Annotated in this window: 47 protein-coding genes and 1 pseudogene (2 of these 48 cut by a window edge); 4 read left to right on the top strand and 44 right to left on the bottom strand. The window is 44.2% G+C overall.

From position 1 onward, the window contains the following. Nucleotides 1–141 carry the 5' end (the start) of a DNA polymerase III subunit alpha gene (locus HUE98_RS05170; protein WP_241422794.1) on the bottom strand. It extends 3,294 nt beyond the left edge of the window, so the window shows 141 of its 3,435 coding nt (coding positions 1–141); its start codon is at nt 139–141; its stop codon lies beyond the left edge, outside the window. A 244-nt stretch (nt 142–385) separates the two neighbouring features. Between HUE98_RS05170 and HUE98_RS05165 the strand changes: the two genes are divergently transcribed. From HUE98_RS05165 to HUE98_RS05155, 3 genes are all read left to right on the top strand, one after another. Further along, nucleotides 386–709: a YtrH family sporulation protein gene (locus HUE98_RS05165; protein ID WP_241422793.1), complete on the top strand. Its 324-nt coding sequence runs from the start codon at nt 386–388 to the stop codon at nt 707–709. A 3-nt stretch (nt 710–712) separates the two neighbouring features. Next, the gene (locus tag HUE98_RS05160; RefSeq protein WP_241422792.1) at nt 713–1,177 is read left to right on the top strand and encodes a hypothetical protein; all 465 of its coding nucleotides are present in this window, start codon (nt 713–715) and stop codon (nt 1,175–1,177) included. A 75-nt stretch (nt 1,178–1,252) separates the two neighbouring features. Further along, on the top strand, nt 1,253–2,287 hold the full coding sequence (locus tag HUE98_RS05155; protein WP_241422791.1) for an AI-2E family transporter: 1,035 nt from the start codon (nt 1,253–1,255) through the stop codon (nt 2,285–2,287). A gap of 31 nt (nt 2,288–2,318) precedes the next feature. Here the strand turns inward: HUE98_RS05155 and HUE98_RS05150 are convergent, their stop codons facing one another. From HUE98_RS05150 to HUE98_RS05005, 30 genes are all read right to left on the bottom strand, one after another. Beyond that, nucleotides 2,319–2,675, bottom strand: a complete 357-nt coding sequence (locus HUE98_RS05150; protein WP_241422790.1) for a YlbF family regulator — start codon at nt 2,673–2,675, stop codon at nt 2,319–2,321. A gap of 204 nt (nt 2,676–2,879) precedes the next feature. Next, nucleotides 2,880–3,338, bottom strand: coding sequence for a tRNA (cytidine(34)-2'-O)-methyltransferase (locus HUE98_RS05145; protein WP_241422789.1), 459 nt, complete (start codon nt 3,336–3,338; stop codon nt 2,880–2,882). Beyond that, complete coding sequence (locus tag HUE98_RS05140; protein ID WP_241422788.1) at nt 3,335–4,096, bottom strand: class I SAM-dependent DNA methyltransferase; 762 nt, start codon at nt 4,094–4,096, stop codon at nt 3,335–3,337. Before HUE98_RS05140 ends, HUE98_RS05145 begins: the two co-directional genes overlap by 4 nt. A 13-nt stretch (nt 4,097–4,109) precedes the next feature. Then, nucleotides 4,110–5,180 (bottom strand): tRNA 2-selenouridine(34) synthase MnmH, encoded by a 1,071-nt coding sequence (gene mnmH / locus HUE98_RS05135; RefSeq protein ID WP_241422787.1) that lies wholly within the window; start codon nt 5,178–5,180, stop codon nt 4,110–4,112. Between the two features lie 26 nt (nt 5,181–5,206). Further along, a complete protein-coding gene (locus HUE98_RS05130) occupies nt 5,207–7,633 on the bottom strand; it encodes a Lon protease family protein (RefSeq protein ID WP_241422786.1) in 2,427 nt (808 codons plus the stop codon). 173 nt (nt 7,634–7,806) lie between these two features. Beyond that, nucleotides 7,807–9,747: an acetate--CoA ligase gene (acs, locus tag HUE98_RS05125; RefSeq protein ID WP_241422785.1), complete on the bottom strand. Its 1,941-nt coding sequence runs from the start codon at nt 9,745–9,747 to the stop codon at nt 7,807–7,809. A gap of 537 nt (nt 9,748–10,284) precedes the next feature. Beyond that, nucleotides 10,285–12,231 carry an acetate--CoA ligase gene (gene acs, locus HUE98_RS05120; RefSeq protein WP_241422784.1) on the bottom strand — a complete coding sequence of 649 codons (1,947 nt, stop codon included), beginning with the start codon at nt 12,229–12,231 and terminating at the stop codon, nt 10,285–10,287. Nucleotides 12,232–12,815: 584 nt separating this feature from the next. Beyond that, nucleotides 12,816–14,339, bottom strand: a complete 1,524-nt coding sequence (locus HUE98_RS05115) for a sodium:solute symporter family protein (protein ID WP_241422783.1) — start codon at nt 14,337–14,339, stop codon at nt 12,816–12,818. Next, nucleotides 14,336–14,602: a hypothetical protein gene (locus HUE98_RS05110; protein WP_241422782.1), complete on the bottom strand. Its 267-nt coding sequence runs from the start codon at nt 14,600–14,602 to the stop codon at nt 14,336–14,338. The genes HUE98_RS05115 and HUE98_RS05110 overlap by 4 nt, the downstream gene beginning before the upstream one ends. Nucleotides 14,603–14,777: 175 nt before the next feature. Then, nucleotides 14,778–16,214 (bottom strand): Asp-tRNA(Asn)/Glu-tRNA(Gln) amidotransferase subunit GatB, encoded by a 1,437-nt coding sequence (gene gatB / locus HUE98_RS05105; protein ID WP_241422781.1) that lies wholly within the window; start codon nt 16,212–16,214, stop codon nt 14,778–14,780. A 1-nt stretch (nt 16,215) separates the two neighbouring features. After that, complete coding sequence (gene gatA, locus HUE98_RS05100; RefSeq protein WP_241422780.1) at nt 16,216–17,697, bottom strand: Asp-tRNA(Asn)/Glu-tRNA(Gln) amidotransferase subunit GatA; 1,482 nt, start codon at nt 17,695–17,697, stop codon at nt 16,216–16,218. Nucleotides 17,698–17,727: 30 nt separating this feature from the next. Further along, entirely contained in the window at nt 17,728–18,015 is a 288-nt protein-coding gene (gene gatC, locus HUE98_RS05095) for an Asp-tRNA(Asn)/Glu-tRNA(Gln) amidotransferase subunit GatC (protein ID WP_241422779.1), read from the bottom strand. Between the two features lie 206 nt (nt 18,016–18,221). Next, a complete protein-coding gene (gene ligA / locus HUE98_RS05090; protein ID WP_241422778.1) occupies nt 18,222–20,228 on the bottom strand; it encodes an NAD-dependent DNA ligase LigA in 2,007 nt (668 codons plus the stop codon). Nucleotides 20,229–20,412: 184 nt separating this feature from the next. Beyond that, the gene (gene pcrA, locus HUE98_RS05085) at nt 20,413–22,569 is read right to left on the bottom strand and encodes a DNA helicase PcrA (RefSeq protein WP_241422777.1); all 2,157 of its coding nucleotides are present in this window, start codon (nt 22,567–22,569) and stop codon (nt 20,413–20,415) included. Between the two features lie 212 nt (nt 22,570–22,781). Next, nucleotides 22,782–23,054: a YerC/YecD family TrpR-related protein gene (locus tag HUE98_RS05080; RefSeq protein ID WP_241423508.1), complete on the bottom strand. Its 273-nt coding sequence runs from the start codon at nt 23,052–23,054 to the stop codon at nt 22,782–22,784. Nucleotides 23,055–23,454: 400 nt separating this feature from the next. Then, nucleotides 23,455–24,732 carry a phosphoribosylamine--glycine ligase gene (gene purD / locus HUE98_RS05075; protein ID WP_241422776.1) on the bottom strand — a complete coding sequence of 426 codons (1,278 nt, stop codon included), beginning with the start codon at nt 24,730–24,732 and terminating at the stop codon, nt 23,455–23,457. 15 nt (nt 24,733–24,747) lie between these two features. Further along, nucleotides 24,748–26,292 (bottom strand): bifunctional phosphoribosylaminoimidazolecarboxamide formyltransferase/IMP cyclohydrolase, encoded by a 1,545-nt coding sequence (purH, locus tag HUE98_RS05070; protein ID WP_241422775.1) that lies wholly within the window; start codon nt 26,290–26,292, stop codon nt 24,748–24,750. 52 nt (nt 26,293–26,344) lie between these two features. Then, nucleotides 26,345–27,370, bottom strand: coding sequence for a phosphoribosylformylglycinamidine cyclo-ligase (gene purM / locus HUE98_RS05065; protein WP_407080302.1), 1,026 nt, complete (start codon nt 27,368–27,370; stop codon nt 26,345–26,347). A 17-nt stretch (nt 27,371–27,387) separates the two neighbouring features. Beyond that, the gene (gene purF, locus HUE98_RS05060; RefSeq protein WP_320415661.1) at nt 27,388–28,881 is read right to left on the bottom strand and encodes an amidophosphoribosyltransferase; all 1,494 of its coding nucleotides are present in this window, start codon (nt 28,879–28,881) and stop codon (nt 27,388–27,390) included. 45 nt (nt 28,882–28,926) lie between these two features. Beyond that, on the bottom strand, nt 28,927–30,222 hold the full coding sequence (gene purB, locus HUE98_RS05055; protein ID WP_241422774.1) for an adenylosuccinate lyase: 1,296 nt from the start codon (nt 30,220–30,222) through the stop codon (nt 28,927–28,929). A gap of 48 nt (nt 30,223–30,270) precedes the next feature. Next, nucleotides 30,271–30,801, bottom strand: a complete 531-nt coding sequence (gene purE, locus HUE98_RS05050; protein WP_241422773.1) for a 5-(carboxyamino)imidazole ribonucleotide mutase — start codon at nt 30,799–30,801, stop codon at nt 30,271–30,273. A 13-nt stretch (nt 30,802–30,814) separates the two neighbouring features. After that, a complete protein-coding gene (guaA, locus tag HUE98_RS05045; protein WP_241422772.1) occupies nt 30,815–32,350 on the bottom strand; it encodes a glutamine-hydrolyzing GMP synthase in 1,536 nt (511 codons plus the stop codon). A gap of 154 nt (nt 32,351–32,504) precedes the next feature. Continuing rightward, the gene (locus HUE98_RS05040) at nt 32,505–33,140 is read right to left on the bottom strand and encodes a LysE family transporter (RefSeq protein WP_241422771.1); all 636 of its coding nucleotides are present in this window, start codon (nt 33,138–33,140) and stop codon (nt 32,505–32,507) included. Nucleotides 33,141–33,172: 32 nt separating this feature from the next. Next, nucleotides 33,173–34,195, bottom strand: a complete 1,023-nt coding sequence (locus tag HUE98_RS05035; protein WP_241422770.1) for a hypothetical protein — start codon at nt 34,193–34,195, stop codon at nt 33,173–33,175. Between the two features lie 87 nt (nt 34,196–34,282). Further along, a complete protein-coding gene (locus HUE98_RS05030; RefSeq protein ID WP_241422769.1) occupies nt 34,283–35,146 on the bottom strand; it encodes a formyltransferase family protein in 864 nt (287 codons plus the stop codon). A gap of 147 nt (nt 35,147–35,293) precedes the next feature. Then, nucleotides 35,294–36,241 carry a carbohydrate kinase family protein gene (locus tag HUE98_RS05025; protein ID WP_277623707.1) on the bottom strand — a complete coding sequence of 316 codons (948 nt, stop codon included), beginning with the start codon at nt 36,239–36,241 and terminating at the stop codon, nt 35,294–35,296. A gap of 139 nt (nt 36,242–36,380) precedes the next feature. Then, nucleotides 36,381–37,271, bottom strand: a complete 891-nt coding sequence (locus tag HUE98_RS05020; RefSeq protein WP_241422768.1) for a thiamine pyrophosphate-dependent enzyme — start codon at nt 37,269–37,271, stop codon at nt 36,381–36,383. A gap of 92 nt (nt 37,272–37,363) precedes the next feature. Next, entirely contained in the window at nt 37,364–38,548 is a 1,185-nt protein-coding gene (gene porA, locus HUE98_RS05015; RefSeq protein ID WP_241422767.1) for a pyruvate ferredoxin oxidoreductase, read from the bottom strand. Further along, nucleotides 38,545–38,808, bottom strand: a complete 264-nt coding sequence (locus HUE98_RS05010; RefSeq protein WP_241422766.1) for a 4Fe-4S binding protein — start codon at nt 38,806–38,808, stop codon at nt 38,545–38,547. Before HUE98_RS05010 ends, porA begins: the two co-directional genes overlap by 4 nt. A gap of 119 nt (nt 38,809–38,927) precedes the next feature. Further along, nucleotides 38,928–39,476, bottom strand: coding sequence for a 2-oxoacid:acceptor oxidoreductase family protein (locus tag HUE98_RS05005; RefSeq protein ID WP_241422765.1), 549 nt, complete (start codon nt 39,474–39,476; stop codon nt 38,928–38,930). Nucleotides 39,477–39,684: 208 nt separating this feature from the next. Between HUE98_RS05005 and HUE98_RS05000 the strand changes: the two genes are divergently transcribed. Then, on the top strand, nt 39,685–41,043 hold the full coding sequence (locus tag HUE98_RS05000) for a TrpB-like pyridoxal phosphate-dependent enzyme (RefSeq protein ID WP_241422764.1): 1,359 nt from the start codon (nt 39,685–39,687) through the stop codon (nt 41,041–41,043). Between the two features lie 178 nt (nt 41,044–41,221). Here HUE98_RS05000 and groL read toward each other — a convergent pair whose 3' ends face one another. The 13 genes and pseudogenes from groL to gatB (HUE98_RS04925) form a co-directional block, all read right to left on the bottom strand. After that, a complete protein-coding gene (gene groL / locus HUE98_RS04995) occupies nt 41,222–42,865 on the bottom strand; it encodes a chaperonin GroEL (RefSeq protein ID WP_241422763.1) in 1,644 nt (547 codons plus the stop codon). Between the two features lie 75 nt (nt 42,866–42,940). After that, nucleotides 42,941–43,228, bottom strand: coding sequence for a co-chaperone GroES (groES, locus tag HUE98_RS04990; RefSeq protein ID WP_241422762.1), 288 nt, complete (start codon nt 43,226–43,228; stop codon nt 42,941–42,943). Between the two features lie 442 nt (nt 43,229–43,670). Then, nucleotides 43,671–44,180 carry a MogA/MoaB family molybdenum cofactor biosynthesis protein gene (locus tag HUE98_RS04985; protein ID WP_241422761.1) on the bottom strand — a complete coding sequence of 170 codons (510 nt, stop codon included), beginning with the start codon at nt 44,178–44,180 and terminating at the stop codon, nt 43,671–43,673. 43 nt (nt 44,181–44,223) lie between these two features. Then, nucleotides 44,224–46,146 (bottom strand): molybdopterin biosynthesis protein, encoded by a 1,923-nt coding sequence (locus HUE98_RS04980; protein ID WP_241422760.1) that lies wholly within the window; start codon nt 46,144–46,146, stop codon nt 44,224–44,226. A gap of 225 nt (nt 46,147–46,371) precedes the next feature. Continuing rightward, the gene (locus HUE98_RS04975; RefSeq protein WP_241423504.1) at nt 46,372–47,598 is read right to left on the bottom strand and encodes a molybdopterin molybdotransferase MoeA; all 1,227 of its coding nucleotides are present in this window, start codon (nt 47,596–47,598) and stop codon (nt 46,372–46,374) included. 23 nt (nt 47,599–47,621) lie between these two features. After that, entirely contained in the window at nt 47,622–47,798 is a 177-nt protein-coding gene (locus tag HUE98_RS04970) for a hypothetical protein (protein ID WP_241422759.1), read from the bottom strand. A 416-nt stretch (nt 47,799–48,214) separates the two neighbouring features. After that, nucleotides 48,215–48,982, bottom strand: coding sequence for a 4Fe-4S dicluster domain-containing protein (locus tag HUE98_RS04965; protein ID WP_241422758.1), 768 nt, complete (start codon nt 48,980–48,982; stop codon nt 48,215–48,217). Further along, nucleotides 48,983–52,031: pseudogene (gene fdnG, locus HUE98_RS17970) on the bottom strand (formate dehydrogenase-N subunit alpha). Nucleotides 52,032–52,150: 119 nt separating this feature from the next. Then, a complete protein-coding gene (locus tag HUE98_RS04945) occupies nt 52,151–53,053 on the bottom strand; it encodes a formate dehydrogenase accessory protein FdhE (protein ID WP_241422754.1) in 903 nt (300 codons plus the stop codon). A gap of 392 nt (nt 53,054–53,445) precedes the next feature. After that, the gene (gene argH, locus HUE98_RS04940) at nt 53,446–54,840 is read right to left on the bottom strand and encodes an argininosuccinate lyase (protein ID WP_277623724.1); all 1,395 of its coding nucleotides are present in this window, start codon (nt 54,838–54,840) and stop codon (nt 53,446–53,448) included. Then, nucleotides 54,837–56,072 carry an argininosuccinate synthase gene (locus tag HUE98_RS04935; RefSeq protein WP_241422752.1) on the bottom strand — a complete coding sequence of 412 codons (1,236 nt, stop codon included), beginning with the start codon at nt 56,070–56,072 and terminating at the stop codon, nt 54,837–54,839. Before HUE98_RS04935 ends, argH begins: the two co-directional genes overlap by 4 nt. Before the next feature lie 37 nt (nt 56,073–56,109). Beyond that, nucleotides 56,110–57,039: an ornithine carbamoyltransferase gene (gene argF, locus HUE98_RS04930; RefSeq protein WP_241422751.1), complete on the bottom strand. Its 930-nt coding sequence runs from the start codon at nt 57,037–57,039 to the stop codon at nt 56,110–56,112. A gap of 112 nt (nt 57,040–57,151) precedes the next feature. Beyond that, a protein-coding gene (gene gatB, locus HUE98_RS04925) for an Asp-tRNA(Asn)/Glu-tRNA(Gln) amidotransferase subunit GatB (RefSeq protein WP_241422750.1) crosses the window boundary here: on the bottom strand, nt 57,152–57,671 show its final stretch. Its footprint extends 917 nt past the window's final position; only the last 520 of its 1,437 coding nucleotides appear in the window; its start codon lies beyond the right edge, outside the window; its stop codon occupies nt 57,152–57,154.

Below are 57,671 nucleotides of genomic sequence, written 5' to 3'. Positions count from 1 at the left end.
AATTGCCGGGTTATTAAAGCTTTTTGCTTTTTTCACCAGGTCTTTTACCCGGGATGCTCCGTCCAGAAGACTGTATTCAGAATGAGTATGTAAATGAACAAACTGCCCATCATAACAGCTGCCGTTCTTATTTTCTCCCATAGATATATCCCTCATTTTACCTTTTTACGCTGCATTAAAGTATTTTTTGGTTGAATTTCCAAGTAAATCCTAAAAACAATAACCAATCTTGAGCCCAAACATTTGCCCCTTTAATTATATCAGTTATTTTCATGATAATTAAGCATTATTTTATCCTGACGGTACAAGATGAAATAGCCAGGAATAAGAAAGATTCGTTTTAAATATCATATACAAAGATTAATTTCTAAAGCGGAGTGATGCTGTGGAAAAGTTCATCCATACCCTGGTATACAGTTTTTTTATCGCCCTGGGTGTCATTTTAGGGGGTTCTTTTATCGGGTCCTTAGGAGCAATTTTTTGTCATGACCCACCACTGAAAATAATGCTGGATTTAGCGGAAAAATTAAAAATTTGGGCTATTGTTTCCGCTATTGGTGGGACCTTTGTGGCTATTAAAGCAATAGAGATCGGTTTTCTTGATGGTCAATTGAGCAATCTGGTTAAACAATTTCTCTTTATTTTAAGCGCTTTTTATGGTGCCCATTTAGGATATCTTCTAATTGTAATGCTTACAGGGGGAGATTAAACATTGAAACAGAAATTGTTTGCCTGTTTTTTTCTAGGAGTGCTGCTGGGATTATTCCTCATGCAGACAATGCTAGGAAAAGAAATGAACCGTCTGCACTATGAAAAAGAAAGGTGGAGAATAGAACTGTATGATACCTTAGAAATACTAAAAAATCATGAAGAAAGATTAAAATCCCAGCAATTCATGGTAGTAAATGATGTAATAACCAATCTTTATTCTGTAAACAATCATATAGATTCCTTTACAGAGTTAGAGTTGAAAAAACAAATCCGAGAAATTGTTAAAACACTAATCGGGCAGGAAATCGATGAAATCAACCCGAAGCTGGTCTTTAAATTACTGGATGAACGACTCATAGAGGTAGAAGAAAAAAACTTTTTGATAAAAGTAAGATCCGTCATTATGGCTGAAAAAGTAATCTTTAACCTGGAAGCAGAATACCTGCCGGAACTACAGACCGATTAGAAACAATTTTGCCTTCACTGAGATTATATATTATAATTAAGCTTGTTAATAATTCTATCTCTTGGAGGCAGTTACATGGATAAACAGTACAAGCTTGCATTAAAAATAATCTTTACCGTTTTTTTTCTAATCGGAGCCATATGGCTGGTTGGTGAATTATTCTGGGTAATTAACCTTGTTTTTATCAGCGTTTTGATAGTCTATGCCATCAGCCCCACTGTCTCTTTTCTAGTTAAAAAGAAAGTACCCCACTGGTTGTCTGTTGGACTGGTCTATCTGGCTCTTCTGGCTTTCTTTATCTTGATGTTTTATTTGGTTATCCCAATTATGTTTGATGAAATTGTCCAGCTGACTCAACTGCTTCCCAGGTATATAGTTCAGCTTCAACCTACAATTTTTGAATTTGTTCAAATGATTCAGAACCCTGAGTTTGAAGAGGTGCTGGAAACCTTTATCAGGCAGGCTCCAGCTAACCTCCAGCAGCTGTTAAATCAGGCTACCTCTATAACCTTTGCCCTCTTTTCCCGACTTTCTGAAGTATTTATTGTCTTATTCCTGGTTTTTTATCTTTTAAAGGACCTGGGAAGGATTCGCCGGGGTATAATCAAGGCTATTCCCACTCCTTACCGGCAGCAGGCCACCAAAATTTTAATAGTCCTGGATGAAAAAGTAGGAGCTTACCTGCGGGGAAATATCCTGCGCTGCACCTTTGTGGGACTATTAACTGGTTTAGGGCTGTTTATTATGGGACTGCCTTTTTATTTTGTTCTGGGAGTCTTTGCGGGATTAATGAACATTATTTATTATATCGGACCTTATATTGCTGCAGTCCCTGCAGTTTTAATCAGTTTATCCCCAGATACCCCGGGCTCTATTGTAATCATGATATTTTATGTGTTTATCCAGGCCCTGGACGCCTTCGTGCTTACACCGCTCCTTTTGGGAAAAGCAGTAGACGTCAAACCCTTTACCATAATTGTTTCTATACTAATTGGAGCTAGACTTATGGGAATCCTGGGAATCATCCTGGCCATACCCTTTGCAGCTACCCTAAAGGTTGTGATTAACCTTTACATGAATGAAGATAACGCAATTAAAAACAGCAGCTGATGTCAGCTGCTGTTTTATTTTGTTATACTCTTTAACTGCTTCCGGTCATCTGCTCAAGTTCCTCCAGCCCCACGGCCTCTCCCAATATCTTGCTGATATCAGCCATAATTTTTCCGAACTGATATTCTGCCGCCAGGTATTCCCTAACCGTAATATTTAAGTTAAGAACTTCATACATGCTCTTTAACTTTTCTGTCTTCCCCTCTTCAACCTGCTTTCCTTCCATTTGATCTTTTTGAAATTCAAATTGAAACTTCCTAAAATCTAAAAACATCTCTTTTGCTTTTGGGTCGGCCTCCAGTTTTTCCTTAGCTTCCTTGTAATTATTAAATTCATTGGAATTTTTGAGGGCATCGGCCAGGGCATGAATGTGATCATAAATATTCATTTTTTTTCCACCCCTCCATTTTATTCTTATTTACTTTATCAATTCTACTTTTTAAAAGGCATTTCCTTTTTATCTTCTAAGCCTTTATAAAAACTTTACCCTATTATACCCCAGGGTTTACCCGTTATTCTCTGTTATAATATAGTGCCCCATCCAAGTAACTGCTTCCAACGACTGCTACAATGCCTCATGCCAAGCAAATCATTACTCCAGCCCGGGAAAGCCCTGCTGTCTTAATGCTTCGTAAAGGATAACAGCTACAGAATTGGACAAGTTCAAAGACCTGGGAAGCTCCCCCATGGGGATTCTCAAAGTATTGTCTTTATATTTTTCTATGATATCCGGAGCCAACCCCCTGGTCTCTTTGCCAAAAAGCAAAAAATCTTCTTTTTGGTAATTAACCTGATTATAAAGTTTTCCTCCCCGGACAGTAGCCAGAAGAAATCTTTTCCCTTGGTGCTTTTTTTCAAACTCCTCATAACTGTCATACAGGTAAAGTTTAAGGTAAGGCCAATAATCCAACCCGGCCCTTTTTAAGTAACGGTCCTCCAGAGAAAAACCTAAGGGCTTAACCAGATGCAAAGGAGTACCGGTCAAGACACAGGTACGGGAAATATTGCCAACATTTTGTGGGATTTCCGGTTCTACCAGGACTACATTCATTTGACTTCGCTGCCTTTTCTAGCCACATAATAAAGTCTTTTATCAGAATCTCTGCCTTCCTCCAGGGTAAAGGCATTATATACCGCCAGTACTTCATATCCTGTTTGCTTCAAATAATCCAATACCTTTGATCGGGTGTGGTACTTTTCCCGATGTGTTTCCTTAAACTTTTCATAATACCCATTGTCCCTTTTCAAAAAACCAGTCAAAACAATCTCCCAGATATCTCCCTGTTTGTCATAAGATGATTCCCAAATCAAAGTCATCTGCTCTTCATCATAACAGGTTGTCTCTCCTGATGAAGCAGGTAATTTGTCCACTGAATTAATATCAAATATGAACAGGCCCCCAGGGCTTAAGATCTGATAGACCCTTTTTAGCACTTCCAACAAATCTGAATCCTCAAGCATATAATTAAGGCCGTCCTGATATGCTGTCACCATGTCAATGCTATGGGAATAAGGAAGTTTTAATTGGCGCATATCCTGTTGGATAAATTCTATTTTTATTTTTTCTGCAGCTGCCTTTCTTTTAGCTACCTCCAACATTTCTGGAGAAATATCTACTCCTATCACCTGATACCCTTTTTTAGCCAAAGACAGTGAAGAGTTTCCTGTTCCACAGGCCAAATCTAAGATAACCTTAGGATTAAGGCCAAACTTAACGGCTATGGTAAAAATATAGTCTGCCCAATCATTATAATCTACCCCGGACATCAGATAATCGTATACCTTGGCAAGCTTTCCATACTGACTCATAAAAATGCCTCCGTTACACCTTAATTGTTTGTTCCTTAATTAAAAGCTTTTTAACAAACTCATCAATCTTTTGTGCTGCCTGCCGGTCATCTTCAGCATCTACTATTAAATAAAAGACATTATTATCAATTTTGGAATCCTCATATTTGTGGTCATAATGATCCCTACAGAGATTTTTCACCACATTGTAAAAATCCCCATTATATAAAAGTTCCAAAAGTATTTGGACTTTTTCTCTTCCCAAAGTTCTTTCCAGATAACGAATTGGGCCCTGGGCCTCTTCTATAATGACCTCTTTAGCCAATGAACCATATTCTTTTAAAATACGCTCTGTCCGGGTTTTTAAGGAGGCCTGAAGCAGTACATGAATCCCTTCCCTAATCCCTTCCACCATAAAAGAAGGTAGGAAAATGGGGCCGATACGTTTCCCCTCCCCTTCAATAATAATATAGGGCTCATCCTGGAATTGATGTAGTTTGTGCCACAACATTGCTTCAAAGTCTTTCTGACTTCTGGGCGCACTGAGGCCAATATTTCCAAACAAGGAACCCCTGTGTCGGGCCAAACCCTCCAGGTCGATAACCGGCCAACCTTGTTGGGCTAACCTATTGATAATCTCTGTTTTTCCCGTTCCGGTAAGGCCATTTAATACTATAAATTTTTGTTTTAAATTATAATCTGCTAACTGCTTGTAGATAAACCGCCGATAGGCTTTATAACCGCCTTTTAGCTGAAAAACATTAAAACCCAAAAAATCAAATATCTTTAATAAAAACTTGCTCCTAAGCCCTCCCCGCCAACAGTAAAACACCAGGGAAGAATCTTGAGATTTTTCCCTTACCTGCTGAACCATGGAGTAAAGCTTGGGAGCAACAATTTCTACCCCCTTCATCTTTGCCTCCATAGTGCCTTTCTCTTTATATATAATCCCCACTTGAGCTCTCTCCTCTTCATTAAAGAGAGGGATATTAACAGCACCGGGGATAGATGCCCTTTTATACTCCAGGGGAGACCTGACATCCACCAGGAGAAGTGATTCTTTAGTAGTTATGAATTCTTCTACGGTGATTAACTGATTTTCCATGTAACCCTTCCTTCAAGTTCCTATAGTTAACTATTTTCTTTACCATTATTTTCAACTGTCTGGTTATCCCTACCCTGCCGGGTAATAGCTTTATTATACTGCTTTAACTTCCTGTCAACAAGGTAATTAACTGTATTTTCCGGATATACTCCCTGTTGGTTAATCTTACCTGCAGGAATCCCGGTTAATAATTCTATTCCCTGGTTAATATTTTTTACTGCATAAATATGAAATTCTTCTCTTTCCACAGCTTCGATCACTTCATCGGAAAGCATAAGGTTAACTACATTTTGATGGGGTATCATAACCCCCTGGGTTCCGGTAAGACCAATCATTTTACAAACCGTAAAAAACCCTTCAATTTTTTCATTTACTCCCCCTATAGGCTGAATTTCTCCCATTTGATTGACGGAACCGGTAACTGAGATGTCCTGCCTCAAGGGTAATCCAGCCAGGCTGGACAGCAGGGCATAAAGTTCGGTGCTGGAAGCACTATCCCCTTCTACCCCTTCATAAAGCTGTTCAAAAGTCAGAGTAGCCGACAGAGTAAGAGGTATTTCCTGGGCATAGGCAGCCGCCAGGTATCCCCCCAGAATCAACACCCCTTTATTATGTATCTTTCCACTCATCTTAACTTCCCGCTCAATGTTTACAATACCTCTCCTACCCAAATGAGTGACTGCGGTGATTCTACTAGGCCTACCGAACATGTAGTCTCCTAAGCCCACCACAGAAAGAGCATTCACCTGTCCCACCTTTTCCCCTTGAACATCAATAAGGTAAGTACCTTCTTTGAACAGCTCATGTATTTTTTTCTCCAGTTTGTTGGAACGGTAGACCTTTTCTTCATAGGCCTTTTTGATGTGCTCTGCGGTAATTAGGTCAGCATTTTCCATGGAGGACCAACCATCTGCTTCATAAAGGATTTCAATTAATTCACTGAACCGGGTAGTCATTTTCTCCTGATGACCTGCCAAACGGGAACTGAATTCCACCACTTTCCCTACCGCCTGACGAGTAACATGTTTAAGCCCGGCTTTCTCACAGAAACAGCTGATAAACCCTGCCAGCAGCTGCTGGTTTTCCTCGGTTCTATCCATTTCAGTATCAAAATCCACCTTTATCTTAAAGAGCTTTCTAAAATCTTCATCGTGATGGAACAGCAGCCGATAAAGGTATGGACTGCCGATTACTATTACCTTCACCTTGATAGGAATCGGTTCAGGCCTTAAGGCAGATACTGCTACCAATCCAATCTGTTCCTGCAGGTTTTCAATTCTTAGTTCTTTGTTTTTAATCACTCTTTTTAAGACATCCCAGGAATGGTAATTATTCAAAAGATCCATGGCATGAATAATAAGATACCCTCCATTGGCAAGGTGCAGAGACCCGGGTTTAATCATCGTAAAATCAGTAACTACCATCCCAAACTGGCTCTCATACTCTAATTTCCCAACCAGGTTATAAAAGGTAGGATTAGTTTCAATGACCACCGGGGCACCGGTACTTTCACTGTGGTCTATCAACAAATTGACACTATATCTTTCTTCAGATAATTTTGATTTCTTTCCCCAGGGCAGAGAAAATTGCTGTTCTTCCTCTCCTGCCTGGAAGTCATCAAGATGTTCTAATACATTTTTTTTCACTTCCTCCAGGTAGTCTACGGCTTTTTGGAAATTTTCATATTTACCCTTTATACAATCGAATAAATCTCCTACCGCAAACAGTCCTACTTTCTGCTCCAGTTCTTTCAGCTTTTCTTTGATTCTCTTTTCCACGCTGAGAATTTTTCGAGTCACTTCCATAGCTTTGATTTGAACCTGGTTCATCTTTATCTCCAGGTCTTCCCTGATTTCCAGTTCCAGCTGGTCAAAATCCTCCTGACTCAACTGCTCCCCATCTACTACAGGTATAGTGACAAAACCCGTGGGCGTTCTTTTCAAGAAAAAGTCCTTTTCCTGGGCAGCTCTGCTCAGTTCTTCCATAAGCTGATTTCTCTGCTGCTGAAATTCCGTAATAATTTCCGCTTTTTCCTTTTCGTAACCCTCACCCTCAAAGGCTTTGGAAATTTCCTCCTTTATATTGTCTGTTAGTTCTTTAATGTCTTCACAAAAGATTTTCCCCTTACCTGCCGGAAAGTTTAGGGCCTTAGGTTGACTGGTATTTTGAAAATTATAAACATAGCACCAATCTTCAGGAACAGACTCTTGACCGGCTGTGCTCTTAACACAGTTTTGGGCATAACTAAATTTTCCGGTACCGGTTACCCCGGTCATAAAAAGATTATATCCGTGGTTCTTTACCTTCAACCCAAACTCCATAGCCTTTACGGCCCTTTCTTGACCTATAATACCTTCGAAGGGAGTTACTTCCTCCGTAGTTTTAAATTGAAAAAAACCTTCTTTACAGGTTTTTTTCAGTTTTGCCGTGGGCACTTTTGCCTCTTCTAACATTTCAAAAAGCCCCTCTCTTATGGTTCAATCGTAGATTTATGAATAAAAATCATTCTAATGACAGTTTATATTCTTCATTTTATATTATTCTCCTCTGTAAATAAAGAAATCCTGGCTTAAAAAGCCAGGATTTCTTTATTTGAAACTACTTTAATTATAGACGATAGCTTCTGTTAACCTAACTCTTTTCTCAGGTCAACAATTGCATCTACAACAGAGGGATCTGCCAGTGTTGAGGTATCACCAATGGCATCAAATTCACCGCTGGCCACTTTTCTTAAGATCCTTCTCATGATCTTACCGCTCCGGGTCTTGGGCAGTCCAGGGGTCAGAACGATAAAGTCTGGAGTAGCGATGGGTCCGATTACGGTTCGGACGTGCTTCCTCAGCTCTGCTTTTAATTCATCACTGGGATCAAAGCCATCCTTTAAGATACAGTAAGCGAAAATACCTTCCCCTTTGATGTCATGGGGATAACCTACTACAGCAGCTTCAGCAATAGCGGTATGGGCTACCAGTGCGCTTTCCACTTCTGCGGTTCCCATTCTGTGGCCGGAAACGTTGATAACATCGTCAATCCGGCCCATGAGCCAGAAGTAACCGTCATCGTCCCTGCGGGCCTGGTCACCAGTGAGATACAGTCCGGGAAGCATATCAAAATAAGTCTGGCGGAAACGCTCATGGTCTCCAAAAACGGTCCTGGCTATAGAGGGCCAGGCCTTTTTAATTACCAGATAGCCTGCTTCATTATCTGGCACATCTTTAGCTTCTCCATCTACAATAGCGGGCTCAACGCCAAAGAAGGGAAGGGAAGCAGAGCCGGGTTTCTGATTTACAGCACCAGGTAATCCGGTAACAAGAATGCCGCCGGTCTCAGTCTGCCACCAGGTGTCAACGATGGGGCATTTTTCTTTCCCGATTACTTTATAGTACCATTTCCAAACTTCGGGGTTGATGGGCTCACCCACAGAACCTAACAGCTTCAATGTGCTAAGGTCTCTGCCTAAGGGCCACTTGTCGCCATCCTTAATCATGGCTCTCAGAGCGGTAGGAGCTGTGTAGAACTGGGTAACTTTGAACTTCTCTACAATCTGCCAGAAACGGTCGGGAGCAGGATAGCTGGGAACCCCTTCAAACATTAGGGTAGTTGCTCCTAAAGCCAGTGGGCCATACGCAATATAGGTATGTCCGGTAATCCAGCCGATGTCAGCTGTGCACCACCAGGTGTCCTCTGGATGAATATCAAAGATATATTTTAAAGTCTGCATGGCGTACAAAAGGTATCCAGCACTGGAGTGAACTACACCCTTAGGTTTTCCGGTACTTCCGCTGGTGTAAAGGATAAACAGAGGATCTTCGCTGTCCATTTCTTCAGGGGGACAATCTAAATCTACGGTCTGCACTTCTTCATGCCACCATACATCTTTATCGGTCATTGGCACATTGCCGTCGCCTCTCTGGAAAACGATTACCTTTTCTACACAGTCGCACTGGGCAACCGCAGCATCAACATTGCCCTTCAGGGGAACTACTTTGCCTGCCCTGAGGCTGCAGTCTGCAGTTACAATTACTTTACACTGGGCATCTGTAACCCGGTCCTTAATGGAATCGGAACTAAAACCACCGAATACAATACTGTGAATGGCGCCAACTCTGGCGCAGGCCAGCATGGAGATGGCCAGTTGGGGGATCATGCCCAGATATATAGCCACTCTGTCGCCTTTTTTAACACCGTTCTTCTTCAATACATTGGCAAACCGGCTGACTTCATAGTGCAGCTGCTGGTAGGTGTAAACTTTTACATCGTCTTCCGGCTCACCCTGCCAGATAATAGCTGCTTTATTTTTATTGATTCCATTAAGATGACGGTCCAAACAGTTATAGGAAACGTTTAATTTACCGCCCTCAAAAAATTTGATGTCAGCCTTAACAAAATCAAAATCCATTACCTTGTCCCATTTTTTAAACCAATCCAGCTCTTCTGCCATTTTGCCCCAGAATGCCTCAGGATTTTCGATAGACTCTTTGTACATTTCATCATACTGTTCCCTGGAACTAACATGAGCATTTTTTGCAAATTCCTCTGATGGTGGATACCATTTAACTTCTGACATTTACTTCCCTCCATATCTTTCTTTTTAATATTTCTCTTATATCTTTCCATAGTTAATCTTTGTTAAGCTTACTGCAGACTAAAAGATAAACACTTTAGAAAACCAGTTGTTATACTACTTCCTAAATCCCCCCTTTTCACAGATTTATAATCTAACTTTGAAAAACAAATTAAAATAAAATTATATCAAAAAAGATAAATTATGTTAACTTAATTGCTACGAATTGTTACAATTTTTTGACAATTGCACCCTTCTCAGTACCAATTACATTCGATGTTTGTAGGGGTAATTCCTTCTTAATATTTTAAAATTCTTAATTTTGGAATTTATGCGCAATTTATAATTTATTTAATTTTCAAAATATTTTAACTACTTGCAGCGTAAAATCCTAATCCAGGTCATGCATAAACTGCTATTAAAAGCTGTCTAAAAAAACACATGTTTTTTAGACAGGGCAGCAGTGGGACAGCTGTACCCACAAAGAAGCCCAGGCAAATGCCTGGGCTTCTAAAGGATTATATTTCATTGATTCTAATCTTAGCCTAACTCTTTGCGGAGTTCCACAATCCTCTCAACCACTGAGGGGTCTGCCAGGGTGGTGGTATCACCAATAGCCTCAAACTCACCACTGGCCACTTTTCTCAAGATACGGCGCATAATCTTACCACTGCGGGTCTTAGGCAGTCCGGGGGTCAGGATAATAAAGTCCGGAGTAGCGATGGGCCCGATTACGGTACGGACGTGTTTCCTAAGCTCTGCTTTTAGTTCATCACTGGGATCATAGCCATCCTTTAAGATACAATAAGCGAAGATGCCCTCACCTTTGATATCATGGGGATAACCTACTACGGCAGCTTCAGCGACAGCTGGATTACTTACCAGGGCACTTTCCACTTCTGCTGTTCCCATTCTATGTCCGGATACGTTGATAACGTCATCGATCCGGCCCATGAGCCAGTAGTAACCATCTTCGTCCCTGCGGGCCTGGTCACCGGAAAGATATAGTCCGGGGAACATATCGAAATAAGTCTGGCGGAAACGCTCATGGTCTCCGTAAACCGTTCTCATCTGGCCGGGCCAGGGCTTCTTAATTACCAGGTAACCGGGCTCATTTTCGCCCAATTCGTTTTTCTCCTGGTCAATAATAGCTGGCTCTACACCAAAGAAGGGCACCGTAGCGGAACCGGGCTTTTGGGGGATACAGCCGGGAAGTGGGGTAATGAGAATTCCACCGGTCTCCGTCTGCCACCAGGTATCCACGATGGGACACTTTTCTTTACCAATTACTTTATAGTACCACTTCCATACTTCTGGGTTGATAGGCTCACCCACAGTACCTAGAAGCTTCAAGCTGCTGAGGTCTCTATTTAAAGGCCACTTGTCGCCATCCTTAATCATGGCTCTCAGAGCGGTAGGAGCAGTGTAGAACTGGTTAACCTTAAACTTCTCAACGATCTGCCAGAACCTGTCCGGCGCGGGATAGTTGGGAACACCTTCAAACATTAGAGTAGTGGCTCCTAAGCTCAAAGGACCGTAAACAATATAGCTGTGTCCGGTAACCCAGCCGATGTCAGCTGTGCACCACCAGGTGTCCTCCTCATGAATATCAAAGATATACTTAAAGGTCATGGTGGTATACAGATTATAACCTGCGGTGGTATGCAGAACCCCTTTGGGTTTCCCGGTGCTTCCGCTGGTGTAAAGGATGAATAAGGGATCTTCCGAATCCATCACCTCTGGCTCACAGTTGGCATCTACCTTTTCCAACTCGTCGTGCAGCCATACACATTTGTCCGTCATATTTACATTGCCGTCGCCCCGCTTGAATACAATGACCTTCTCAACACAATCACACTCGGCTACAGCAGCGTCCACATTAGCCTTCAGGGGAACTACTTTACCGGCCCTTAAGCTGCAGTCCGCAGTAAGCACCATCTTACACTGGGAATCTAAAATCCTATCTTTAATGGAGTCAGCACTAAAACCTCCGAATACGATTGAGTGAATAGCACCAATCCTGGCGCAGGCCAACATGGCAATGGCCAGGTTGGGGATCATGCCAATATAGATGCAAACCCGGTCACCTTTTTTGATTCCGTTGTTCTTCAATACATTGGCATATTTACATACTTCATGATGAAGCTGCTGGTAGGTAAGGGTTATAACATCATCTTCAGGCTCACCCTGCCAAATAATAGCTGCACGGTTTTTCTTCCAAGTTTTTAGATGACGATCCAAACAGTTATAAGTTACGTTAAGCTTACCACCATCAAAGAACTTGATATCGGCGGTAGTATAATCGTAATCCATCATTTTGGTGGGCTTTTCAAACCAATCCAGGTACTTATCGGCCATTTCTCCCCAAAAACCCTCAGGGTCTTCAACTGACCTCTTCCACATTTCATCGTACTGTTCTCTGGTGCTGATGTGCGCCTGCTTAGAAAATTCCTCCGACGCGGGGTACCATTTTACTTCTTCTGACATAAATATTGTCGCCTCCTTTTAATTTTCTTATTGTACAGCGGCTTGACCGCCTTGTCAGCTTACCTGTCTAAAACCTTCTACCGTTCTTAACCGGCACCAAAATTTTTATTGCCTGCTACAATGCTGATTTTAGAAAATTTTCATAACTAATAACCTTTGCTCAACCCCTCCTCTCCAATTGTTAATAAGAATACCAACATTCGAAGCGTCTCTTAAGTTGACGTCTATTGCTAAGTTAAGATAAATCAATAATGCTTAGAAAAAATGGCCTAAACACTACAAATAGCTCTATGATTTTCTAACGATAATTCGCCCTAATATGTCATAATTTTTAAAATATAAAAAGTAATGAGACAATTTTAAACAATTTTGTATATAATAAAAAATCTATTGTCTTTATAGGATTTTTTATCTCTCATTAATACATTCCTATATATATTCACCCTGAATACATATATTCTACATAAATATTTTTATTCCTTCTTTTCTGTATAAATTTTCTGAAAATTTATACAACAATGATAATCTTACTCCCAATATATATTTTAAGCAATCAATCATAACCCACCCCTAAAATCATCTAACTAAAGACGTATGGTGCTTTTTTTATCTAACCCTTGCTTCCCTTCAAATGCCCGGGCAAAAATGTCAAAAAAATGTTGGGCATTCTTATCAAGCTTCGATGGGAACAAATAAGTTACCACTACCAAAAGAAATACCGTCATAAAAAATGCTGGAACTACTGGCATTAGTCCAAAGGTAGTCCAGTTGGGAAGAATGTTAAGATACCACAGATGAAGAAAAATAGAGGGTACGATAATGGCGGTTATGGCTGCATATTTACTACATTTTTTCCAGTAAAGCCCAGCAATCATAACCGGTAAAAGCAGCGAGAATCCGGAAAAAGCAAAAGCCGCTATGCTCAACACAGCGGAAGGGCGGAACAAGGCTCCTACATATGCAATAATTGCAAAAACCAACAGCACTGTTTTACTGATAAAAATTGCCTTTTTTTCCGTAATATTTTTAAAATACCGAAGTAAAAAATCCTCAGTTACCATGTGTGACACAGATAGCAGTTGAGAGTCCAGAGATGACTTAATAACCGCTAAAATTACCAGGAGTCCCAGGGCTCCCCAGACCGGTGAAAGAAACTGTTCCAGCAGCATAGGAACAATATCATCTGAGGCTTGTCCCTCCAGGCCGGGAATAGACACAGCGCCCCATACCCCCAACAATGTAGAAATTCCAAATATAATCATAAAACAAATGGGATAAAAAAGCGTTACCTTTTTCATAGATACAGAGTTTTTAGCCGCCATGATCCGGATGAACATCTGGGGAAAAACTACTACAGCAATGGAATTTACAAAAGAAAAGCTAAACCAGGTCTTAGGGCTTAATTGAGGAGCCAGGGCTCTTTCTAAAAGGTGGGGCTTGTCTGCTAATATTTTTGCAGTAATAGCCTCAAACCCTCCCAGGGAATTGGCCACTCCCAACAGCACAAAAACAGCCACAATCATGAAGAGCAGGCCCTGAAAAATATCTGTCCAGGTGGTACCCCTAAGACCGGCCCCCATGGTGTAAAAAACAGAAACGCACAGGAGAACCAGAGCAGCCAGCCAGTAAGGGATAACCCCCCCGGTCATAGTAGACATGGCGATTCCACCACCGATAATTCCCAGCACCAAATAGGGAATCGTATAGTAAAGCAAGAGTACTAAAAATAAAATTCCTATGGTACTGCTGTTCCAACGGCTGCCAAAAAGCTGAGGTTGCGTGGAATATCCAAATCTTTTGCCCAGCAGCCAGGAGCGATACCCAACCAGATAATAGGTAAAGGGTGTAGCAAACAAGCTCCAGCCGATTACATAACCGTAGGCACCATACCCGGCATGATAGGATAAGCCGGCATGCCCAATAATAGTAAATGAAGTAATGTTGCTGGCAAACAGGGCCATAAAAAGATGAAAAGTATTCAAAGAACGGCTGGCTAAAAAATAATCTTCCCTGGTTGCCAGCGTGACCCGTGTTCCTAGCCACCCCAGCAGGAGAAGAATACAAAGGTAAATCCCTATAAAAATAAAAACCACCGTCTCTCTCATCATCTATACTCATCCTCCTCCACTTTGAGGGGTAAGAGCAGATCCTCCGGAGGATCCGGCCAGACCAGAAGAATAATTAGATAGATTGCAGCGGTCGCTATAAATGTATATAAAATATAATAAGAAAAAGCAAAGGGCATAAAACCAAACAATAAGGGGAACTGAGCGTCAAACTGCCAACTCCAAAAATTATTGTGAAGAGCAAACATAATCAAAACAATAAACATAACCATTACAAAACGAATTTTAAAGGAAAGCTTTCTCATACTTATCCCTCCGTATGCAGGAAATCAACCTTCAGTAATCAATTCGTCAATTTCGTACAATATTCTAATAACTTTACCGACAGTTTATATTTTAATCTTTTTCTTATTCGCTGTCAATGAATATTTAAAATCCAAGTCAGAAGATAAATTTTTAATTCTTTTTTAACCGGATAATCTACACATTTTTCAGCTTATCTCTCAATATTTCATTAACCATCTGTGGATTGGCACTTCCCCCGGTGGATTTCATTACCTGCCCTACCAGAAAACCCAAAGCCTTTTTCTTTTTAGCCTTGTAATCTGCCACAGGGCCCGGGTTGGTTTTTATTACCTCTTGGATAATTTCCTCCAAAACACCCTGGTCACTAATCTGCTCCATGCCCTTTTCTTTTACCACCTGATGAGCTTTCTTCCCGGAATTAAACATCTCAGCCAAAACATCTTTGGCCATCTTTCCGCTAATTTTCCCCTGTTTCAGCATTTCCAGCATTTCCACCAGGTCCTCCGGTGTAACTTTAATAGTACAAAAGTCCAAACCGGCGGCATTCATATGCATGGACAGCTCTCCCATGACCCAGTTACTGACAATCTTAGGTTCTGAAAATAATTTTACACATTCCTCAAAAAATACAGCCATTTCCCGGGTTCCGGTTAACACCTGGGCATCATAGTCCGATAGGCAATACTGAGAAACAAATCTTTCTTTTTTCTCCAGAGGTAATTCAGGAAGCTCCTTCTTAACCTTTTCCACCATCATAACCCCTATTTCCATGGGGACCAGGTCAGGGTCAGGAAAATATCTGTAGTCATGGGCTTCTTCCTTGCTCCTCATGGTGACAGTTTCTCCTTTAGTCTCGTCCCATCTCAAGGTCTCCTGAACAATCCTGTGACCATTTTCCAGTCTCTCTATCTGCCTTTCCACCTCAAATTCCAGACCCTTTTGAACTGCTTTAAAGGAGTTCATATTTTTAAGTTCCGTCTTGGTGCCCAGCTCCGCTTCCCCTTTTAGTCGTACAGAAATATTAGCATCGCAGCGCAGGCTCCCCTCCTCCATCTTGCAGTCGGAAACCCCCGTATACAGAAGTATTTTTTTCAAATCCTCCAAAAAAACCCGGGCCTCTTCCGCAGAACGCAAATCCGGTTCAGAAACGATCTCCACCAGGGGAACGCCGGTACGGTTATAATCCACCAGGGAAAATAGCCCATCATTGGAATGAATCAATTTCCCCGCGTCTTCCTCCAAATGGACCCGATTAATGCCAATTTTGCGGGTTTCTCCATTGGACTGTATTTTAAGATATCCGTTTTTGCCTACAGGAAAATCAAATTGAGAAATTTGATAGGCTTTAGGCAGATCTGGATAAAAATAATTTTTTCGGTCAAACTTGCTGTAAGAGTTAATCTCACAGTTCAAGGCCAATCCCGTTAAAACAGCAAACTCCAGGGCCCTTTTGTTTAACACCGGCAAAACCCCGGGAAGCCCCAGGCAGACCGGACACACCTGAGTATTTGGTTCATCCCCAAAGGTAGTGGGGCAGGAACAGAATATTTTGGTTTTGGTGCCCAGCTCAAGATGAACTTCTAAGCCAATCACTACTTCATATTTTGACATACTAAACACCTCCCCTGACAAAGCTTCCAAAATTAGGCTTCATGTTCAAAAAAGACCTGCTCTGTTCAAAAGCATCGGCCACCTGAAGTATAGTCCCTTCATCAAAGGGCTTCCCTATAATCTGCAGCCCCACCGGCAAACCGTTAATAAAACCACAGGGGATGGAAACTGCCGGGAGCCCGGACATACTAACAGGTATGGTAAAAACATCATTTAAATACATTTGAAGCGGATCTTGCGTATTTTCACCGGCCTTGAAAGACACCGTAGGTGCCGTGGGGGTCACAATGACATCGCAATTTTTAAAAGCCTCATCAAAATCATTCTTAATCAAAGTCCTAACCTTCTGTGCCTTAAGGTAATAAGCATCATAATATCCGGAACTCAAAGCATAGGTTCCCAACATAATCCTTCGTTTAACCTCAGCCCCAAAACCCCTGCTCCTGGTTTTTTGATATGTTTCCAGTAAATTATTACTATCTTCATGTCTGAAACCGTAACGAATCCCATCGTACCTGGAGAGATTTGATGAAGCCTCTGCAGGGCTTACCAGGTAATAAGCCGGCAGAGCATAGGATGTGTGGGGTAACGATAATTCCACCTTTCCCATTCCCAGATTCTCCAGGTTATCTATGGCCTTCCCAATGACATTCCTCACGGCATCATCAATACCTAAGGAAAAATATTCTTCAGCAATTCCCATTCTGATTCCCTTAACTTCTTTTCCAATGAAACTACAAAAATCAGGAACATCTACCGGTGCAGAGGTGGAATCCTTAAGGTCTGAGCCGCAGATAGCATTCATGACCAGGGCGCAGTCCTTTACATCCTTAGTCAAGGGTCCAATCTGGTCTAGAGAAGAAGCAAAAGCCACCAATCCATACCTGGACACCCTGCCATATGTAGGCTTCATCCCCACCACACCACAATATGAAGCGGGCTGACGAATTGATCCACCGGTATCAGAACCCAGAGCAAAAGGAACCTGGTCAGAGGCTACCACTGCTGCAGAACCACCACTGGACCCCCCCGGCACCCGGGAAGGGTCCCAAGGGTTTTTAGTGGCAAATAAACCGGAATTTTCCGTAGAAGAACCCATGGCAAACTCATCCATGTTTGTCTTTCCTACCAATACAGCCCCCTGTTCCTCCAACCGTTCAAAAACCGTAGCGTTATATGGCGGTTTAAAACCCTCCAGGATTTTAGAGGAACAAGTCGTAAGTATATCCTTAGAACACATATTGTCTTTTAAGGCAAAAGGTATCCCGGTCAGCGGCCCTACCTTTCTTCCTAAAGCAATTTTTTTATCTGTTTCCCTGGCCTTTTTTAGAGCATAATCCCTGGTCACGGTCACAAATCCCTGGACAATTCCTTCTACCTCTTCAATTCTGTCCAGTACACCTAATAGAATTTCCTCACAGCTTATCTTTTTTTGTTTTATCAAATCATGAGCTTCATGAACTTTTAATTCATATAAATTCAACAAAATTCCCCCCAACAATCATAATTCTCTTTATTCTATAACCCGGGCCACTTTAAAAAATCCATTTTCCTGGTCCGGAGCATTCTGCAGAACTTCCTCCCGGCTCAGCGGCTCTTTAACCTTGTCACTGCGGAATACATTTTTCATAGGAAAGACATGGAATGTTGGAGATATATTCTCCGTTTCCAGCTCATCTAATACTTTCACATAATCTAAAATGTGTCCCAGCTGCTTAGTAAGTATTTCTTTTTCATCATCACTAATCTCCAACCTGGCCAGCTTAGCAATATACTCCACATCTTTTTTAGTTATCTCCATTACTTATACCTCCAAACCTCAATTGCTTTTTATATTATAACATAGCATTTCATAATGATAAAGTTTGTCGCCTGAAAAAATTTCCATGACATTATTTAGATTAAAAAAATCGTGCCCGCTGCTGTATGATTTCTAACAGGGGCACGACTGTGTGCCATTTTAATTCAATTAACAAGAAATACAAAAGCTAAAAGGAAGTCTTATCTTTATTTTTCACTGGACGCCATTTGCTGCAATTGTTCTTCGGTCAATATTGTGATTTCCAGAGAACGGGCCTGTTCCAGCTTACTTCCGGGGTTTTCCCCTACTACAACATAGTTTGTGCTGCGGCTTACGGAGGATGTAACCCTGCCTCCTAAACCTTCGATCAGGTTTTGCGCTTCCTGGCGGCTGTGGTTTTGCAGTTTCCCCGTCAGCACAAAGGCCTGACCCTCAAAGAGCTGTTCCTGAGCCTTCCCCTGTTCCTGAACCTGTTTAAAATTAACCCCGGTGCTGCGGAGTTTTTCCACCACCTTAAGGTTGGCAGGATTCTTAAAAAATTCAAAAACACTGGCCGCAATTTTAGGCCCAATTTCCGGGATAGAAATCATCTCTTCCACCGAGGCGGAAATAATACGATCTAAGCTCTTGAAGTGCTCTGCAATAACCCGGGAGCCTTTTCCCCCTAAAAAACGGGAGCCCAGCCCATTTAAGAGCTTGCTCAAGGGGTTGTTTTTACTAACCTCCAGGGCCTCCAGGAGTTTAGAAGCTGACTTTTCCCCCATCCTATCCAGAGACATCAGGCGTTCTTTATTCAGATAATACAGGTCTGCCACATCTTCCACCAGACCATTTTCCAGGAGCAGCCTGGCAGCCGCTGGACCCAATCCTTCGATATCCATGGCCCCCCGGGAAGCAAAATGTACAATTCTCTCGTACATCTGCACAGGACAAGTGGAATTCAAACAGCGCAAAGCCACCTCCCCGGGAATTAATGTTACCTCCTGGCCGCAGGCAGGACAGTTTTCAGGCATGATAAAATCTTTTTCCTGGCCGGTCCTCTTCTCTTTTAGAACTTTAACCAGCTCAGGAATAACTTCTCCTGCCTTGTGAATAATTACCCGGTCCCCAATTTTAACCCCTTTTTCCCGAAGGATATCCTGATTATGTAAAGACGCTCTCTTAATCACTGACCCGGAAACCTTCACCGGGGTCAGCAGAGCAATAGGGGTTAGAGCCCCAGTCCTGCCCACGCTAACCTGAATATCCTCCACAGTGGTCTCTACCTGTTCCGCCGGAAACTTAAAAGCTACAGCCCAGCGGGGGCTCCTGGTGGTGTAACCTACCTGGGCTTGTATTTTAAGATCATTTATTTTTATAACCATCCCATCAATTTCATAAGGAAGTTCATATCTTTTTAAGGACCAATCTTTACAGGCCTGAATCACTTCTTCAAAATCAGTGTATACAGCAGTATGGGGGTTTACCCTGAGGCCCAAACTTTTTAGATAGTTCAGCATTTCTAGATGATTTTTTAGAGGAAATCCTTCAAAACTGCCCATACCGTAAATGTAAATATTTAAAGGCCTGGAGGCTGCAACTGCAGGGTCCAGCTGCCTCATAGAACCGGCAGCGGCATTTCGGGGATTTGCAAACAAAGGTTCACCCTGCTCAGCTCTGCGGTCATTTAGGTCCTGAAATGCTTTCCGGGGAAAATAAACTTCTCCCCTCACCTCCAAATCTACTCTTTCTTTCAGTTTTAAGGGAATACTTTTTATAGTCCGGAGATTATGAGTAATATCCTCCCCCACTTGACCATCTCCCCGGGTTGCACCCCTGACCAGGCCCCCATCCTGATAAAGCAAAGATACTGCCAGCCCGTCCATTTTGGGTTCAACCACATACTCTAAATTAGAAACTCCGCTTAGATTTTTTGCTCTGCGTACAAAGTCTAGAAGCTCATTTTCATTGAAAGCATTATCCAGGCTGAGCATGGGAACAGCGTGACTGACCGAGGTAAAGGTTTCTAAGGGCTTCCCCCCTACCCTTTGAGTAGGAGAATCAGGAGTAACCAGCTGGGGATATTCTTTCTCAAGTTTTTCCAGTTCCCTCTTCATCAAGTCATATTCCCGGTCTGATATTACCGGAGAATCCAGCACATAATAATTATAGTCATGTTTATTTATCTCTTCTGCCAACTGCCGAACTTTTATTCCGGCTTCATTAGAGTCCATTTACAGCCCTCCCCATAAAGCATATTTCCTTATACATCCATACCTCTTACGCCTTAATTTTTTTTAGGCTGTCCTCATCGCTGTTAACAGCTGAAAAATTCATAATTGCAGCTAAGATGATTAAAATACTTTATAAATAAGATTCAGACATACTCCATTTCATGATATTTAGAGGCTTTTAGAATTAATTAGTTACTTTTTTTATAGGAGCAAAAGTGGCCAGTATGGTTTTGGTCCCCTCCGTGGGAAACAAAACCGTCAAAACCAGATCAGATCCAGAACTGCCCACAGTTCTAACCACTCCCTTTCCCCACTTAGAATGATACAAACCATCTCCAACTTTCCAGTCTTCATCAGGGTTCGAAATGAAATCAATTTCTTTTTCAGCCTGCTCTTCTTCATCTAAAAAATTATCCCCCAACAGTTCTGCGGGAATCTCCTTGAAAAAACAGGAGGGAGGGTTGAAAACCAACCTGCCATAAAGATTCCTCTGCTTGGCGTGGGTAAGATAAAGCCGCTCCATAGCCCGGGTACAGCCTACGTAGCAGAGACGTCTTTCCTCCTCCAACCCATGCTCACTGTCCAGGGACATAGAGTGAGGAAAAATCCCCTCCTCCATTCCGGCCAAGAAAACTACAGGGAATTCTAACCCCTTGGCACTATGAAAGGTCATCAATCTGACCTTAACCTCTCTCTCCTCCTCCTGCAGCCCCTCTTCAGAAGAGGTAATTAATGAAATCCCCGTGAGAAAAGCAGTTAGGCTCTTATCTTCTGAACTCACATCAAATTCCCGGGCAGCAGACACCATTTCTTTGAGATTTTCAATACGGGAACGGGATTCCAACGTCCCTTCTGCTTCAAGAGCGGTTAAATATCCCGTTTTTTCTATGATTTCCTCCGTTAACTCCCTTACGGATAAGAATTCCCTCATCCTCCGTAAATTATGAATTAAATTAGTAAATTCTTCTATTTTTCTCCCGGTGTTCTGGGTAACTCCAGATTCATCCCATCTGCTCAAGGACTCAAACAGGGTCAAGTTTTGGTCAGAAGCCATAACTTCTAGTTTTTCAACTGTTTTTTTGCCAATTCCCTTTCGGGGGACATTGATAATTCTCTTCAGACTAAAATTGTCTGATGGATTATCAACCAACCTCAGATAGGCCAGAGTATCTTTTATTTCCAACCGTTCGTAAAATCTGACCCCACCATATATGGTAAAAGAAATATCCTTCCTCAAAAATACTTCCTCTAGAACCCTGGACTGCGCGTTAGTCCGGTAAAGAACAGCAAATTCTTTGAAACTGTCCAGGTTCTTCTTAATTTCATCAGCAATATACTGGGCTTCCTGATATTCATCCCTGCCGCAAAAATAAAAGATTTTATCCCCGGGGGGCTGTTGAGTCCAAAGACGTTTAGGTTTTCGCTCCTGATTATTTTTTATTACATGAAAAGCAGCTTCGAGAATATTTCCTTTGGACCTGTAATTTTCCTCTAATTTAATCACCTGGGCTTCGGGGTAATCTCTTTCAAATTCCAGGATATTTCTAATATCTGCTCCACGAAACTGGTAAATTGACTGGTCATCATCTCCCACCACACAGAGGTTCCTATGTTTTTGGGACAGCATCTTTACCAACAGGTACTGAACCATATTGGTATCCTGGTATTCATCCACCAGAATAAACTTATACTGTTCCTGGTAAGCCCTTAAAATCTCCGGCCTTTCCCTGAAAAGACGTACCGTCAAAAAAAGCAGGTCATCAAAATCAAGACAGTTGCTGCTCTTCAGCTTTTTTTGATACAATTGATAAATCTCACTGACTTTCCGGGAGAAATAATCGCTTGACTGCTGCTCATACTGATCTTCATCCACCAGGTCATTCTTGGCTTTACTGATGATTCCTAAAATTTTTCGGGGAATATACTGCTTGAAATCAAGATCAAGCTCTTTCAAACACTCTTTTATTATGTTCAGCTGGTCCTGAGTGTCAAAAATAACAAAGCTGCTCTCATATCCCAAATGACTGATAGCTCCCCTGAGAATTCGGGCTGAAGATGCATGGAAGGTAGAAACCCAAAGCCTCAAATCAGCCTGTAATATTCGGCAAATTCTATCTTTCATCTCCTCCGCTGCTTTGTTGGTAAAGGTCAAAGCCATAATCTGGCCGGGCCTGCACTTTCCAGTCCTTAAAAGATAAGCGACCCGACAGGTTAAGACCCTGGTCTTTCCACTACCCGCCCCGGCTAAAATTAGCAAGGGGCCCTCTGTAGTAGTTACAGCCTCCATCTGCTTTTCATTTAAACCTTCAAATAAATCCTCTACAGGTGAGTCATAATTCATAATAGTACCCCTTTAAACGGTTTAAAAAAACAATTGATGTGTTCTTTCATTTCTATTTGCATTAATAATATAAAAGACAAACCAAACCCTGGATATAAAAACCTGGGAAATTGAAAAAAGTGTTCAGAGATACCCGGCACCCTACAACCCCAGAAATTCTCCTCTGAACACACTAAAAAAGCTTCAATTATTTAAGCTCCCTACTTTTTAGTTTAGGAACCCTCTTCTTCTTTCAAGCGCTGCAGAGCTATTGCATACCCACCACTGCCGTAAAACAGATATCGTTTAACCCGGCTGATAGTAGCCGTGCTGGCACCGGTCTCTTTTTCAATCTGATGATAAGTGTAACCATCCTGCAGCATTTTTGCAACCTCCAACCTTTGAACCAGAGATTTTAATTCATTAATAGTACAAAGATCTTCGAAAAACTTATAACACTCTTCAATATTTTCCAGGGAAAGAATGGCCGTAAACAGCTGGTCCATGTATTTATCTTTTAGATTAGAGTCAATTATGTGAATCACCCCCGGATTACCTATTCGGCATATTTTAATTTCTTAGGTAATATTCTTTAGACATGCTGGAAATCCTGCTTGTTTATAATTTTTTACTTTAACGCATTAAATGCTTTTCTAGCCATTATTGTCCTCCAATTCATAAGCCCTGTCAAGGCTATCAAAGGAGCTGTTCTTCCGGCAGTACATTTAAAAACATTGCTGTCATTGGTATTATATGGGTTGTCGGATGAACAGTCCCCTTGACAGTCTTGACACGTCTTGACACGGCCCAGCCCGACAGCCCCCTTGACAGGTTTAAATAAAAACCCTATTTTGGACTTTTTAGATGTGTCCTCAATAGGGTTTGAAACTTCTCATAACTTTCTTATTATTTCAAAAGCTTAAGCGCTTTCTGCCCGATATCTTTACGGTAGTGTGCACCTTCAAACCTTATGGATTCCACGGCTTCATAGACATTCTTTAAGGTTTGGGGCAGAGTTTGGGCCCAACCGGTAACCCCCAGCACTCGGCCACCGCTGGTGACCACTTTTTCTTTTTGGATATCGGTACCGGCATGGAAAACCATCAGGTTATGGTTTGCTTTTTGTTCCTCCAGTCCCTCAATGACCATTCCTTTTTGGTAGGAATCGGGATAACCACCGGAAGCCATCACCACACAAACGGCATAACCTTCATGCCACTCAGCTTTAACCTGGGAAAGCTTACCTTCCACCACTGCCTGTAATATGGGAACCAGGTCTGATTTTAAAAGAGGAATGACTACCTGGGCCTCAGGGTCACCAAATCGGCAGTTAAATTCCAATACTTTCGGTCCTTTTTCTGTAAACATGAGTCCGGCATAAATTATTCCGGAATAAGAATGTCCATCAGACTTTAACCCTTTTACCGCAGGAAGCAATATCTCCTCTTCAACATACTTGGCAATTTCCGGTGTAACCAATGGAGCCGGGGCATAAGCCCCCATGCCTCCGGTATTAGGGCCCCTATCACCGTCATAAACGGGTTTGTGGTCCTGGGATGAAACCATGGGCAGTATACTTTCTCCATCCGTAAAGGCCAAAATGGAAGCTTCTTCTCCCCGCAGGCATTCCTCCACAATCAAGCGGTTACCGGCATCTCCAAAGGCACGGTCTATCATGATTTTCTTCATGGCCAGAAGAGCTTCTTCCTCTTCTTCGCAGACGATTACTCCCTTACCGGCAGCCAGGCCCTCCGCCTTTATCACGATGGGTGTTCCTACTTTTTTTATGTATTGTTCTGCTTCTTCAGGGTTGGTGAAGGTCTTGTACTCTGCCGTAGGTATATTGTATTTTACCATTAATTCCTTAGCAAAAACCTTGCTTCCTTCAAGCTTTGCTGCCTGTTTGTTGGGGCCAAATATCTTCAAACCCCTTCCCTGGAAAAGGTCAACTATACCTTCCGCCAGAGGGGCCTCAGGCCCAACTATGGTAAGATCTATTTTCTGTTCTTCTGCAAACTCCACCAATCCCCGCAGATCCTCTACTGAAATAGGGACACACTGAGCATACTCAGAAATACCGGCATTGCCGGGAGCACAATAGATTTTTTCTACCAAAGGACTCTGTTTTAATTTCCAAACCAGGGTGTGCTCTCTCCCGCCGCCTCCAACCACTAAAATGCGCAAAAGATAAACACCTCCTTAGTGTTTAAAATACCTTCTGCCCGTAAAGAGCATAGTCATTCCAAAAGAATCTGCCGTCTCAATAGCATCCTTGTCTTTCAAAGAACCCCCCGGCTGAATCAATGCCGTAACCCCGGCTTTGGCAGCTTCTTCTACAGTATCCGGGAAGGGGAAGAATGCATCTGAAGCTAAAGCACTGCCCTTAGCTTTTTCTCCGGCCTGTTCAATGGCAATACGGGCCGCCCCTACACGGTTCATCTGTCCTGCACCCACTCCAATAGTCTGTAGATTTTTAGCTAGAACGATGGCATTGGATTTTACATGCTTTACCACCTTCATTCCAAAAACCAGATCCGCCAGTTCACTGTCCGTAGGCTTCCTTTTGGTCACTACCTGCCAATCCGCAGGATCCAGAAGTACGGTATCTAACTCCTGAACCAAAAGCCCACCGGACACCTTCTTGAAATCGCTCTTCTCTCGTTCTTCATGAGATAGTTTGGCCTGCAGGACCCGGATATCTTTTTTAGCTTTCAATGCTTCCAGGGCTTCCGGGTCATATTCCGGGGCAATGATTACTTCTATAAATATTTTCAATATTTCTTCTGCAGTTTTTTTATCTACCCGGGTGTTGGCAGCGATAATGCCCCCGAATATTGAAACCGGGTCAGAATCATACGCTCTGATGTAAGCATCATAGAGTTCTGCCCCTGTCCCTACACCACAGGGGTTAGCATGCTTAACTGCTACAATAGTAGGTTCTTGATATTCCTGAACTAACTCCCAGGCAGCGTTAGTATCATTTATATTATTAAAAGAAAGCTCTTTCCCTTGAAACTGTTGGGCAAAGGCAATGGATGAAGGAACAGGGTTGACCTCCCGATAGAAAACCGCCTGCTGTTGAGGATTTTCCCCATATCGAAGGTCCTGCACCTTTTTGTAATTTAAAAGCAGAGTATTACGGAACTTAGCTTCCCCGGGAAGAAGCCCCGAAAGATAACTGCTGATTAAGGCATCATATTCTGCGGTGTGGGTAAAGGCCTCTACTGCCAGTTGAAAACGGGTCTCCTGGCTGAGAGAGCCTTTTTCCTTTATCTCGTCAATGATTTCTTGGTACCGGTCAGGATTGACCACCACGGCCACATCCTTATAATTTTTGGCAGCAGAGCGCACCATGGTAGGCCCGCCGATATCAATGTTCTCGATGGCATCCTCTAAGGTAACCCCTTCTTTCGCTATAGTCTGAGCGAAGGGATACAGGTTAACCACTACCAGGTCAATGGGGGAAATATCATGTTCCGCCATCTGTTTTTGATGGAGTTCTTCCCCCCTCTTGCCCAATATTCCTCCGTGAATTTTAGGATGAAGGGTTTTCAGCCTTCCCTCCAAAATTTCCGGAAAACCGGTAACCTCAGAAACGGATTTCACCGGCACTCCTGCATCTGCCAGAGATTTCTTGGTCCCTCCGGTGGAAAGAATCTCGAAACCCAGTTCTGTTAGAGACCGGGCAAAATCCACCACCCCTGACTTGTCAGAAACGCTTAATAATGCATATTTAGTACTCATTATTACCACCTTCCTTTTAATGAAAATTGCTGCTTCAAATTAGAATGCAGACTTATTTATAGTTAAATATCTCCACACCTTCCCCGGAGACTACCTCACCCAGTGTCCATCCCTTATGACCACACCGGGAAATCACCTGTAGGATGTCCTGCTCGTCTCCTGAAGGCACAACCAAAATAAAACCGATTCCCATATTAAAGGTCCTAAACATTTCCCGATAACTGATATCCCCTTCTTCTCGAATCAGGGAAAATATAGGGGGGATACTCCACTGGCTGCGGATTTCCGCTCCGGTTCCCGGGGGCAGTACCCGGGGTATGTTTTCATAAAAACCTCCCCCAGTAACGTGAATCATTCCATTAATGGTATGCTTTTTCAAGAGTTCCAGGACTAATCCGGTGTATATTATGGTGGGCTTTAAAAGCTCTTCCCCCAGAGTGCATCCCAAAGAAGGGTTGAAATCTTGTAAACGGCTTTCTTTTCCCTCTATCAGCACCTTTCTTACCAGGGAGTAGCCATTGCTGTGCACCCCTGATGAGGCAACACCGATAATTTTGTCCCCGACACTAATACTGCTGCCATTAATAATTTTTCCTTTATCTACTACCCCTACGGCAAAACCAGCCAGATCATATTCTCCCGGAGCATAAAAACCCGGCATCTCTGCGGTTTCCCCGCCTATCAAGGCACAGCCTGCCTGACGGCAGCCATTGGCAATTCCCTCTACAATATGGGATACTTTTTCCGGCTTTAGCTTACCTACTGCCAGGTAGTCAAGAAAAAACAGGGGCTCAGCCCCTAAGACAGCTATATCATTTACGCACATGGCCACCAAATCAATTCCCACAGTCTGGTGTGAATCCATCAAAAAAGCAATTTTTAATTTGGTTCCCACCCCGTCTGTGCCGGATACCAGCACCGGTTCTTTATATTTTTCCACATTCAGGGCAAATAATCCTCCAAAACCACCGATGTCCGTAAGAACTTCATCCCGAAAGGTCTTATTTACCAAACCCTTTATTTTTTCCACCGCCAGATTGGCAGCATCGATATCTACTCCTGCTTTTTTATAACTCATTTCATCTTTCAATAGCATCACCTTTTTGTTGTCTCAAATAGTTTTTTCTTTAACCCACTGGTTGGCTGGACAATATATTCCTTGTCAAAGCAGGCCTTACAAAAACTGTCCCTGGATAGTCCCACAGAAGAAACTAAACCTTCAATGCTCAGATAACCTAGAGAGTCCGCTTTAATAATGTTTTTAATTTCCTCTACAGTTTTAAAGGCCCCCAACAGTTCCTTGGTGGAGGAGGTATCTATTCCATAGAAGCAGGGAGAAATCACCGGTGGTGAACTGATTCTCACATGCACCTCTGTAGCTCCGGCTTTTCTCAACATCTGAACAATCTGCTTAGAGGTTGTTCCCCGCACAATGGAATCATCAACCAGAACAATCCTTTTTCCCTTGACTACTTTTTTTACAGCGTTCAGCTTTAGCTTTACTCCCAAATCCCGAATTTCCTGGCTTGGTTGTATAAAAGTCCTCCCAATATACCGGTTTTTAATAAGTCCCATCTCGTAGGGCAGACCCATCTCCTCGGCAACCCCGGAAGCGGCAGAAATACTGGAATCAGGCACCCCGGTAACAATATCTGCTTCAACGGGATATTCCCTGGCTAACTGCTTACCCAACTCTCTTCTGACCAGGTGCACATTCTGACCATGAATATTGCTGTCCGGACGGGCAAAATAGATAAACTCAAATATACAAAGTGCCAAAGGCTTTTCCGGAGCAAACCTCCTGGTATGCAGGCCCTGATTATCAATGACCACCATCTCCCCAGGGTCTATATCCCGGATGAATTCTGCTCCTATGGTATCAAAAGCACAGGTCTCCGAGGCCAGGACATAACAACCGTCCAAAAGCCCTAGAGAAAGGGGCCTGATCCCATGGGGGTCCCTTGCCCCAATAAGCTTATCCTCGGTCATTATAACAAAGGTAAAGGCTCCCTCCAGATGAGCTAGAGCCTGGGATATAGTATCTTCTACAATATCCCCCCCCAGGCGGGCAATCAGGTGGGCTACAATTTCACTGTCCGTGGTGGTTTGAAAAATAGCGCCCCCCTCTCCAAGATTGTCCCTAATCTCCCGGCCGTTTACCAGGTTTCCATTATGGCTAATGGCCAGGCAGCCCTTACTGTACCGTATCATCAAGGGCTGGGCGTTTACCAGGGAACTGGAACCCATGGTGGAATAGCGAACATGGCCTACTGCCATATGACCGGTGAGCCTCCGGGTCTTCTGTCCGTTTAAAACTTCAGAAACCAGTCCCATGCCCTTCTCAATATCCATCTTGCCGCCATTGGAAACTGCTATACCGGCACTTTCCTGCCCACGGTGCTGCAGCGCATAGAGTGCATAGTGGGTAATCTGGGCTACATTATGTCCCGGGGCATAAATTCCAAAGACCCCACATTCCTCCTTGAATTTGTCACAGCCTACCTCTAAAGTCCCATCTTGCATCCTACCGCACCTCTCCATCCCTAATGGATTTCTTCTGACTTTTACCTCTTTGCCTATGAACTTCATCCCAAAGGCTCCTTTAGTAGTTGGACATACTAAAGGGGAAATCTATTATGCTAAATGTAAACGCTGAAAAATTAAATCTACCCTCTTCAGCTGTTCTAAGGGGTCAAAACAAGCATCTAATTCCCCGGTAGTTAGATATTTTTGAACCTCCGCCACCTCTTCCAAAAGAGTGCGGAAGGAAACTCCTTTTTCCCAAGCTTCCATAGCTTTAGACTGCACTATTTCATAGGCCCTTTCCCGAAGCAGCCCTTTTTCCACCAGTTTCAAAAGCACCCTCTGAGAATAAATCAACCCATAGGTCCTCTCCATGTTTCTCTTCATATTTTCCGGATATACATGAAGGTCTCGAATAACACGGGTCATCTGTTTCAATAGATAGTCAATCAGTATGGTACTGTCAGGCACAATTACCCTTTCTGCAGAGGAGTGGGATATATCCCTTTCGTGCCAGAGAGCTATATTCTCCAGAGCAGTCAAGGCATTGCTTCGTACAATCCGGCAGAGGCCCGTAACCTGTTCACAGGACACCGGATTTCTTTTATGGGGCATGGCAGAAGAACCGGTTTGTCCCTTATAGAAGGGTTCTTCCACTTCCCGGGTTTCAGACTTTTGAAGTCCCCTGATTTCTGTAGCTATTTTGTCCAGAGTGCCGCCGATTACTGCCAATACCGTCAAATACTCCCCATGTCGATCCCTCTGTATAATCTGCGTAGAGATGGGGGCAGGTTCCAGTCCCATCTTTCCGCAAATATATTCTTCCACAAAGGGGTCTATATGGGCGTAAGTTCCTACGGCACCGGACAATTTCCCCACGCTGATGATTTTTTTAGCCTGTTTCATTCTGGTTAGATTTCTCTGCATCTCCGCATACCAAAGGGCCAGCTTCAACCCAAAGGTAGTAGGTTCAGCATGAACTCCGTGGGTGCGCCCCACCATTACCATATCTTTATATTGTAGGGCTTTTACCTTTAATACTCCAATAAACTCTTCAATATCTTCAATGATTAACTCTGCCGCTTCTTTCATTAATGCACACATGGCTGTGTCCACCACATCCGAGGAGGTAAGCCCGTAATGAACATATTTTGATTCTTCCCCTAAAGTCTCTGCCACAGCCCTGGTAAAGGCTACCACATCGTGTCGGGTAACCTGTTCAATCTCCAAAATCCTGTCCACGGAAAAACCAGCTTTATCCCGAATCAACCGGGCCGACTCCTCCGGGATTACCCCCAAACGGGCCCAGGCCTCACAAGCCAATACTTCTATCTCCAGCCATTTTTTAAATTTATTTTCCAGAGTCCAGATTTTGCCCATTTCGGGACGCGTATAGCGTTCTATCATTTCATGTCGTCCTCTCTATCGGGTATTAATTGGATGCCTTCTTGGTGTTTAAGATTTGCTAGAAAATTTTTTTAGATAATCTTTGTAGCCCAGTTCATGTAACAGCTCAGCCTTTTTATTCACCTTACCTGCCAGATCCTTCTTAAATTTAACTACATTTTCCCTGACCTCGGGGTATTTATTGCCCAAGATTTGAGCCGCTAATATACCTGCATTCCTTGCCCCATCAATGGCCACCGTGGCCACCGGAATTCCAGCAGGCATCTGCACAATAGAGTAGAGGGAATCAACTCCCCCCAGGGAGAATGTATTAACAGGAACCCCTATAACCGGTAGAGGAGTCATGGCCGCAATCACCCCAGGGAGGTGTGCCGCCCCGCCTGCGCCGGCAATAATGACTTCGATTCCCCGATCTGCAGCCTCCTTTGCATAATCGGCGGTTTTTTCAGGGACTCGATGAGCAGAAGATATCAACATTTCAAAACCAATCCCCAGTTCTTCCAAAACCTGCGCACTTTCTTTCATAACCGGAAGGTCCGAATCACTTCCCATAACTATACTTACCAATGCTTTTTCCATTTTTACACCTCCATTATTCCCATTCGATAGTAGACGGCGGTTTTGCCGTCATGTCATAAACAAAACGATTTGCCAGGGGAATTTCATTTACAATACGGCTGGAAATCCTCTCCAGCACTTCATAGGGAATCCTTACCCAGTCCGCAGTCATACCGTCATGACTATGCACCGCTCTCATGGCCACCGTGTGGCTGTAAGTACGTTTATCCCCCATAACCCCAACGCTTCTGACGTTGGGAAGTACTGCAAAATACTGCCAGATTTCCTTATCCAGTCCCGCCTTGGCCACTTCCTCCCGGACAATGGCATCAGCTTCCCGAAGAACCTGAAGCTTCTCTTCGTTTACTTCTCCCAGGCATCTTACCCCCAATCCAGGTCCGGGGAAAGGCTGCCGCCAGGTAATCTCCCGGGGCATTTCCAATTCCTGGGCTACCAACCGCACCTCATCCTTGAAAAGCTGATCCAAAGGCTCAATAAGCTTTAACCGCATGTTCTCCGGCAGCCCCCCCACGTTGTGGTGGGACTTAATTACCGCCGCCGTGGCGGTGCCGCTCTCAATTACATCAGGATAGAGAGTGCCCTGCACCAGATAATCTATTTGCCCAAGTTTTGCCGCCTCATCTTCAAACACATAAATAAATTCATTTCCAATTATCTTTCTTTTTTCTTCCGGGTCAGTAACCCCTTTTAGCTTGGACAAAAATCTCTCTTGAGCATTTACCAGAGTTACATTCATATGAAACTTGTCCGCAAATGTCTTCATCACTTCTGAAGCCTCATCCTTGCGCAGCAGCCCGTGATCAACAAAAATACATTCTAGTCTATCACCAATGGCTTTATGCACCAGGACCGCCGCCACAGAAGAGTCCACTCCTCCGCTAAGGCCGCACACCACTTTTTCATCAGGCCCTACAGTTTTTCTAATTTCTTCAATAGATCGCTTCACAAAGGATTCCATATTCCAGGTCCCTTTAAACCCACATACTTTAAACAGAAAGTTTTGTATTATTTCTTTTCCATGCTGAGTATGCACCACCTCCGGATGGAACTGGACGGCATATCTCTTCAGATCAGGGCTGCTCATAGCCGCTACCGGTGAATTCTCTGTGGTGGCGGTAACCCCATACCCCGGCGGAGGAGCCGTAACATAATCACCGTGGCTCATCCAGCAGATCATTTCCCGGGGCACATCCTGGAAAAGAATATCTTCATTTATCAAAGTCAGCCGAGTTTTCCCAAACTCTGACCGCTGGGCCGGAGTTACTTCTCCTCCCAGGACTTTTGCCATCAGCTGCATCCCATAACATATTCCCAACATAGGCAGGTCTAAATCAAACATTTCCTTATGGCAGAAAGGAGCCCCTTCCTCATATACACTTCCTGATCCCCCAGAAAAGACCAGTGCTCCAGGTTTCATCGCCAGGATTTCCTCCATCGAAGCATTGAAAGGAAGTATTTCACAGTAAACATTTTCCTCTCTGATTCTTCGGGCAATCAACTGGGTATACTGGGCACCGAAGTCCAGAATTATCACTTTCTCTTCAGACAATGAACCCTCATCCCTTTCCACAATAAACTATTTTTCGGTAAAAAATGATTATTTTTTAAGACAGGTATTACTATTCTATTTTATCCTTATTAACCCCTGTTAACAATGATATTATAACAAAATAAGTTTATTTTTAGGGGCCATCGTTAAAGAATTAAAAAAAAGTTAATCCGGAGTAAAAAAAATAAATCGCCATAGCCATTAAAAAAATCCCACAGACACCGGTAATTGCCCGGTATAGGTTAGGTGAAAACTTACTGCTTCCTCTCACCAGGAGCCAGGATACCAGTGTATACCAGATAAAATCCGCCGAGATGTGGCCCAGATAAAAGAAAATGATACCAGCCATCCCATATTGAAGGGAAATAACCACATATCCTGCTCCTACCGTACCCCACCATAGAGTAAAGTAAGGGTTTAAGAGACTTACCAGTGCACCGGTGGCAACCGGACCCAGGGCAGACCCCTTTTCTTCCCCCCCCATTTCCAACTCCAGGTTTTTTTGACGGGCTTCCCGGAGCATACCATAACCCATCCATACCAGCACCACTGCGCCCAAAAGCCCAAAGGTTCCGCTGACCACGGGGCTGACTAAAAATACGCTGAGGCCAAAAACCAGGGCCAGGGTGATCCCCAACTCCAGAAGGGCATGTCCAGAAATCAACAGCGGCCCGGCAGAAATTCCTCTCTTCAGGGTCTCCCGCACATTAACCGACAACAGAGGCCCTGGAACTAAGGCCCCTGAAAAACCAATGAACATAGATGAGAAATATAAAAATACCAACTCCATAATACCACTCCAACCAATCTTTTGGGGGTAAACTAGCCCAGTTTGGCTGCCCGGCCCCTCACTACACTTCTGGTAACTTTATGGACCTCAACAATCTCTTCAATATCTGACATCTCCATTCCCACCAACCAGTGGTAAAAAGGTTCTTTTTTATTACCTTCCCTTAATTTTACCTGCTTCCTTACCTTTTCCCGGCCCCCTTGAACCCAGAGATCCAAAAGATACTGCAGGTTTCGCATATCTGTTGTGGCCAGAGAACAGGTTCCATAAGACAGAGCATAAGCGTTTCCGTTAAAAACCACAGCAAATCCACCTCCGGCCTCCACTGCCTTAAGCATCTGAAAATCGGTTATACTGTCACCCACCACGGCCATATTTTCAAGGAAAACACCATGACGATGTAATATTATTTCTACTGAGCGCATCTTTCTACGACCGCCCATAACCCGAACCTTTGAAAAAATTTCCCCCAGGCGAGTTCCCTTAAGCTGCTCCCAGAAAAATGAATCCAGGTAAGCTTTCATCTCCTGATCCTTCTCCCCAGATTCCAGGTTTTCTGTATAGAGGTTGTCCAGTATATAATTCTCCACCCCTTCCATCAAAGAAAAATCCTCTTTGCCCAGGCGCTGGTAACTGTCATCCAGGGATAGCTCTGTACAGAAAACTCTCTGCTCGCCCTCTTGAAAGACAGGAACATTTAGTCTGCTGGCAATGCTGTGGGCATGCTGCTGATAAGACGTGGAGATAATATGAACCTTCCAGCCCGTCTCTTTTAAATTCCCAATGAGCTCTCCAGCACCCTTTACCAGCCCTGCCCGGGAGGAAACCTCCCGAAGGTCATCCTCCTTGATGCGGTGAAACAGGAGAAAGGGAATAATTAGGGAAAGAGTATCCCCCGGCTCATAACCCTCCTTGCCCTCCAGAGCCAACAGGTCATCATACCGGCTTAAGACAGAAAATATCTTGTCTCCCTCCTCCACCAGGGCCATAGAATCAAAGGCATGGTCCATGGGGGATAGGGGTCCCTCCAGGTCAAAAGCAATCAGCTTCTTCACGTTTTTCCTCCTTTATTTCTGATCCATTGATAACCAAAAAACATTACTAATGGCTGTTATTTTATCTGTTTTCATCACTTTGGTATTCTAAGCTTTTTTTATCGTACCGTCAATCATTTTAGTCAGATTGCAGCCTTGGGAAAGCTCCATGCCCTGGGAATCAAGAATTTTCTCCCCCTGGACCCGTACTCTTCCCTCAGCAAAAACTTTCACCGTATAACTGATCAGGGGGAACTCCCTGATCAGGCCCTGTTTTCTAATCTCATGGAACAGCGCAAAATCTTTAGCTGCCTTCACCCCTCCCCCTCGTAAAAGCCCAGGGCACTGCTGTTCCCGTTTTTCAAGTTCCCTCCAACCTGAATCAAAATTTGGCCCTTTAATATCAAAAAGACAGTAAGTCACCGGAGGGCCTTCATCCAGAACCGGCGTAACAAGGTGCATCATGACCCCGGTTTCTTCTGACCTTTTCAGCATAAGTTCCCACACAACCTCCTGCCAAGAACCTTTGGGGCCTCCGGGGCGGGCCGGATGGAGATTCACCATGGGATATTCCCTGCACATTTCTTCACCTACCACCAGCATATACCCCGCCAAAACAACCAGGTTTGCCGGAAAATTTCTTATTAACTCTGTTACTTCCCCATCATAGAGGCGGCGCCATTCCCAAATCTTGCTTATATCCCCCTGCTGTTCCAATTCCAGACCCTTTTTTCTTAACTCCGGCTTGAATCTCTGGGAGGAAAAACATATCAGAGGAATATGATTTTCCCGAACCTGTTGAATAAATCTGTCACTTTCCACAGACTCCCCCTCTTCCCGGCTGCAGAAAACAAAAGAAATCTCAGAGTGGGGGATGTTCCCCTTTTCTATGTCCTTTAACACCACCTGCAGAAGGTCCCTGGCTGCCTGGTCCCTTCCGGTAGAAAACCAGCCTAACTTAAACGTATCCACTGTTCACACTCCCGTTATAAATTGTCAAGGGGATGGTTCTTCTGATAACACTTCACTTCTATCCATCCAAAGTGCCAGAAGGCCTGACCCCCTACCCTTGAGTACCCTTGAGGGTAGTTTTCCCACTGCCCAATTCTTCTGATAGGCTTAAAGCTTCAAAGGATATTTTTCCCTGCCCATACCGGTAACACTACGACCGGCCCAATAAATTCCCCGTTTTACACTGTCCCTTAGACTGTTCCCCTCTAATCGAGCAGCAGTAAATCCGGCGGCAAAGACATCCCCGGCTCCGGTAGTGTCCACCACCGGCACTTTTAGAGCAGGTACAGTAAATTCCCCGGAAGAATGAAGGACAAAAACTCCTGCCTCCCCCAGGGTACATAAAATAACCTCCGGTCCCATTTTCAGCAGTTCACTGGCACCTTCCCTCCAGGGGCGGCCGGTCAAAAGCTCCACTTCTTTTTTTTCCGGAAAAAAGTAATTAGCCCGGCTTATCAAGGGTTCTAAAGAGTCCATTCCCCTGCGGGCATAAAACATACCGGGGTCAAAACTTACCTTGACCCCGGGGGGCAGCTGTTCAATTAACCTGCACTGAGCTTCAAAAGGCTTATCCCCATGAAAGGAGGTTAGATGTATACAGGCAGCTTCTTCATTTATCTCATTTACAGTAAGGTCATTATAATCCATCTGGTCGTTGGCATTGGGACAGATTACCAGAGAACGATCCTTGCTATCCCCCAAAAGAAGAGTAATACACAGGCCGCTTCTGCCCCCTTTGACAATATTCCCTTTATCTACATCCTCCAGGCTTTCCAGCAAAAAATCTCCCTCAGGATCTTCTCCTACCCTGCCAATAAAACCGCAAGAAACCCCCAAACGGGACAGAGCTACTGTGGTGTTTGCCGCGGACCCTCCCCCGTACCTACCCTTTAAAATCCCCTGATTTGATAACAACTTCAGCAGTACAGCTGCTTCAGAAGGCCCTTCAACATATTCACATCCCGGCTGATAAGGCAGCTTTTCAGCTGTATCTTTAGGAATTTGAAAAATCAAATCCACGTTCAGTGCTCCAAAACCATATACTTTGCCAAGCAAATATGAACCTCCTCAAATGCCCTGTAAACTAACCTTCTTAGCTCATCATTTTAGAAACAGCAGCACTTTTTCTATTATGTCCAGGAATTATAAAAAAAACTGCATTATGCCATGTACTATCATACTACTCTTTCCATAATTATTCCTTCAAAAGACCGTAATAGTTTATATTATATTTAGCTAAATCCCTTATTCTTTCAAGCTGATTTAGGGATTTTTCCGAATCATCAAACAGATGAGCAAACCTGCCCTGGGGTTTTAAATATTCCTCTACTTCTGCAATTTCCTTTATTTTATAAACAGCTGTTATTTCTCCATATTCATATTCCACCATGGGAAACAACCCTGTTTCAACCGCCAACTTTCCTAATTTAATAGTCAGCCTGGTTTCATGCCGCCATCCTAAGGGGCATGGAACTAACACATGAAGGTATTTAGGTCCTTTTATTGATAATGCTTTCTTGACCTTTCTCCGCAAATCCCTGGGATACCCGACGGAAGCAGAAGCAGCATAGGGTATATGATGGGCCGCTGCAATTTTCAGCATATTTTTCTCCCGGAAAGGATTACCTCCGGAATGGGATCCCGATGGACTGGTGCTGGTAGAAGCACCAAAAGGTGTCAGACTGCTTCTTTGAACCCCGGTATTCATATATGCGGAGTTATCATAACATACATAGAGCACATCGTGGCCTCTCTCCCACATGCCTGAAAGAGCCTGCAGTCCGATATCCGCAGTGCCGCCATCCCCGGCCTGGGCAATAACCTTTACTTCACCCAACTTGTCTTGATATTTTAAAGCAGCCTCAACCCCTGCCGCTACTGCAGCCGTGTTTTCAAAAAGTGAATGAATCCAGGGAACCTCCCATGAGGAAGTTGGAAATAACGAGGTAGAAACCTCCAGGCATCCTGTAGCGTTGACTAATATAGTGTTAGGACCTGCCGTATCCACTACAATCCTGGCGGCAGTCGCCTGCCCACATCCGGCACACAAAGCGTCACCAGGAGCCATTAAACCATTATCCTTCACTACATACTCACCCCTCTTTCAAATCAAGACAGTAGGACAGTTCCCCTGTCTTATGGTTATATGTCTTTTAAGGCATTACTGGATATTATCATTTACGTATACCTTCGGGCCTGCATCAAATACTCCTGATTCAAATTGATAAACTGACAGGAAACCTCTTCTTCGCCCAGCTTCTCATATATCTTACGGATATCGTTTTTGGTGATATCCCTCTGCCCTAGACCTCCGATAAAACCACTGACTTTAGGGTTCTTTTCCTTGCCCTGGAACAAGGCCTTAAATTGAGTATACATAGGACCATAACCTCCCAGAGAAATAGCCCGATCTAAAACTGCCACCTCAGGAATGTCCTTTAAAGCTTCATACAGTTTATCCGCAGGGAAGGGACGGTAAGATATTACTTTTAGAGCTCCAACTTTTTCTCCCTCTTTCCGCATCTCGTCTACAACATCCTTAACAGTGCCTGCTACAGAGCCTCTGGAAATAATTACTTTCTTTGCATCCTCCATTAAGTAAGGTTCAAAAAAGACATGCAGTTCCCGTTCAAAGGCCTTTTCAAATTCCTGTTTCATCTCTTTCATAATAATCTGTGCTTCCCTCATGGTCTCCTGGATCGCATACCGGGTCTCCATATAAAATCGGGGATCCAATACTGTTCCAATGCTGATGGGTTCGGAAACATCCAGTTTGTCCTGCAATTTGAACTCCGGCAAAAAAACATCTACTCTTTCCGATTCCGGAATATCCACCGCTTCATAGGCGTGGGTGAGCACAAAACCATCCATGCAAACCATAACCGGCAGCAGCACCCTGGGGTCCTCTGCCAATCGAAATGCAAAGAGATGATAGTCTACCGCCTCCTGAATATTTTCTACATAGAGCTGAATCACGCCTGCATCCCTTAGGGCTTCGGAATCTTGCTGATCGTTCCAAATACTCAGAGGGGCTGAAACCGCACGATTGGCACAGGTTATTACCAGGGGCAGCCGAAGTCCGGCAATATTGTACAAAACCTCTGACATCAACAGCAGGCCTTGAGAACTGCTGGCCGTATAAGACCTGACTTCCGCAGCCAGGGATCCCAGCACTACTGAAGCGGCAGAATGTTCGCTCTCCACATTTACAAACTGAGATTCTAACTGACCGTTTGCCATGAAATCCGCCAGTTTCTCAACAATATGGGTCTGGGGAGTAATGGGATAAGCTGAAATAACTCCAGGTTTACACAACCTTACCGCTTCAGCTACAGCGATAGAACCTTCCAAAAAATACTTCACGCTTCTTCCTCCTCCTTCACCATTAGAATATCCTTTTCAGGACATTCCTCTGCACATATACCGCACCCCTTACAATACCGATAATCCGTTTGAAAAGTCTTTTTCATTCTACCGGTGATTACACCTTCCGGACACAATAAAGCACAAAGGCTGCAGGCATTACAATTTTTCTGCAAAAACTTGGGTTTTAAACCCATTCGCCAGGACCCGGTCTCGATTTCCCTGGTAGTTCCAGGCTTGGATGTGATTTTTACAAGCATGGGCTTTCTCCTTCCTCAAAAAATAATACCTAACGGGGGAGTTCTAACTCCATTAACTGACAGACACAGCCAAAATTTCTTTTTCTGCTTTTAAAAAAGTATTGGATTAAAACAATATTTTACGCAAACTTTTCCTTAAAATATTCATAGCCCGCCCTAAAGGCCTCTACATTCAACTGCACTATTTTTTCAGGAAACTTATCTTCCACAGCTTTTTCCAGGCTATCCAGGGATACTTCTCCCGTGCCGGCAGAAAAAGCTCCCAAAAGCACTGTATTCCCCATTGGCCTGTTAAAAATTTTCAAAGAAAGCTCATCAGCTGGTATATCATACACCTTTACTCCATGGGGAACCGATATACCATCTTGAGACTGCCGGTTAATATAGGCAACTCCCCCCTCCTGCATTCCTTGAAACACATTAAACCCCCGCATCAGAGAAGCATCCACCACCATTATGTAATCAGGTTCATAAACCTGACTTCTCACCCTGATCTGCTGCCCACTTATTCTAACGAAACTATTCATAGGAGCGCCCATCCGCGCTGCACCGAAATGGGGAAATACAAGGGCATATCCTCCTTCCAGGAAAACCGCCGTCCCCAATAATGCTGCTAGTGTAATGGCCCCCTGTCCTGCCCTGGCGTGAATAGAGATTTCTTTCACCATTTTCCCTCCCATTATCAAAAATAAGAAATATACTCCTTATATTTTGACACTCTTTAATAATTTCCTTCTTAAGTCAAGTAATTAACTACACAAAAGATTAAAACCCCGATATTTGAGGGAAATACATATAATACAGCCTTTGAACTTGACATTTTATAACTGTTAAGATAAATTATGATTAGTTAAAAAATATAAAAGGAGGAAGAATATGATTCCTTATAAAATTCTGCTGGACGAGCAAGACATACCCAAGCAGTGGTATAATATCCAGGCAGACCTGCCTAACCCGTTAAAGCCCTCCCTTAATCCACAGACACAAAAACCACTCACTCCAGATGACCTTTCCGCGATTTTTCCGATGCCCTTAATTATGCAGGAAGTTTCTACCGAACGTTGGATTGACATACCCGATGAAGTTCTCAATATCTATAAGCTGTGGAGGCCCTCTCCCCTGCATCGGGCTTATAACCTGGAAAAAGCCCTTCAAACTCCAGCAAAAATCTACTACAAAAATGAGGGGGTAAGCCCGGCGGGAAGCCATAAACCCAATACAGCCATTGCCCAAGCTTATTACAATAAAATTTCCGGCATTAAGCGGCTGGCCACAGAAACCGGAGCAGGACAGTGGGGAAGCGCTCTGAGTTTGGCCTGCAGCCTATTCGGACTGGAATGCACAGTGTATATGGTTAAAGTGAGTTACCATCAAAAACCCTACCGGCGTTCACTCATAGAAACCTGGGGCTCCAATGTAATTGCCAGCCCCAGTGACCAAACAAATTCCGGAAGACAAGTTCTTAAGGATGATCCGGACTCTATGGGCAGTTTGGGGATCGCCATCAGTGAAGCGGTAGAAGACGCGGCCACCAGGGAAGACACCAACTATGCCCTGGGAAGCGTGCTGAACCATGTTCTGCTTCACCAGAGCATTATTGGATTGGAAGCTAAGGCCCAACTGGCCAAGGTACAGGAATATCCCGATGTTATTGTAGCCTGCTGCGGCGGGGGCAGCAACTTCGGCGGCATCGCCTTCCCCTTCCTCTACGATAAAATAAACGGAAAAGATATTCAGGTAATTGCCGTTGAACCTTCAGCGTGCCCTACCCTCACCCGGGGAGAGTTTACATATGATTACGGAGACATTGCTAAGCTCACCCCTCTATCTATGATGTATACCCTGGGACATGATTTTGTGCCTCCTGGATTTCATGCAGGCGGACTGAGATACCACGGAGATTCTCCCCTGGTAAGTCAGCTGGTAAAAGACAACCTGGCGGAAGCCCGAGCTTTGAACCAATTGGGAGTTTTTGAAGCTGCCATGCTGTTCACCCGCAGTGAAGGCATCCTGCCGGCACCGGAGTCTGCCCATGCCATCAGGGGAGCCATTGATGTAGCCCTGGAATGCAAAGAAAGTGGAGAGCAAAAAACCATTCTCTTTAACCTCAGCGGACACGGGCATTTTGATCTAACCGCTTACGACGACTATCTGGCGGGTAAGCTGACAGATTATGAGTACCCGGAGGAGGCCATTAAAAAATCTCTGGCCAATCTGCCTAAGATTAACCTTTAAGACCTAAAGCTCTAAGCTAAAACAGTATTAGAAAAAATAAAAAGTAAACAACAAAAAGAGAGAACCGTTTTCGGTTCTCTCTTTTTGTGTTTTTGCTTTTCGTTTCTGCCAATTCTCCCATCCCTATCACCTTTAGTTACAGATAAGAAAAATTGGTCATAATTTATTAATTTCTAAACTACATCATTGGCATGCCGCCGCCCATGCCACCCATTCCACCGGGCATTCCCATGCCTCCGCCATCTTCATCAGGGGCATCAGCAACTACTGCTTCGGTAGTCAAGAACAAGGCTGCGATGCTGGCTGCATTCTGCAGAGCAGACCGGGTAACCTTGGCCGGGTCAACAATTCCAGCCTCCAACATATTTTCGTAAATGTTTTTCACTGCGTTGTATCCAATGCCCGGCTCAGAGTTCTTAATCTTTTCTACTACGATAGAACCTTCAACACCAGCATTTTCAGCAATCTGACGCACCGGCTCCTCTAAGGAACGGCGAATCAGAGCTATTCCAGTAGCTTCATCCCCTTCGGTGTTTTCCAGTAAGTTATCCAGAGCTTTCAAGGGAATCAGAAAGGCTACTCCACCACCGGAGACGATCCCTTCTTCTACTGCTGCCCGAGTTGCAGACAGAGCATCTTCAACCCGAAGCTTTTTCTCTTTCATTTCAGTTTCCGTAGCAGCTCCTACTTCCAAAACAGCTACTCCGCCGGCCAGCTTAGCCAATCTCTCTTGAATTTTTTCTTTGTCAAACTCAGAGGTAGTATCCTCCATTTGAATCCTCATCTGCTGTATTCTCTTTTCAATATCGGCAGGATCTCCAGCACCATCAACCAGAACGGTTTCTTCCTTAGAGATTCTCACCTGACGAGCACTACCCAACATATCTATTTCAACATTTTTAAAGTCCAGCCCCAGATCTTCAGAAATTACCTGGCCGCCGGTTAAAATAGCAATGTCCTGCAGCATAGCCTTCCTGCGGTCTCCAAAACCAGGGGCTTTCACAGCCACGCAGGTAAAGGTTCCTCGAAGCTTATTAACAACCAGGGTTGCCAGGGCTTCACCATCTACATCTTCAGCAATCAACATTAATGACTTGCCCTGCTGCACGATCTTTTCCAGCAGGGGCAGAACATCATGAATATTGGAAACCTTTTTGTCAGTTAAGAGAATATAAGGTTCATCTAGAATGGCTTCCATTTTATCAGTGTCCGTCACCATATAAGGGGATATGTAACCCCGGTCAAACTGCATTCCTTCCACTACGTTCATTTCCATGGTAAAACCTCTGGACTCTTCCACAGTAATAACACCGTCTTTACCTACTTTATCCATGGCTTCAGCAATCATTTTGCCAATTTCTTCATCAGCGGCAGAAATGGAGGCTACCTGGGAAATAGCTTCGGTAGTTTCTACAGGAGTTGAACTAGCTTTAATTTCTTCTACAGCTACTTTTACCGCTTTTTCAATACCCTTTTTCAAAATCATGGGGTTAGCACCGGCAGCAACATTGCGGATTCCTTCCCGAATAATAGCTTGAGCTAACAGGGTAGCTGTAGTAGTGCCGTCACCAGCTATATCCTGAGTTTGATTTGCTACTTCTTTTACCAACTGAGCTCCCATATTTTCAAAAGCATCATCTAATTCAATTTCCCGAGCGATGGTAACCCCGTCATTGGTAATCTGCGGAGAACCGAATTTCTTATCTAAAACAACGTTACGGCCTTTTGGCCCTAGAGTAACTTTTACCGTATCAGCCAGCTTGTTTACACCTTTTTCTAAGGATTTGCGGGCTTCTTCGCTGAACAAAATATCTTTTGCCATTAATTATACCTCCCTATTTTGGTACTTTGATTTCTAAATTCTTAAAAAATAATAAATGAAACTTTCTTTACTCTCTTACTCTTTTACAGCCAGAATATCATCTTCTCTTATAATTAAGTATTCTGTATCATCTACCTTAAATTCTGTGCCGGCATACTTATTGATCACAATTCGGTCTCCTACTTTTACATCAATGGGGACTTTCTGCCCGTCATTCAGTATCCTACCGGTTCCCACTGCCACGATATCAGCTTCCGTGGGCCTTTCCTTTGCTTTGTCAGGCAGAAGAATACCGCCGGCAGTCTTTTCTTCTACCTCCACCAGCTTGATGATTACTCTGTCTCCTAATGGTCTCAGATTCATTAATTACCCTCCTTTAAATATTACATTATTATTTTCTTTTATATTGTTAGCACTCGTCTGAGGTGAGTGCTAACAGTAATCACTAATAATACTAACCAATTTATTTTTTGTAAGCAACCCTCTAAATGAAGGCATAATGACGAATATCTCTTATTATTGGCAAATATATCATTATTCGTTGATTTTTCTTCATTTATCTAATATTTCACTTATTCCTCCTCTAACAAGAAATTATTATATCCTATTCTTAAATAAATATTCCTTTAGTAACCAGGATTAAATTAGTTAATTATATTATTTTTTGCTGTGGGAAACCCCTTATTACCTGTGTATTCTGCAGGTTTTTGCACACCTTTGCTAACAATCAAAAATAAAACATTTTAAATAAAAAAGATGGTTCACTGAATAATCAGCACCATCTAAGCAAATAAATTAAATAACATTATTTTAGTCCATTGTGTTCTCCCTGGGCGCAGTCGGAAACCCTGCCCTTTATAAGTTCTACAGCATGGGGAAGAGCCGGCTCAATAACCTCCAGGCACTCCCTTACCGCCTTGGGACTACCGGGCAGGTTAATAATCAATGAACTCCCCCGCACTCCACAGACCGCCCTGGAGAGCATAGCGTGAGGCGTTTTTTTTAGGCTTTCCGCCCGCATTGCCTCCGCCAAACCGGGAACTACTTTTTCTATTACCGAAAGGGTAGCCTCCGGGGTGTTGTCCCTGGGGCTCAAACCCGTTCCCCCGGTAGTCAAAATTACCTCCGCTTTCAGCTGATCCGCAAAATAGATTAGCTTTTCCCTAATGGATTCCGGGTCATCGGAAACTAAAGCAGATTCCATTACTTTACCGCCTAGTCTCTGAACTATTTCTTCTATAACCTTTCCGCTCTTGTCTTCTCTCTCTCCCCGGGCACCCCGATCACTGGCGGTCAAAACCGCTGCACCAAACATACAACCACCTGCCCTCTATATGATTTACTCCCTGCTTAACAGCTCAACTGCTTCTCCAGATTTCTTTTCCAGAATCCCCCAGGTCGTACCCCCCCAGCCTTTGGACTTCCTCTTTAAACTGCTGGGAATTAATCATCTCCAAAAGCCTTTGTATTTTTTCAGTTTCCAAAAATTCTTCAGGAATAATGATATCATAACGTTCCCTGGCCAAGGGGATGAAATCCAGCCCCAGAGCCCTGGAGGCAGCTAAAACTCCCAGCCCCGTATCGGCAGATCCTGAGGCCACCGCTGCAGCCACAGATAAATGGCTGTACTCCTCCCGATCATATCCCTTAATATCCTGCGGGTTTAACTTAAGCTGTTTTAAATAATAATCTAACAAAAGCCGGGTTCCGGCTCCTCTCTGACGGTTTATAAAGGAAACATCCTTCTGTACCAAGTCTTCCAGTTTATTTATGTTTTTTGGATTACCCGAAGGCACGAACAGCCCCTGCTGACGATAGGCCAGGTTGACCAGGACTACCTTGATATTGGGCAGCATCCGTTTAATAAATGGCACGTTGTACTCCCCGGTGTGCTCATCTAAGAGATGGCTGCCCGCCAGGTGGGCATCCCCCCTGCGCAGAGCCAAAATCCCCCCCATACTACCCACATGAGCCGAAGACAGGCCGGTTTCCGGATAGTTAAGCCTGAGAAGATTGGCCAGGATATCCAGAGTTAAATCATGACTGCCAATACTTACAATGGTATTCTTAATTCCTGACAGGTCTTTCACCAGTTCTACCGAAACAGCTTCTCCCACCTCCAGGCCCTCTTTCAGCTGTGGTATACGCACAAACCCATCAGCCTGGACCAGGGAGGTAATGACCCCGGAACCCCTGGGCAGCGGCGTAGCCATAAGTTTATCCCCCACCTGTCCCAGCTTTACCCGTAAAAATTCTTCTGCTTTAAAAGAGGATACCACCCGCCGGGACATCACCGCCTCCGCCATACTGCGCCGGGGAGGCGCTAACTTTTGTAGTTTGTACACCAGGGGTTTTACCAGGAGATCCAGTATGAAGAACGCTGCTACAGGATAACCGGGAAGCCCAATAACCGGTTTGCCTTCAACAACCCCGATGACCGTAGGTTTTCCCGGTTTTATAGCCACCCCGTGGGTTAACAGCTCTCCTGTCTCCTGAACAATGGCAGCAGTGTAATCCCGGGAGCCGGCTGAGGAACCGGCATTAATAAGAACTACATCGCTTTCCTTTACCGCCTCCAGCAGAGCCTGTTTTATCTCTTGATATTCGTCCTTAACAATATCCCGGGGCTTAGGTTCCCCACCCCAGCGGGTAATCAATCCGGAAAAGAAACGGGAATTAAATTCAATAATTTTCCCAGCCTGGGGAATTTTCCCTGGCTGCACCAGTTCAGAACCCGTGGGGATAATAGCAACCACCGGCTTTTTCCTTACCTTAACCTGCCAGATCCCCCCGGCCAGCATAGCCCCAATATCCTCAGGGCCAATATAATGATTGACCGGCACAATCAGCTCTGTAGCCACAATATCCTCTCCCATAGCCCGGACATGCTGCCAGGGAGCTGCGGCGGCAGCGATCTCTATGGTCTCCCCATCCACTTCGTGAATATCTTCAATCATAATCACCGCATCAAAACCCGGCGGCAGCGGATGGCCGGTATCAATGGGGACATACTGTTTTTTTAACTTCAACTGTTTTGGAGATGTCTCCATGGCCCCATAGGTGTCTGCCGCCTTTACCGCAGCTCCGTCCATGGCGGAGGCATGATAGTGTGGTGAAGAAATCACCGCAAAAACCGGTTCTGCCGTAACCCTGTCCAAAGCCTTTTCCACCGGCACTTTTTCCCACCCGAGGCTGATATTTAATTCCTCTATTCTTTGAAAAAATGTATCACCTGCCTCTTTTAAAGACACATTATCTAAGTATATATTTCTTTTTACCATCAAATACTACCCCCTAACGAACCTTCGACAATCATAATAATTAGATAATTAAGAATTAGGGGGGGAATTAGGGGGAATTAGGGGGACACCATACTTAATTTTCAAAGTTAGGTGATTCTTTTTACTATGTGAAAATTAAGTATGGTGTCCCCCTAATTCCCAATTATATATACCCTAATTACCCCTAATTCCTACCAATCCCTAATTCCCCCTAATTAATTTGATTTAGGAGTAAAGGACCACTTCTACCTCTTCACCCTTTTCTATTCCTTCTTTATTCTGAGAGATACGGACCATGCCTTGGGCTTCCACCAGTGTTGTAATCAAGCCTGACTTTCCAAATACCGGAACTGCCCAGGTTTGCCCTTTTTCATCGGTTTCCAGGTTCACCCGGATATAATCCTCCCGGCCCTGGGAAGATGGGATATTACGGCTAATTTTTGCCGGAATTTTTGGCAGTATTAGTTCCCGAGAGGCCATGCCCTTCTGCTTCAAGATTACCGGAGTTACAAATAAATCGAAGGTAACCAGAGCGGAAACAGGGTTACCGGAAAGTCCAAAGATGGGTGTTGAGCCTACCATCCCAAAAATAGTAGGTTTTCCAGGACGAATGGAAATTCCATGTACCAGCACACCGGGATTTCCCAGTTCATCAATGACCTTTGCGGTAACATCCCTGATACCCACAGAACTTCCCCCGGAAATTAAAATAAGGGAAGCTTCTTTTCTAGCTCTTTCTATGGCTCTCATTAAATAAGAAGCTTCATCTTTTACGATGCCGTACATTAAGGGAATGGCTCCCACAGACTGAGCGGCTGCGGCCAGAGCACAGCTGTTTATATCCCTAATCTGACCGGGAAGGGGTTCCTCTTGGGGCGAAACTAGTTCATCACCGGTAGAAATCACAGCCACCTTGGGGACCTTGTATACATTGACCTTCATCACCCCGGCGGCAGCCAGCGCCCCTATGTCTTGGGGCCTCAGTAAATGCTTTTTCTTTAAGATTATTTCTCCCTCTTTTAAATCTTCTCCCTTGAGGATCACATTTTCTCCCGGGGCTACAGGACGGTATACGGCTATCATAGTTTCATCCAGTTCTTCTGCATGCTCCAACATCAATGCACTGTCTGCACTATTCGGCAGCATGCCTCCAGTGGAAATTTTCATAGTCTCTCCAGAGGCAATATCCCCAGGGGGCGTTCCGCCCATCAGGACCTCACCCTTAACCTCCAAAAAAGCAGGCATTCCCTCTGAAGCCCCAAAAGTATCCCGGGCTATTACTGCAAAACCGTCCATGGTGGAACGACTGAAGTGAGGAACCACAGTTGTAGAGATTATATCCTCTGCCGTTACCCTGCCCAATGCCTGTGTAAGCGCTATATCATCTTTCTCAACCGCTGAATTGTTTACGGCATCTTTTATGGTATTTAAAGCTTCCTTAACCGTCAACACCTCAAACAAGGCTTCTCACCTCTTTAGAAACAACCCAGTTCACATTGGGCAATTTTAATTTTTAATTCATCTGCAGCCTTCCCCAGCTCTGCCAGGCTTACCCCATGCTTTTTTGACAGCTCATGCATTTTCCCACAGGTTATACGGTTATCCTGTGCTTCAGCCTGTACAATCTCTTTTATTTTTCCCTCCGCATTCATGTTTAAACCTCCCCCATTAAATTATAATTCAAAGCTCCTTTGAAACAATTTTTCCATGAGAGCAAAAACCTCTAATTCCTGAAAAATATCAATATTTAAAGACTTTACTTGCATTTAACACCTCCAGGTTAATCTATCAAAAAAAATGATTAGTGTCAATGCGAGCTCAGCATTCCAGCATTTTTTGAATAGATTAAAACTTACTGAACAAACATCTATTCTCATGACAGTGAACTCGTTTCAGCAAGCTGAAACATCGGGGAATCAGGTGGAGACTCTACTCCACCTGATTATAAGCCCCACCTACGCTAACGCTTAGAGGTGGGGTTCTTATACCCTAAAAAAAAAGAGATAAAATTAAGGGCGGCTAAAAGCCGCCCTTAATGGATAATTCTCATTTGTTATTATGTTTATTATTATTCTACGTTGTCTTCCTTCATTTCTGCAGCTTTCTTTTCTACGAACTTGTGCATGAAACCAACGGTAAGACCTACAGCTGCCAAAGTCTTCACAGGAGCCAGGGCCACATTCCAGAAGTATGTGGACAGGCTGACCTGAGGATCTGCAGGCAGTCCGCACTTATCGGGAGCATCGGGAAGAACATAAATGGTTCCCAATCCGCCCAGTTCGTCTACACCGTAAACTTGTGCATTGGGATGCCTGCCTGAAACGGCAGCTACCCGGTCATTGGCTTCACTTATTTTTGCATCCTTATCACCAAAGCTGACGGCTCCGGTGGGGCAGGTGGTAGCGCAGGCCGGCGCTAAATTGTTGCCGGTGCGGTCAAAACACTGGGTGCACTTAAACATTTTGCCATTGCCTACTCTGGGCACGTCAAAGGGGCAGGCCCCAACACAAGCACCACAGCCGATGCAGGTTTCCTGGTCTACCTTCACAGAACCACTGCTGGTCTTGGAGATGGCACTGACGGGACAGATAGTTGCGCAGGCAGGGTCAGAACAGTGCATGCACTGGAACTTGGCGAAATACCACTTGATATCGCCTTCATCGTACTCGTTGAACTTCACACGGCACCATGTATTGGCATCCAAATCTCCAGGGTTCTCATAAGAACCTACAAAGGTAGTTTCTTGAGCCGGAAGCTGGTTCCAGTTTTTACAGGCTGTCTGGCATCCTTTACAGGCAATACATTTGGTAACGTCAATCAGTTTAACTTTTGCCATTTATCCAGCCCTCCTTATATCGCAGATAAACGATTTAAATTCCGGTATGGTGGTGTTGGCACAACCTATGGTTGGGGACAGGTCATTGGCAGAAGCTCCGCTGGAAAGGCCCATAAAGCCCCAGTGGAAAGGCATTCCTACAATTTCCTTCTCCTCACCGTTAATCATCAAGGGCTTAATTCTCACAGTAACTGCAGCTTTACACTGAATTTTCCCTCTCTTGGTTTCTATTTCAACCATATCGCCATTTTCCACGCCGATTTTATCAGCCAATGACGGGCTGATTTCACAGAACATTTCCGGCATAGCCTCTACAAGCCAGGGAATGTTCCGGGTCATGATAGCTGTCTGGTAATGTTCCACCAGGCGGTAAGTGGTGCAGATGTAAGGATACTCCGAAGAGCTTCCCCGGTCTTCAGGATACCAAACCTTACAGCAGGGGTTGAACTCTTTACTGGACATCTTGTTGCTGGTTACGCTCTCCCAGGGCTCGTAATGCTCGGGGAAAGGACCGTCAACCATGCCAGGAGCAAAAAGTCTTGCCTGCAGTTCCGGAGTCATAATGAAGCCTTTGCTGGCAGTGTCCTCGGGAGGAACAGCAGCATTAAAGTCAGGCACGTCGTTCATCTTCCACTCGGAACCATCCCACTCCATTACGGGCAGATCTGGGTTCCAGGGCTTGCCATCGGCATCACAGGATGCGCGATTGTAAACGATTCTTCTGTTCATCGGCCAGGCCCAGCTGTATTGCAGGTTGGCACCGATGCCTTCAGTTTCCTTAACACGGCTCTTACAAGCAGGACTAGACTCATCAGCATAGAATCCAGGATAAATCCAGCTGCCGCAAGCTACGTCACCGGGTTCACTGTTGATGAAATCGGCAAATCCGGTCATCAGTTTTCCATCAGCTACATAGTAACCGTTAATTTCTTGAGCAACCTTTTCAACATCAGGCTCATCGCCATAATCCCAATTCATTTCCAGGATTGGCTCGGGGAAAGCTCCGCCTTCTGCATCATACAGGTCTCTTACTGCTTTGAAAAGTTTGTCTACAATCCACAGGTCGGGCTTAGCGTCGCCAGCAGCATCCTGAGCTTTGTTGCGCCACTGAATCCAGCGCCCGGAATTGGTAGCGGTACCTTCTTTTTCAAAGTGACCAGCGGCGGGCAGCAGGAACACTTCGGTATCAATATCTGCGGCATTCATATCAGGAGCCTTCCAGAAAGCGCAGGTTTCGTTTTCAAACATATCTACAGCCACCAGCCAATCCAAGTTTGCCTGAGCTTTACGCTTCTTAGCAGTAGAAGCTCCACTGACCACAGGGTTATCAGCGAAACAAAGCAGTCCTTTGATTTCCCCTTTACCCATATACGTGTAATAAGCAACGGATGAATGGTCCTTACCTGGCTCCAGCTTGGGCATGTAGTCGAAGCAGAAATCGTTATCTTCTGTAGCATTATCGCCCCCAGAAAGCCTTCAGCATACCGGCTAAAAACTTAGGCCGATGAATCCAGAAACCACCACCGGGTGTGGTACCATTATAGGCTTCTAAATCCTGTCCAGCTCTAGGTACCGGCATATATCCGGTAAGAACGTGGAACAGCTGGCCCATGTCACAGGCACCCTGTACGTTAACCTGGCCCCGCTGAGCGTTTACGCCGCCACCAGCAATACCTATATTACCCAGTAACAGCTGAAGAATAGCGCAGCTACGAACGTTCTGAGAACCGTGGGTGAACTGAGTCATGCCCATGGCATATGAAAGGTTTCCAGCTTTACCGGGCTGCCCGGTGCTGCAGAACAGCTCGGCTACTTCCTCAAACTTATCTTCAGGGCAGCCGGTGATTTCACTGACTGTCTTCACATCATAACGGGAATAGTGCTCTTTAAAGAGCTGCCATACACAGTTCTCGTCTTCCAGGGTGTCATCCTTTAGGATATTGCCATCGGCATCCCTCTGGTAGGCCCAGGAATCCTTGTTTGTATAAGCTACCTGCCCTGCTCCCAGATTCGCTGCGGCTGAAGAGCCGGTAAATAATCCGTCATTATAACCAAATGAAGGATCAATCAGGCTGGAGGCATTGGTGTACATTTTCACGTATTCTTCATGATACATGTTATTCACAATAGCGTAGTTAATCAATCCTGATAAAAACGCTACGTTAGTTCCCGGACGGATGGGTGCATATACATCAGCCAAAGCAGCAGTCCTGGTAAAGCGGGGGTCTACCACAATCAGCTTGCCACCATTGTCCAGTGACCTTTGTATCCACTTCATAGAAACCGGATGGTTTTCTGCAGTGTTTCCACCGATGTTAATTGTAACATCAGAGTGCTGGTAATCAATCCAGTGATTCGTCATAACTCCTCTGCCAAATGAATTGCCCAAACCTTGGACGGTAGAGGAGTGTCAGAGACGGGCGCAATGGTCATTGTTGACGATGCCGGTGGCAGCAACAAACTTCCTGTAAAGGTAGTTTTCTTCGTTATTGCACATGGCGCTGCCAATCCAGGCTATTTCATCACAGCGATTTACTGTTTGACCGCCTGAATTCTTCTCTTTGAAATAATCATCTCTGGTCTTCTTAAATCTCTGAGCAATTTCTGAAATAGCCCAGTCCCAATCCTTTTCTTCCCAATCCGTGGCCTTTGGCGCCCGGTAGAGAACTTTTTGCATTCTTTGAGGACTAACAACGGCATTGCCCTTCTCATCATAATCATAATACTTATTAAAAAGAGCAGAACCTTTACTGCAGAGAGTACCTTCACTGATAGGATGGTCGGGATCCCCTTCGGTTCCCACAATCTTTCCATCTTCTACAAAACATAAAACTCCGCAGCCTACGCCGCAAAAGGAGCAAACATTAGTTACTGTAGTCTCATAATTAACTCGTAACGCTACCGCATCATCCGCAGGAGGGCCTGTTGGTTCAGATGGATCTGATGGTGTGGGATCCTCTTTATCTTCACAGCCAAGCTTAGCGGCCAGTGTTCCCGTTAAAGCTGCTAATCCAGATAGCTTTAAAAAATTTCTACGGGATAATTTCATTCAAACCTTCACCTCACTAATTTATTTTTAATAGTTTTTTTTGACCCCTCTTTTTCTTTTTGAAACTCTCATGAAAAAAAGGGTAATAGGGTACACAAAGCTTTAATTTTTTGAACAGACTAATTTAAGGAATCTGCATCCCCACCGGGGAGTTTGTATCCCTCCCGCTCCGCCAGCACGTCCAGATATGCCGTGGCTATGGACTCCAAATCCAAAATGGCATCTTTTTCCATAGACTTGCTGTCAATAGTCTTTAAGTAACTTTTACACACCTCACATACGTGCACCTGACGGGATCGGTCACCGGGAACATAGAAGAAACGAAGTTTTTTATGGTCCTTGTTGTCACAGTAAGGACATTCTACCCGAGGATAATACCATTGGGCATGACAGAGCCAGCATTCCAGTACCCTTGCCCCATCCTCTTCCCTGTGCTTCGCTATAGTAGCGGTCTGTCCGCATACAGGACAATAACTCAGGCGCCAAAGGGCAAAGTCCGAAATCTCTTTAACTGTATTCATGTACATGCTGTAAAAAGGGCTGATGACGGCAAAGACTACAAAGGAAATAATTTCACTGTCCAGTCCCGCTCTTTCATCCATCCCGGTTTCCTGTATATAATTCTCCAGCTGCTGCTTGTCATAGGCAGCAATCTTTTGTAAAAATTTCTGCACATTGTCTTTTTTAAACTCATCCAACTCTGAAAGTGTTAAAAGAGCTTCCGGAGCCTCCGGACTCTTTTCCTTGATGGCGTGACTGATGGAAATCATAATTTCCCTAAAAAGAACCGGGTCAACTTCCATGCTCTGCTGGCCAATTAGATAACTGCCCTTCCTAAAGAACTCTTTTATTTCCTCTTCAGTAAAGGCCACAGAAACCTTTATTTTATCCAGGTAGTCCAACTGCACAGCAAGTATTCCTTTGTACACCTCAAAAATTTGAGTCAGATCTTTATTTTTTTCGAGATGAAACTCAATTTCTTTCTCTACCCTCTCTATATCGGGCGGATAATAATGCTCCATGTTTTAACCCCTCCTCGGCATTTAAGCCTGCTCAAAAGAAAATCTAATAGCTTTGTTTAAATCTTACCCTGGTATTAATTCTTGCTTCAGCCTCTCCATCACCCCCCTTACATCGTTAAATATAGCCAAACACCTCTAGCTATGTTTATTCTTTATACCGATAATTAAGTATTATAATTCGATTAAACTTTTACAAATCCTTCTTTTAGTTCTAAAAAATTAAGACTAATTTTTACTAATAATTCAATGTTCAAATTTCGAAACAATAACATAAACCCTTTAAAAATAAGGTATTTAATACCTTTAAAGGGTTTATATATAACATTTCTTTATATATTATAATTAGTAAATAATTATTATCAGTTAATTTTCAATTACCATAAAATAATATATCATTTTATAATTTTTATATTATTTTCTTGGCATATTTTTGCTTTCCTCAAGAATTTTTTTACCTGCTCTGGAGACGTTCCTCCCGTTATGTTTCTGGCACCTACCCCTCTTTCTGGAATCAACCACATTAGAGACTCTTCATCAAATAGAATAGAAAAAATTTTGAGCTCCTCCAAAGAAATTTGTTTTAATAGTTTCTGCTTCTCCAGACAAAAAGCTACCAGTCCACCAATGACCCCGTGAGCTTCCCGGAAGGGCATTCCCTTTTTCACCAGATAATCCGCCAGGTCTGTAGCAGCAGAAAAATCCTCCTCTACCGCCTTTCGGGATGCCTCCCCTTTAACCTGGATGCTTTCTACCAGGGGTGACATTACCTCTAAGCAGCCCTTGAGGGTATCTACCACATCAAAAAGCCCCTCTTTATCCTCCTGCATGTCTTTATTATAAGTTAGAGGGAGAGATTTCATGGTGGTAAGAAGAGCAAAAAGGCTGCCGTAAACCCTTCCGGTCTTTCCCCGGACCAGTTCCGCCACGTCAGGATTCTTTTTCTGAGGCATAATGCTGCTTCCGGTACAGAAAGCATCGTCCATCTCTATAAATTGAAATTCCGAACTGGACCACAGTATTAAATCCTCACAGAACCTGCTCAGATGCATCATTAAAAGGGAGGCATTGCTCAGATATTCTAAAAGATAATCCCGGTCGCTGACGGCGTCCATGCTGTTTTCATACAGGTTTTCAAAATCTAAAAGCTCTGCCACATACTCCCGATCAATGGGAAATGAAGTGCCCGCCAGTGCTCCGGCCCCCAGGGGCATAAGATCCGCCCTTTTATAATTATCCCGAAACCGTTGAACGTCCCGCTCCAGCATACAGAAGTAAGCCATCAGGTGGTGGCTGAAAAGTACCGGCTGTGCCCTCTGCAGATGAGTATATCCTGGAATAATCACCTCCAGGTTCTCCTCCGCCAAAGTAATCAACGCCCCCTGCAGCCGGGCAATAAGTTCCACCGTGCTTTTTATTTCTTTTTTCACATACAGATGCATATCCAGGGCCACCTGATCATTTCGGCTCCGGGCGGTATGCAGTTTCCCACCAATGGGGCCAATCTTTTCTGTCAGGCGTTTTTCAATGTGCATATGGATATCTTCCAGTTCCGTCCGGTATTCAAACCGTCCCTCCTGGATTTCTTGACGAATCTCCTGCAGGCCTTGGATCATTTCCTGGGAATCTTCCTGGGTGATAATCCCGGTTTTAGCCAGCATCCTGGCATGAGCAATGCTCCCGGTTATGTCCTCCTCCGCTAAACGGCAGTCAAAGAAAATGGAGGCGGTAAAGTCCTCCACCATTTTATCTGTATTTTTTTGAAACCTTCCGCCCCAAAGTTTCATTATTCTTCCCCCTTCAGCTGACCCTCCAAGAGTCCCTGAACCATCATGGGCAGTCCGAAGCAGTTGATAAAACCTCCCGCATCCCGTTGGTCGTAAAGTTCGCCCTTTTCAAAAGTGGCCAGGTCTTCCCGATATAAGGAATAGGGGGACTTCATTCCCACCACGGTGCAGCTGCCTTTGTATAGCTTTACCCGCACCGTACCGGTTACCCGCTTCTGGGTACTTTCTATAAAAGCATCAAGGGCTTCCCGCAGGGGAGTATACCACTGGCCGTTATACACCAGCTGAGCATAGCGGGGAGCAATCAATTCCTTAAAATGCATGGTGTCCCGGTCCAGGCAAAGAGATTCCAACTCCTGGTGAGCCAGAAAGAGAATGGTACCTCCTGGGGTCTCATACACACCTCGAGACTTCATGCCTACCAGACGGTTTTCAACCAAATCTCTGCGGCCCACCCCGTGCTGACCCGCCAACCGGTTCAGTTCCTCTACTAAGGAAACCGGGGAATATTCCTTACCATTTATCCCCAGAGGATTACCCTTCTCAAACTGGATTTCCATATACAATGGCTCATCAGGTGCTTTTTCAGGGCTTACTGTCAGGAGGAACATATCTTCATGAGGCTCATGGTAGGGATCCTCCAGAACTCCTCCCTCATAGCTGATGTGCCACAGGTTACGATCCATGCTGTAGGGCTTTTCCTTAGTTACCGTGATGGGAATCCCATGCATTTGAGCATAATCTATGGCCTCCTCCCTGGAGGTTATGGACCACTCCCTCCAGGGGGCAATAATTTTTAACTGAGGATTTAGTGCTTTCGCTGTCAATTCAAACCGCACCTGGTCGTTTCCTTTTCCGGTACAGCCATGGGCTAACGCTAAAGCCCCCTCCATTTGAGCAATTTCCACCATACGCTTGGCAATCACCGGACGGGCGATAGAGGTGCCCAGCAGGTATTTCTGTTCATACAAAGCATTAGCTTTTAATGTAGGAAAAACAAAATCCCGAACAAACTCTTCCTTGAGGTCTTCAATATAGATTTTTGATGCTCCGGAATTCAGGGCCTTTTCCCGAAGGCCCTCTAATTCTTCCGCCTGCCCCACGTCGGCAGCCATGCAGATGACCTCACAATTATAGTTTTCTATAAGCCATTTAATAATAATAGAGGTATCCAACCCTCCCGAATATGCCAACACTACTTTCAATATTCCCACTCCTTCCTCTAGGTTTGTCATTGTCAAGGATTGTCACCTTGAAAACCCAAGTTTCCATCTACCCCATTACCAGGGCCAGGACGGCTTTCTGGGCGTGAAGACGGTTTTCCGCCTGATCCATTACTGCCGACTGGGGGCCTTCTATAACCTCATCGGTTATCTCCTCTTCCCGATGGGCCGGCAGGCAGTGTAGGACGATTGCGTCGGATTTTGCCTGCTTCAATAATGACTGGTTTAATTGAAAGGGTTTAAATATTTCAAGGCGCTCCTTATGCTCTCCCTCTTGTCCCATACTAGCCCAAACATCAGTGTAAACCACATCCGCATTATTTAGTGCCTCCTGGGGGCTGGAGGTTACAGTAATTTCACTATCTGGCACTAAACGATTCTTGAGCGCCCAATTCACCACTTCCTCATCAGGTTCATAACCGGTAGGACAGGCCGCTGAAACATTAATCCCCACTTTAGCACAGGCCAGGATAAGGGAGTGAGCTACATTATTGCCGTCCCCCAGATAGGCCACTTTCAATCCCTTAAAATCCCCCTTGTGTTCCCGGATGGTCAAAACATCCGCCAGGGCCTGGCAGGGGTGATACGTATCGGTAAGTCCGTTGACTACAGGAATATCTGCATAGTGAGCCAGCTCTTCCACCTCAGAATGGGAAAAGGTACGAATCATAATCCCCTCTAAGTAACGGGCTAACACCCGGGCTGTATCCTTGATAGGTTCTCCTCGACCCATCTGCAGATCCTGTGGATTTAAGAAAAGAGCATAGCCTCCCAACTGCCACATAGCTACCTCAAAAGAAATACGGGTCCGGGTGGAAGCCTTTTGAAATATCATCCCCAAGGTTTTCCCTTTCAGCAGTGGATGAAACGTCCCTTCCTTGTTTTCTTTTTTTAGCTTTTCCGCCAGTTCCAGCACTTGAAATATTTCTTCAGAACTCCAATCCTTTAAAGTTAGTAAATCTTTTCCCTTTAGGGACATCTAACCTGCCTCCCTTTTTTTAAAAATTTTACAATTTACTAATTGACATTAATAAATATTTTACTAGTATTATTAGAGCCCTTTAGTTCTTTAATTACACCACACTATAACATTACTTCAATTTTTCCGCCAAAAGCTTGTTTACGACTTGAGGGTTAGCCTGGCCCTTGGTGGCTTTCATGATTTGACCCACCAGGAAACCCAGGGCTTTCTTTTTACCGCCTTTAAAATCAGCTACCGATCCCGGATTAGCTTCAATTACCTGATCAACAATTACCTCTATTTCGCCAGTATCCGTAATCTGCACCAGGTTCTTTTCCTTCACAATGGTTTCCGGGTCTTTTCCGGTATCAAACATATCCTGAAACACGGTTTTAGCTATTTTTCCGCTGATAGTCTGGTCGTCTATCAGCTGGAAAAGCCTGGCCAAACTTGAGGGAGTAATCTTACATGCAGAAATATCTTCTTTTTTGGCATTTAACAACCCTATTAATTCTCCCATAACCCAGTTGCTGACAAACTTGGGATTAGGGTACAGGGAAACCGTTCGGTCGTAAAATTCTGCCAGTTCACTGCTGGAAGTCAAAACTTCGGCATCATACTGCGGAAGATTATGATCCGCAACAAACCTG

The organism is Candidatus Contubernalis alkalaceticus (genome assembly GCF_022558445.1).
Taxonomy (GTDB): Bacteria; Bacillota; Dethiobacteria; order SKNC01; family SKNC01; genus Contubernalis; species Contubernalis alkaliaceticus.
This window is presented reverse-complemented; position numbering and strand designations above follow the sequence as displayed.

What these genes read in the sequence shown, in the direction of transcription:
- HUE98_RS05000 (WP_241422764.1), top strand. Translation starts at nt 39,685, where the DNA reads ATGATTCCTTATAAAATTCTGCTGGACGAGCAAGACATACCCAAGCAG.
- HUE98_RS05130 (WP_241422786.1), bottom strand. Translation starts at nt 7,633, where the DNA reads ATGTTAGAAGAGGCAAAAGTGCCCACGGCAAAACTGAAAAAAACCTGT.
- purF (WP_320415661.1), bottom strand. Translation starts at nt 28,881, where the DNA reads ATGAAGTTCATAGGCAAAGAGGTAAAAGTCAGAAGAAATCCATTAGGG.
- HUE98_RS04945 (WP_241422754.1), bottom strand. Translation starts at nt 53,053, where the DNA reads ATGGAGCATTATTATCCGCCCGATATAGAGAGGGTAGAGAAAGAAATT.
- HUE98_RS04985 (WP_241422761.1), bottom strand. Translation starts at nt 44,180, where the DNA reads ATGTTTGGTGCAGCGGTTTTGACCGCCAGTGATCGGGGTGCCCGGGGA.
- HUE98_RS05110 (WP_241422782.1), bottom strand. Translation starts at nt 14,602, where the DNA reads ATGAGAAAGCTTTCCTTTAAAATTCGTTTTGTAATGGTTATGTTTATT.
- groES (WP_241422762.1), bottom strand. Translation starts at nt 43,228, where the DNA reads ATGAATCTGAGACCATTAGGAGACAGAGTAATCATCAAGCTGGTGGAG.
- HUE98_RS05040 (WP_241422771.1), bottom strand. Translation starts at nt 33,140, where the DNA reads ATGGAGTTGGTATTTTTATATTTCTCATCTATGTTCATTGGTTTTTCA.
- HUE98_RS04965 (WP_241422758.1), bottom strand. Translation starts at nt 48,982, where the DNA reads ATGGCAAAAGTTAAACTGATTGACGTTACCAAATGTATTGCCTGTAAA.
- pcrA (WP_241422777.1), bottom strand. Translation starts at nt 22,569, where the DNA reads ATGAATTATGACTCACCTGTAGAGGATTTATTTGAAGGTTTAAATGAA.
- HUE98_RS05115 (WP_241422783.1), bottom strand. Translation starts at nt 14,339, where the DNA reads ATGATGAGAGAGACGGTGGTTTTTATTTTTATAGGGATTTACCTTTGT.
- ligA (WP_241422778.1), bottom strand. Translation starts at nt 20,228, where the DNA reads ATGGACTCTAATGAAGCCGGAATAAAAGTTCGGCAGTTGGCAGAAGAG.
- argF (WP_241422751.1), bottom strand. Translation starts at nt 57,039, where the DNA reads ATGTCCCTAAAGGGAAAAGATTTACTAACTTTAAAGGATTGGAGTTCT.
- HUE98_RS05145 (WP_241422789.1), bottom strand. Translation starts at nt 3,338, where the DNA reads ATGAATGTAGTCCTGGTAGAACCGGAAATCCCACAAAATGTTGGCAAT.
- purE (WP_241422773.1), bottom strand. Translation starts at nt 30,801, where the DNA reads ATGGAAAAAGCATTGGTAAGTATAGTTATGGGAAGTGATTCGGACCTT.
- groL (WP_241422763.1), bottom strand. Translation starts at nt 42,865, where the DNA reads ATGGCAAAAGATATTTTGTTCAGCGAAGAAGCCCGCAAATCCTTAGAA.
- HUE98_RS04935 (WP_241422752.1), bottom strand. Translation starts at nt 56,072, where the DNA reads ATGACAAACCTAGAGGAAGGAGTGGGAATATTGAAAGTAGTGTTGGCA.
- purH (WP_241422775.1), bottom strand. Translation starts at nt 26,292, where the DNA reads ATGAGTACTAAATATGCATTATTAAGCGTTTCTGACAAGTCAGGGGTG.
- acs (WP_241422784.1), bottom strand. Translation starts at nt 12,231, where the DNA reads ATGTCAGAAGAAGTAAAATGGTACCCCGCGTCGGAGGAATTTTCTAAG.
- purB (WP_241422774.1), bottom strand. Translation starts at nt 30,222, where the DNA reads ATGATAGAACGCTATACGCGTCCCGAAATGGGCAAAATCTGGACTCTG.
- gatB (WP_241422781.1), bottom strand. Translation starts at nt 16,214, where the DNA reads ATGTCAAAATATGAAGTAGTGATTGGCTTAGAAGTTCATCTTGAGCTG.
- mnmH (WP_241422787.1), bottom strand. Translation starts at nt 5,180, where the DNA reads ATGGAAAATCAGTTAATCACCGTAGAAGAATTCATAACTACTAAAGAA.
- HUE98_RS05080 (WP_241423508.1), bottom strand. Translation starts at nt 23,054, where the DNA reads ATGGACCAGCTGTTTACGGCCATTCTTTCCCTGGAAAATATTGAAGAG.
- purM (WP_407080302.1), bottom strand. Translation starts at nt 27,370, where the DNA reads ATGAGTTATAAAAAAGCAGGAGTAGATATCGATGCTGCCAATCTGGCG.
- HUE98_RS05005 (WP_241422765.1), bottom strand. Translation starts at nt 39,476, where the DNA reads ATGGTGAAAGAAATCTCTATTCACGCCAGGGCAGGACAGGGGGCCATT.
- HUE98_RS05140 (WP_241422788.1), bottom strand. Translation starts at nt 4,096, where the DNA reads ATGAGTCAGTATGGAAAGCTTGCCAAGGTATACGATTATCTGATGTCC.
- HUE98_RS04980 (WP_241422760.1), bottom strand. Translation starts at nt 46,146, where the DNA reads ATGGTAAAAAGAAATATATACTTAGATAATGTGTCTTTAAAAGAGGCA.
- HUE98_RS05150 (WP_241422790.1), bottom strand. Translation starts at nt 2,675, where the DNA reads ATGAATATTTATGATCACATTCATGCCCTGGCCGATGCCCTCAAAAAT.
- acs (WP_241422785.1), bottom strand. Translation starts at nt 9,747, where the DNA reads ATGTCAGAAGTTAAATGGTATCCACCATCAGAGGAATTTGCAAAAAAT.
- HUE98_RS05010 (WP_241422766.1), bottom strand. Translation starts at nt 38,808, where the DNA reads ATGCTTGTAAAAATCACATCCAAGCCTGGAACTACCAGGGAAATCGAG.
- gatC (WP_241422779.1), bottom strand. Translation starts at nt 18,015, where the DNA reads ATGGAGATAACTAAAAAAGATGTGGAGTATATTGCTAAGCTGGCCAGG.
- HUE98_RS04970 (WP_241422759.1), bottom strand. Translation starts at nt 47,798, where the DNA reads ATGAATGCGGAGGGAAAAATAAAAGAGATTGTACAGGCTGAAGCACAG.
- HUE98_RS05155 (WP_241422791.1), top strand. Translation starts at nt 1,253, where the DNA reads ATGGATAAACAGTACAAGCTTGCATTAAAAATAATCTTTACCGTTTTT.